The following is a 57671-nucleotide window of genomic DNA, read 5'->3' as shown; positions in this document are numbered from 1 at the left end:
ACTCGGCAAGCGCTGGGTCTAAATCTCGCGGAACAGCGATATCGACCATAAATAGCGGGCGTCCTTTCCTCATTTTTTCTACATGAACCATCATTTCTTTCGTGATGATATAATCTTTTGCTCCAGTAGAGCTAATAACAATGTCCGCCTCCAGAAGCGCACAGGATAGCTCACAAAGCGATTTTGCCGTACCTGAAAACTTTTTCGCCAGCTGCTCTGCTTTTTCGAGCGTTCGGTTGACAACGGTTACTTTTCCTACGCCACTTCCATATAAATTTTGCGCCGCCAATTCTCCCATTTTGCCAGCGCCGATAATTAAAACATGTTTCGAAGATAAATCCCCGAAAATCTTTTTCGCTAATTCTACTGCCGCGTAACTTACAGAAACGGCGTTTGCGCCGATTTCTGTTTCGGAATGGGCGCGCTTTGCAAATGTGACCGCCTGCTTGAATAACTGATTAAATATTGTACCAATCGTTCCATGTTCTTGAGCAAGAAGATAACTTGATTTTACTTGACCTAAAATTTGTGTTTCTCCTAAAATCATCGAATCTAAACCAGAAGCAACACGGAATAAATGTTCGACCGCTGCCTCATTTTCCATAATGTTTAAATAAGGTGTAAGCGCATCGATTTCCATATGAAACCAATTGGCCAAAAATGATTTTATATAATAACGACCGGTATGCAGCTGATCAACAACTGCATAAACTTCGGTACGATTGCATGTAGAAACAATCACATTTTCTAAAATGCTTTTTTGCTGCTGCAATTGCTTCATTGCATCGACCAATTCCGACTCACTAAACGTGAGTTTTTCACGGATTTCAACAGGGGCCGTTTTATAGTTTACGCCAACAACAACAATATGCACTTCCTTTATACCCCCTTAATCAAGTACATAAATATCTTTTTTTATTATAGCACATATGTCTTTCTACTTTATGAAAAAAGTGTGAACATGCTAGAAAGCATATGATAAACTTTATACAGTATAAGTGTATCATAAAAAAGTTTGTCGAAAAACTGGGAGGAACCGATGAAAAAACAAGCTGCGTTCTCTGGCATTATTCTTGTTGGACTGGGCGTTTACTTTTTTGCCAATCAGCTTCACTCCTCATTTGCCCATCTTTTTCAAGACTGGCCAGCACTGTTAATGATTCTCGGGGCGGCGCTGATCGGCCAGGCGTATTCCGCCCGTGAATACCAACACCTATTTCCAGGCATCATTTTGTTTGGATTCGGACTTCACATTTTACTTGTCCATTGGTTCAAACAATGGCCAAATCATATCGGCGTCTTTTTCTTTATCATTGCGATAGCGTTTTTCATTAGCTCCCGAAAAGTAAAAAGCGGCCTTGGCCAAAGCATCTTTTTTTTAGCATTAGCCTTTATTATGCTGTTTTCCGAACATTTTCAGCCGCTGTTTTATATTGTCGAAACAGGCATTGCATCGATTTGGAAGTTTTGGCCGCTTGGGCTAATCCTTGCGGGTATATACATATTATTGGTAAAGAGGAAATAACCCATACAAAAAACACCAGCTTCATTTCATGCTGGTGTTTTTCGATTATAGGAATCGTTCTAAAGCTGCCCATGCTTCTTCTTTTCCTTGGCCTGTTTCTGCCGAAAAAAGAATAAGTTTATCATCCTCCATGATGTTCAACGTTTCACGGACAACTTTTAAATGCTTTTGCCATTTTCCCTTCGGAACTTTATCTGCTTTCGTCGCAATGATAATCGTCGGGATTTGATAATGTTTTAAAAACTCATACATCATGACATCATCTTTCGTCGGCGGATGCCGCAAGTCGACGATCAAAACAACTGCGCGCAGCTGTTCTCTTGTCGTAAAATACGTTTCCATCATTTTTCCCCATGCTTCCCGCTCTTTCTTTGAGACCCTCGCAAATCCATATCCCGGCACATCAACAAAATAAAGCGATTCATTAATAAGGTAAAAATTTAATGTTTGCGTTTTTCCTGGTTTCGATGAAGTGCGCGCTAAATTTTTTCGATTAATCATTTTATTAATAAAGGAAGATTTGCCAACATTGGAACGACCGGCGAGTGCAAATTCCGGCAGCGCACCATCTGGATATTGTTCCGGTTTCACCGCACTGACGGCGATTTCTGCTTTTGTCACGTTCATTGTTGATCCCCTGCCAATGCATGTTGTAGTACTTCATCTAAATGGGAAACGAGCACAAATTGTAAATCATTTTTTACCACATCTGGAATATCTTCTAAATCTTTTTCATTGTCCTTTGGTAAAATTACTTTTTTCAAACCGGCGCGATGGGCGCTTAACGTTTTTTCTTTTAATCCGCCAATTGGAAGCACGCGGCCGCGCAATGTAATTTCTCCCGTCATGCCAACAAATCGGTTTACCGGCCGGCCTGTTAGCGCGGAAATGAGCGCAGTCGCAATCGTGATCCCAGCAGATGGTCCGTCTTTTGGCACGGCGCCTTCTGGTACGTGAATATGAATATCGTATTTTTCATGAAATTCAGAGTCAATCCCAAGCTGTTCAGCTCGAGAACGCACGTAACTAAATGCTGCTTGTGCGGATTCTTTCATGACATCGCCTAATTTTCCTGTTAACACAAGCTTCCCTTTTCCCGGTGCAAGCGATACTTCAATGGATAGCGTATCACCGCCAAACGCTGTGTAGGCAAGGCCTGTCGCCACGCCGACTTGATCTTCCAATTCCGCTTGGCCGTAACGGTATTTTCTTTTTCCTAAAAATTCTTCTATATTTTTCTCTGTAATGATGACGCGTTTTTTCTCCTCAGAAACGATGAGACGTGCTGCTTTTCGGCAAATCGCAGCGATCTGCCGCTCCAATTCGCGCACACCTGCTTCTCGTGTATAATAGCGAATAATACTCATCATCGCGTCATCACGTACTTGCAACGATGATTTTTTTAATCCATGCTCTTTTAATTGTTTTGGAAGCAAATGACGTTTAGCGATTTGCAATTTTTCTACTTCCGTATAGCCTGGGATTGTAATAATTTCCATACGATCCAAAAGCGGCTGTGGAATCGTTGCTAAGTTATTTGCTGTCGCAATAAACATCACTTTCGATAAATCATACGGTTCTTCAATATAATGGTCGCTGAACGTATGGTTTTGTTCCGGATCCAACACTTCAAGAAGCGCCGCAGACGGATCGCCGCGAAAATCACTCGACATTTTATCAATTTCATCTAATAAAAATACCGGATTAATCGTTCCCGCTTTTTTCATCCCTTGGATAATTCGTCCAGGCATTGCGCCGACGTATGTGCGACGGTGGCCACGAATTTCTGATTCATCGCGAACACCACCTAACGAAATGCGAACAAATCGGCGGTTTAGCGACTTGGCAATCGAACGAGCAAGCGACGTCTTCCCAACTCCTGGCGGCCCTGCTAAACAAAGAATCGGACCTTTTAATGATTTCGTTAATTGTTGCACAGATAGAAATTCGAGCACTCGTTCTTTTACTTTTTCTAGACCGTAATGATCTTCGTTTAATATCGCTTCCGCCCGTTTGATATCATGAATATCTTCTGTTTGAGTTGACCACGGAAGCGCAATAAGCCAGTCTAAATAGTTGCGTATCACCGCGCTTTCCGCTGAGGTCGCTGGTATTTTTTCATAGCGGTCGAGTTCTTTAAGCGCCGTTTCTTTCACATGACTTGGCATGCCGGCTGCTTCGATTTTTTCTTTTAATGCTTCGACTTCTCCTGCTTTTCCTTCTTTTTCACCAAGCTCTTTTTGAATTGCCTTCATTTGTTCACGCAAGTAATATTCTTTTTGTGTACGTTCCATCGATTGCTTGACGCGCATGCTAATCTTTTTCTCAAGCTGCAGCACTTCTTTTTCATTATGCAGGATTTGAATAATTTTATGAATGCGTTCTTTCACATCGATCGTTTCAAGGATGCGTTGTTTTTCCTCTAGTTTAAGCGGCAAATGGGAAGCGATAATATCCGCCATTCGTCCCGGCTCATCGATATCTGCAATGGAAGCATAAATATCGGCTGACAATCTTTTTGATAAATTTATGTATTGTTCAAAGTATTCGAGCATCGTCCGTTTCAACGCTTCGTCCTCTAAATCTTTCGTTGTGCGATCTACAAACTTTTCTACTTTTACCATAAAATACGGTTCTTCACTTACTGTCTCGGTAATGATTGCACGCGCGATTCCTTCCACCAGCACGCGAAACGTTCCGTTCGGAAGTTTAAGCAACTGTTTTACGCGCGCAAGTGTCCCCATTTGATATAAATCATCCATATCAGGTTCATCAACGGAAACATCTTTTTGCGATGTCAACAAAATGATGTGATCTTCCACCATTGCTGTTTCAAGCGCTTTTACCGATTTCTCCCGCCCCACATCTAAATGTAAGACCATCGTTGGAAACACAAGCAGCCCCCTTAGTGGCAAAAGAGGAACGACAAGCTCTTTTTTCTTCACCACGAACACCTCCATATCTCACTTCTATTCGTCTATTGTATAGCACCGTAGCACAATTTGTAAAATGACATGATACAGACAAAGGGAAACGTTTTTTATATCTTGCTTATGAATTATAATATAAAGAAAAACCGACTTCGACATCCTTTTTTCGTCGAAGTCGTATCGCTTGCTACTACACTGATTTTTTTTCGGAGCGATCGGCAGCGGCTGGAATAGCGCTATCGTGTTGCGCAAAATCTTTTCCAAATACAACTGGAAACACTTCCTCTAAACGTTGGACAGGAATAATCTCGATCCCATCGATCTCTCGTAAAAGGGATTGCATGTTTTCCAACGGAACGATCACTTTTTTCGCCCCAGCCTGTTTCGCCGCTTTTACTTTTGGAAAAATTCCACCCACTGGTTTGACATAACCGTGAATACTAATTTCTCCTGTCATCGCTACCGTACAATCAACCGGTATTTGATAAATCGCTGAATAAATTCCGGTTGCTATCGCAATTCCTGCAGACGGACCATCAATTGGAATGCCTCCTGGGAAATTAATATGAATATCATAACGATCAGCGGGAACTCCCATTGCACGCAATACAGTAATGACATTTTCAATGGAACCTCTTGCCATACTTTTGCGGCGAATAGATTTTTCCCGGCTTCCAATACTTTCTTCTTCAACGATGCCAGTAATATTAATGGTTCCTTTTTCTTTTGTTGGCAAAGCAGTTACTTCAATTTCCAAAAGCGCTCCGGTGTTCGGACCGTATACAGCTAATCCATTCACAAGACCAACCATCGATGCATGAGAGATTTTCTTTTCATATCGCGGCGACAATTGACTTGAGTGGATGACCCATTCAATGTCTTTATCTAAAATCGTTTCACGTTTTTCAGAAATAGCAATTCCCGCAGCAATTTGCATGATATTTACTGCTTCCCGCCCGTTTCTCGCATAAGACGCAAGAATACGAATTCCGTTTTCCGATACTTTTAAACGTATTTTTTCCGCTGCTTTTTTTGCGATGAGCGCAATTTCATCCTGATCGAGTTCACGAAAAAACACTTCTAAACAACGCGAGCGAATAGCCGGAGGAATTTCGTTTGGCGTTCTCGTTGTCGCTCCAACAAGGCGAAAATCTGCAGGAAGCCCATTTTGGAAAATGTCATGGATATGACTCGGAATTTGCGGGTTTTCCTTGCTATAATAAGCACTTTCAAAAAACACTTTACGGTCTTCGAGCACTTTCAGTAATTTATTCATTTGAATCGGATGAAGCTCTCCAATTTCATCAATAAATAAAACTCCACCATGTGCATTCGTTACCGCACCTTGCTTTGGCTGCGGAATGCCTGCTTGTCCCATCGCTCCAGCCCCTTGATAAATTGGATCGTGCACAGACCCAATTAACGGATCGGCGATTCCACGTTCATCAAACCGTGCTGTCGTTGCGTCTAATTCAACAAATACCGCATTCTTTTTAAAAGGAGAAAGCGGATTTTTTTTCGCCTCTTCTAAAACTAGACGAGCCGCCGCTGTTTTCCCAACGCCTGGTGGTCCGTAAATAATGACATGCTGAGGGTTCGGACCGCATAACGCCGCTTTTAACGCTTTAATTCCGTCTTCTTGACCGACAATATCTTCAAAACTTTTCGGTCTTACTTTTTCCGCAAGTGGTTCGGTTAACGAAATGGATCGCAATTTCTGAAGCTGTTCCATTTCTTTTCGGGATTCCTTATCGATCGAAACTTTTGGATCCGTTGGTTTTTAAGCAAATTCCAAAAATAAAGACCAATAATAATCCCGAAAAATAGTTGTATCAATAGTACTGCATTTGCCCAATTCATTCTCTGAAATCCTCCTGCCTTCAAATAGTATGTAGTATGATAGTATCTCCGTGAAAAGGCAGGAATAAACAAAAAAGAAACCGCCTTATGACTAAGGCAGTTTTACAAACATTACGCTGATGTTTTTCTCTCTTGTTCTATCACTGTTCCGTCGTGGCGAATCAGTTTTGGCGGTTTATTGCCACGAACCGTCTCTACGGTAATAATACATTTTTGCACATCTTCACGAGATGGCAGCTCGAACATGACATCGAGCATAATTCCTTCAATAATCGAGCGAAGACCGCGCGCTCCGGTTTTTCGTTCAATTGCTTTTTTCGCAATTTCCCGCAGCGCTTCTTCTTCAAATTCAAGCTCCACCCCATCAAGTTCAAGCATTTTTTGATATTGTTTTACAATCGCATTTTTCGGCTTTGTTAATATATCGACAAGTGCTTGCTCATCAAGTGGCTCCAAAGTCGTAATGACCGGAAGACGACCGACAAACTCTGGGATAAGTCCAAACTTTAATAAATCTTCCGGAAGCACTTTTGACAATAAATTCTTTTCATCTACATCCGACTGCTGAATATCGGCGCCGAACCCGATTACTTTTTTTCCTAAGCGGCGCTTAATAATCGGTTCGAGCCCATCAAACGCACCGCCACAAATAAATAAAATGTTCGTTGTGTCAATTTGGATAAATTCTTGATGTGGATGCTTGCGGCCACCTTGAGGCGGAACGCTGGCAATCGTTCCTTCTAAAATTTTTAATAATGCCTGCTGCACTCCTTCACCAGATACATCGCGCGTAATGGATGGGTTTTCCGATTTGCGGGCGATTTTATCGATTTCATCGATATAAATAATTCCTTTTTCAGCCCGTTCCACATCATAGTCGGCTGCCTGAATAAGCTTGAGCAAAATGTTTTCTACATCTTCACCGACGTATCCAGCTTCCGTAAGCGATGTTGCATCCGCAATCGCAAACGGCACGTTTAAAATGCGGGCTAATGTTTGCGCCAGCAGCGTTTTTCCGCTTCCCGTCGGTCCAATCATTAAAATATTGCTTTTCGATAATTCTACATCATCGATTTTACTGCCAGAATTAATCCGCTTATAATGATTATAAACCGCAACCGCTAACGATTTTTTCGCTTCATCTTGGCCGATGACATATTCATCTAAAATTTCCCGAATTTCTTTTGGTTTTGGAATATCTTTAAATTCAAATTCCTCTTCGTTTCCTAACTCTTCTTCCACGATCTCCGTGCATAGCTCGATGCATTCATCACATATGTATACACCGGGACCAGCAACAAGCTTGCGGACTTGGTCTTGCGTTTTTCCGCAAAACGAACACTTTAACTGTCCTTTTTCATCATTAAATTTAAACATCAACTTCACCCCTTGCCACGAAATCGCACAACTTCATATGTATTTTATTTTCCTCGCAAAACTTCGACGACAAAACGTATGTATTGGTCATTTTATCATAAATGATCTCCAAAAAGCTAATAAAAAAATTGTAATGTGTTAGAAAAATTAGAAAATTTTTTATCACGCTTCATTTTTTGTATGAAAGAACAAGGCACGAACATTCGCGCCTTGCTCTTTATATATTATGCCGCAACTTTGCTATTTTCTACAAGGAAATCGATCGTTTTCCGCCATTTCAAATCTTCTTTTACACCATCAAGATTTCCTAATAGCTCTTTTAGTTTTTCCACTTCTAAATTATATGCTTTCGCCATTTTTTCTAGTTCTTCATTTATTTCTTCTTCTGTTACTTCAATATTTTCTGCCTTTGCAATCGCTTCTATTGTTAAGGCAACACGAACGCGTTTTTCCGCATCTTCTTTCATTTGTTCACGCAATGCTGCTTCATCTTGGCCCGAGAATTGATAATAAAGCTCAAGATTAAGTCCCTGCATTTGCAAACGTTGATCAAATTCACGCAACATGCGGTCTGTTTCGTTTTTCACCATTACTTCTGGAATATCAATTTCCGCGTTTTCTGCCGCTTTTTCAACAACCGCGTCACGAAGTGCTGCTTCCGCTTCATTCTTTTTCATTTCTTCAAGTCTTTTGCGGATTTTGTCTTTTAATTGTTCTAATGTTTCCACTTCATCGTCTACATCTTTTGCGAATTCATCGTCTAATGCTGGAAGGCGTTTTTCTTTTATTTCATGTACTTTTACTTTGAATGTCGCAGGTTTGCCCGCTAATTCTTTTGCGTGGTATTCTTCAGGGAATGTCACTTCAATTTCTTTTTCTTCTCCTGCTTGCATGCCGATCAATTGATCTTCAAATCCTGGAATGAATGTGCCTGAACCGATTTCAAGCGAGTAATTTTCCGCTTTTCCGCCTTCAAATGGCTCGCCGTCAACAAAACCTTCGAAATCGATCACTGCTGTATCGCCGTTTTCAACTTTGCCGTCTTCTTTTACAACAAGCTCCGCGTAGTTTTCTTGAAGACGTTTTAATTCGTTTTCCACATCTTCATCTGTGACAGTATCATCCATTTTTTCCACTTCTAATCCTTTATATTGCCCAAGTTTTACTTCTGGTTTTACGGTAACTTTTGCTGTAAAAATAAGGCTTTTTCCTTTTTCCATTTGTTCAATATCGATTTTTGGAACATCTACTGGTTCGATTCCTGCTTCTTCTACTGCTTTTGCATAAGCTTCTGGCAATAAAATATCAAGTGCATCTTGATATAACGCTTCTACTCCAAAGCGTTTTTCAAAAATGACGCGCGGTACTTTTCCTTTGCGGAATCCTGGAATAGCAATGTTTTTCACTACCTTTTTAAACGCCGCATCCAATCCTTCATTTACTTTTTCCGCGTCCACTTCAACAGTAAGAACGCCTTCATTACCTTCAAGCTTTTCCCATTTTACTGACATAATATTCCCTCCACTTAAAAATCATTCATTATAATTTAAGGATGAAGATAATGAAACGATTCCATTTTTCATTATCTTTTTATTATTCTCATATATGTAATAAAAAGTATAAAACATATACGCAATACAACCATTATATTATAACATACAACAATGATGTTTCAATACGAATAAGATGATTAAAAATAGGAAAATTTCTCTACTTCATAAAGCTTTTTGCAAAGAAAATCCATGTTTTCGGCATGAACATGATACATGCGGGCAATTTTCTCTAAAGCCGCTGGTATTCCTTGAAATTGACAGGCAATGAAATGAAGCGCTGCAATCCAATCTTCACATGTAGCCGGTTTTGGAGAAAACGGGTAAAGAATGTACGTATAACGAAGCCAAATATCTACAGCTACTTCATATAAGCTTGGATTTTCGCTTGCTAACGTATTCTCTAACTGCCGTAACACGTGTGATGCAAACGCCGTTTGTGCCTGTTCGTTTAGATTTGCCGGTATTACTTCCATTCTTTCTCCAAACTTTTCGATTGTGACAACATCGGTTACATTTTTTAATGTAAGCAAACGTAAAATCATTGTTTTGGTTATTGGGTTTTTTGATTCGTTCATTAAATATTGTTTTAAAATGGAAAGAACAGGAGCAATATCTTCATTTTCTAACTGCTTGATCACTTTCATATGCTCGGTAATATCGTCCGACTCAAACAGCTGCTGAATGCTATCTTGTTCAGCAAGCGGCAAAGCAGTTTTGCTCATTTTTTGATTGAAATGAAGCAGATGCAACAGGTGCTCCCGCATCGAAGGAGAAAGATGGCGGCGGTGCAACGCATCACGTATCACCATTTCTGCTTGCTCATATCGTTGCATTTGCATCAAAATAGATACATACATTTGCAAAAGTTCGATATCGTCTCTATGTTCTTGAAGCAACATGCGTAAACGGCGTTCAGCCTCAAGAAAATCACCTAATTCGCAGTGACAAACGGCAATGCTAAGTGCTACATGGAAACTATTCTCACCAAGCTGTTCTGCTTCATGGAAAAAATGAAGCGCTTCATCGTACCGCTTTGCCTGCAGTGCTTCCATTCCCTCTTCAACAAGGCGTTCCTTGACACGAGGAAACAAAATAATATTTTTATTTTTTCGCTCCATGTTCGCCCGCCCCAATAAAATTTTTACACAAGTGTAACAATTTTTCCTCCAAAATACAAGCAAAATAAGCAGAAAAAAGAAAAAGCCGTTCCAGCATTTTGAGGCGGAAACGGCTTTTTTTCCACTTACGACATTGGGCAATGTTTTTTTTCATACTCTGCAATATACGGTTCATAAACGAACGTTAAATCGATTTCATCCCAACCTTTTAAAAGCAGTTGTTTTCGGTATGGATCAATGTCGAACGTCCGCTCAAATCCGCTATCATCATACACCCGTTGATCTTCTAGAGAAATTGTTAATTCATAATCTGCTTTCGTGCTTTCTCTCAATAAATATTCGACATCTTGCTTAGCTAAACGAATTGGCAATAATCCATTTTTTAGGCAGTTGTTATAAAAAATATCTGCAAATGATGGGGCAATAATCGCTTGAAATCCGTAATCTTGCAGGGCCCATGGGGCATGTTCGCGCGATGATCCACAGCCAAAATTTTCGTTAGCGACAAGAATGGTTGCCCCTTCATTTTCAGGTCGATTTAATTCAAAATCCGGATTTGGTTTTTCTCCATCGATATAGCGCCAGTCGTAAAACAGAAACTTCCCAAACCCCGTACGCTCGATTCTCTTTAAAAACTGTTTTGGAATAATTTGGTCTGTATCGATGTTGGCGCGGTCGATGCCCGCTACTTTCCCTTTATGAACAGTAAATGGCTTCATTCGTTTCCCCCCTTAATGGACCGGTTCTTTCTGCAATTGTCGAACATCAACAAAATGCCCATAAATTGCAGCAGCGGCAGCCATCGCCGGGCTAACTAAGTGCGTTCTTGCCCCTTTTCCTTGTCGTCCCTCAAAATTTCGATTCGATGTGGAAGCGCAATGTTCTCCTTCCGGTATAATGTCTGGATTCATTCCTAAACATGCGCTGCAGCCGGAATCACGCCATTCGAATCCCGCATCGATAAAAATTTGTGCTAATCCTTCTTCTTCCGCTTGTTTTTTCACTTGTTGCGATCCAGGGACAACAAGCGCACGCACGCCTTTTGCCACTTTCTTTCCTTTGACAATTTTCGCGGCTTCACGCAAGTCGCTAATACGAGAGTTCGTACAGGAACCGATGAAAACGTGCTGCACTGGAATTTCTGTAATCGGAGTGCCAGGTTCTAATCCCATATATTCCAAAGCGCGTCGTACTGCCTTTTGTTCCGTTTCGCTTGAAAAATCCTCTGGATACGGCACTGTTCCTTCGATCGATGTGCTCATCGATGGGTTCGTCCCCCATGTCACCATTGGGGCAATGGTCGACGCATCTATTTCAATCGTTTTGTCGTATTCCGCGCCTTCATCTGTCGCAAGAGCCCGCCAGCGTTCTACCGCTTTTTCAAACTCTTCTCCCTTCGGCGCATATTTGCGACCTCGCAAATAAGCAAACGTCGTTTCATCTGGACTTACTAAACCAGCACGTGCGCCTGCTTCAATCGACATGTTGCAAATCGTCATTCTCTCTTCCATCGACATGTTACGAATGACTTCTCCAGTAAATTCGATAATATATCCTGTTCCAACATCAACCCCGTAGCGGCCGATAATGGCCAAAATGACGTCTTTGGCGGTAACTCCTTCCCCTAATTTTCCGTTAATGCGAATTTGCAGCGTTTTTGGTTTATGCTGCCATAACGTTTGTGTCGCAAGCACATGTTCCACTTCGCTCGTTCCGATTCCAAACGCAAGCGCTCCAAATGCTCCATGTGTCGACGTATGGCTGTCCCCGCAAACAATCGTTTTTCCAGGTTGTGTTAAACCAAGCTCTGGGCCAATCACATGAACAATTCCTTGTTCTTCACTACGCAAATCAGCTAGCGGAATCGAAAATTCCCGACAGTTTCGTTCCAACGCGGCAATTTGATTTCTTGCCACTTCGTCCTCAATCACAAAACGGTTTACTGTTGGAACATTATGATCCATCGTCGCAAATGTTAAATCTGGGCGGCGCACTTTCCGCCCCTTTTGCCGCAATCCTTCAAACGCTTGCGGAGAGGTGACTTCGTGCACTAAATGTAAGTCGATATAGAGCAAATCTGGTTTTCCATCTTCGCGATATACGACATGATTTTCCCAAATCTTTTCAATAATCGTTTTCGGTTTCACTGCTTTCACCTCTCATTTTTCATGAGTAAACAGTCATAATATGGAAAATTGCTTCATTATCTAAAATCGTCGCTTTAATTTCGCTTACCATTTCATCAGTGGAAACGACTTGTTGTCCTTTTTGTGCAATATCTGCTGTTCGCAATCCAGCTGCCAATACTTGCTGAACCGCTTTTTCAATTGCATCTGCCTCTTCCGAAAGCCCAAAGGATAATCGAAGCATCATTGCCGCTGATAAAATCGTTGCAATCGGATTTGCTTTATTTTGACCCGCAATATCAGGCGCAGAACCGTGAATTGGCTCATACAAACCAGGCCCTGATGTCGATAAACTTGCGGATGGCAACATCCCGAGCGAACCGGTCAACATCGAAGCTTCATCACTTAAAATGTCGCCAAACATGTTTTCCGTAACAATGACATCAAATTGTTGCGGAGAGCGAATTAGCTGCATTGCCGCATTATCGACAAGCATATGCTCAAGCGTTACATCAGGAAACTCTTGCGCCACTTCTTCAGCAATTTCCCGCCACATTCTGCTTGATTCGAGCACATTCGCCTTATCAACAGATGTCACTTTTTTCTTCCGTTTACGCGCAAGTTCAAACGCTGCTTTCACAATCCGCTTAATTTCTTCTTTTTTATATAGAAGCGTATCTACTGCTTTTTCTTCTCCGTTTTCTACCATCCGTCCGCTCGGTTTCCCAAAATATAGTCCTCCTGTTAATTCACGAACGATTAACAAATCGACACCTTGAATCACTTCCTTCTTCAGCGGTGACGAATCCATTAAACTGTCGTAAAACTTTACTGGCCGTAAATTGGCAAACAAATTCATCTCTTTACGAATTTGCAATAACCCTTTTTCCGGACGCAAATGTGCAGGGTTTCGATCCCATTTCGGACCACCGACTGCCCCAAGCAATATCGCATCACTTTCATGACAGATGGCAAGCGTTTCATCTGGGAGCGGCGTACCTTTTTGGTCAATCGCCGCTCCACCAATAAGCCCGAATTCGAACTCAAACTGATGTCCAAAACGGGTTTCGATTGTTTTTAGAATTTCAACAGCTCCCCTCGTCACTTCTTTTCCGATTCCATCACCCGGCAATACGGCAATCCGATAACTTCCCATGCTGTTTCCCTCCATTGATTTTATTGCATCGCTACTTTTTGATTCTCAGCACGCATCGTTTCAATCATAAACACGCGGTTGACTGCATTAATATACGCTTTTGCGGATGCTTCCAGCACGTCCTGCGCCGTACCGCGACCGCTAGTTTCTATATCATTGACACGCACTTTCACGAAAACTTGCGCAAGCGCGTCACGACCACCGCTCACGGATTCAATACGGTAATCAAGAAGAGTAACAGATGTCTTAAAGCAACGCTCTAACGTGTTATACAATGCTTCGACGCTTCCTGCTCCCGTTGCCGCTTCTTGAATCTCATTTCCTTGTCCGTCTTTTAAGACGACAACAGCGGTCGGAATTTGGTTTGTGCCATACTGAACTTGAAGCGAGCATAACTGATAAAAATCTTTAAAGTGATCAAATTTTTCTTCAAAAATAAGCGCGACTAAATCATCATCGGTAATGTCTTTTTTCTTATCTGCCAACTCTTTAAATCGAACAAATAATTTATTAACTTCTTCATCTGATAATGTGTATCCAAGCTCTTCAACACGATTGCGCAGCGCATGCCGTCCCGAATGTTTTCCAAGCACCATGGAGTTTGATTGAACACCAACAAGTTCTGGTGAAATAATTTCATACGTTGTTTTTTCTTTTAATACACCATCTTGATGGATTCCTGACTCATGAGCGAAGGCATTTTTGCCAATGACCGCTTTGTTTGGCGGAATAACCACACCTGTCAATTTGCTTACTAAATTGCTCGTTCGCTTAATTTCTTGAAGGTTAAGGCGTGTTTCTGCCTGATAATAATCTTTGCGAATGTAAAGCGCGACAGCAATTTCTTCCAATGCCGCATTTCCCGCGCGTTCGCCGATTCCGTTAATCGTCCCTTCGATTTGTGTTGCGCCATGCTCAATTGCTGCCAGTGAATTTGCAACCGCCATTCCTAAATCGTCATGGCAATGGGCAGAAAGAGAAACTTTTTCAATATTCGGAACATTGTTGCTTAAAAATGTGAAAATATTCCCGTACTCTTTCGGGGTAATATACCCTACTGTATCTGGGATATTAATGACCGTCGCCCCGCTTTAATCACTTCTGTAATAATCTTGGCCAAAAATGGAAGCTCGCTGCGGCAGGCGTCTTCCGCTGACCATTGGACAATTGGAAAATAGCGTTTTGCATATTTGACCGACTCTACCGCTGTTTCAATGACTTGTTCCGGCGTCATTTGCAATTTATACTTCATATGGATCGGAGATGTGGCGATGAATAAATGGAGACGAGGCTCTGCTCCTCCTTTTAACGCCTCCCATGCGGCGTCAATATCGCTCTGTACCGAGCGAGCAAGCCCGGTAACAGAGCATGTTTTGATCGTTTCGGCAATTTGTTTTACCGCTTGGAAATCTCCTTTCGATGAGGCAGGAAAGCCTGCTTCAATAATATCTACACCGAGCCGTTCAAGCTGGCGGGCAATTTCAAGTTTTTCTTGTAAATTCAAATTGATTCCAGCAGACTGTTCACCGTCGCGCAACGTTGTATCAAAAATATTAATTTTTCGCACTGGAGACCACCACTTCTTTCTGTTTTTCTTTCACAAATGGCATCATGCTGCGCAATTCGCGGCCGACAATCTCAATAAGGTGTTCATTTTCACGGCGGTTGATCGCATTAAACTCCGGACGGTTTGCTTGGTTTTCCAAAATCCAGCCTTTTGCAAATTTTCCTGTTTGAATATCATGAAGAACCTTTTTCATCTCTGCTTTCACCGCGTCATTGATAATGCGCGGTCCAGAAATGAAATCTCCCCATTGCGCCGTATCGGAAATCGAATGACGCATCCAAGAAAGACCGCCTTCATACAGAAGATCAACGATCAGCTTCATTTCATGCAAACATTCGAAATAGGCTACTTCCGGCTGATACCCTGCTTCGACAAGCGTTTCAAATCCTGCTTTAATAAGCGATGTTAATCCTCCGCATAATACAGCTTGTTCGCCGAATAAGTCTGTTTCTGTTTCTTCTTTAAATGTCGTTTCCAGCACTCCCGCTCTTGTCGCACCGATCGCTTTTGCATACGCGAGCGCTGTTTGTTTTGCTTCCCCTGTTACATCTTGATACACTGCAATTAATGCAGGAACGCCAGCTCCTTCTGTATACGTGCGGCGCACTAAATGACCCGGACCTTTCGGTGCAACTAAAAATACATCGACATGTTCAGGAGGAACAATCTGATTAAAGTGGATATTAAACCCATGGGCAAATACTAATGCGTTTCCTGGCTGAAGCTCTGGTTCGATTTCTTCTTTATATACATTTGGTTGTTTTTCATCTGGAAGAAGAACCATGACGATATCCGCTTGTTTGGTTGCTTCGCGAACACTATATACGGCAAAACCGTCTTTTTCTGCTTGTTCCCATGATTTTCCTTTACGAAGCCCAACAATAACGTTCACGCCGCTGTCGCGAAGGTTTTGTGCATGTGCATGGCCTTGTGAACCGTAACCGATAATTGCCACCGTTTTTGATTGTAAGTATTTTTCATTTGCATCTCCGTTATAGTAAACTTTTGCCATTGTCCATCTCTCCTTTTCTCATAGTCTTTTAGATAATGAAAGCAGTTTTATGTGTAGCGGCTGTTTTTTGCGAGCCGCGTGTAAACGCTGTTGTGCCTGTTCTCGCCACTTCTTTAATTCCGTAAGGCCGCAATAACTCAATGAGCGCTTCTACTTTTTCGGATTCGCCTGTTACTTGAATAACAAGACTATCTTTGCTTACATCGACAATCGAAGCGCGGAATGGCTCAATAAGCGTATAGATCTCTTGGCGGAGCGCCGGTGTCACGGATACTTTCACCAGCGCCAGTTCCCGCGCAACAATCGCTTGGTCGGTAATATCATTTACTTTCAGCACATCAATCTGCTTGTTTAACTGTTTAATAATTTGCTCGGCCGTCCGCTCATCTTCAACATTGACGACAAATGTCATTCGGGAAACTCCTTCTACTTCTGTATGTCCTACCGTGATGCTTTCAATGTTATAATGCCGTTTCGTAAATAACCCGGTAATTCGGTTGAGAACGCCTGGACGGTTATTGACTGTCATTGTGATAATTCGCCGCACGGTTTCACCCCCACCATTTCATGTAATCCTTTTCCAGGTGCAACCATTGGATAGACGTTTTCATCCGCTTTTACATGGAAATCAAGTAAAACCGGACCGTCGATCGCAAATGCTTTCTTTAGTACCTCCATCGCTTCCGCCTCCGTTTTTGCCTGGAAGCCCGGAATATTGTATGCTTCTGCTAGTTTTACAAAATCCGGCTGATTTGGAATGAGAGAATGGGAATATCGTTTTTCGTAGAAAAGTTCCTGCCATTGACGAACCATACCAAGCGCTTGGTTATTCACAATAACCACTTTAATCGGCAATTGAAGCTCTTGGATGACAGACAACTCTTGGAATGTCATTTGGAAGCCACCATCACCAACAATGGAAACGACCGCAGCATTTCTATCCGCAAGCTGCGCTCCGATCGCCGCCGGGAGGCCGAATCCCATCGTTCCAAGCCCGCCGGAAGTAACCCATCGATGCGGTCTATTAAACTTGTAATATTGCGCCGCCCACATTTGATGCTGGCCAACGTCGGTAGTAATAATGGCTTCTCCGTTCGTTAATTCATAAATCATTTCCACCAGCTTTTGCGGCTTAATCGTTTGTTCATCGTCTTCGTAATAAAGAGGAAATTGCCGTTTCCATTCGTTTAACTGGGCAAGCCATGCGCTTGTGTCCGCTGGCTTTCCTTGCTGATGAATTAATTCTTGCAAGGCCGCTTTCGCATCGCTGACAATCGGAATTTTCGTAGGCACATTTTTGCCGATTTCCGCCGGATCAATATCAATGTGTGCCACCGTCGCCTTTGGTGCAAAGTATTTTAAATTTCCCGTAACACGATCATCGAATCTTGCCCCAATATTAATGAGTAAATCACATTCATATAGCGCCATGTTTGCTGTATACGTACCGTGCATGCCAGCCATTCCTAAAAATAATGGGTGATCGGCTGGAAATCCGCCTAAGCCTAATAACGTATGAACAACTGGAATATTTTGTTGTTCAGCATATTGCCGTAGTTCATTTGAAGCGTTCGCATGTAATACGCCTGCTCCCGCTAAAATGACAGGTCTTTTCGATTGGCTAACCGCTTCTACAAGGCGGCGAATTTGCAAATGGTTTGGGTGAGTGGTCGGTTGATACCCTGGCAAATGAACCTCTTGTTCGTAATCAAATTCTCCTTCCGCTATGGTAATGTCTTTTGGGATATCGATTAATACAGGACCAGGTCTTCCTGTTGTGGCAATATGAAACGCTTCTTTAATAATTTTCGGAAGCTCGCTTATATCACGAACTTGATAATTATGTTTCGTAATTGGCATCGTAATTCCGAGAACATCCGCTTCTTGAAACGCATCTGAACCGATGACGCTCGTTGCAACTTGACCTGTAAATACGACGATCGGCAGCGAATCCATCATTGCATCTGTTAAACCTGTCACAATGTTTGTCGCTCCAGGCCCTGATGTTGCGATCACAACGCCCGGCTTTCCAGAAATACGCGCATATCCTTCTGCGGCATGAATGGCCCCTTGCTCATGCCGCGTTAATACGTGAAACACTCCTGATTGATATAACTTGTCGTAAAGCGGCAACACCGCTCCACCCGGATATCCAAAAATAACTTCTACCTTTTCCGCCTTTAACGCCTCAATTAACATTAGCGCTCCGCTCATTTTCGTTTTTTCGGACGTTTTTTCCTCTACTTTCATCCTTGCCATCATCCATCCTCCCTCGCATTTTTCATCGCTATGAAAAAAACCTTTTCACCCACAATGACCTACTTTGGTTCGGTCAAAGGGGCGAAAAGGTTCACTTTTCGCGGTACCACCCTTCTTCGTGGCCATTACGACCACCTCATGAGCGATTGGCAAATCAGCCAACCGCTCTTTTTAGTAACGAGTGAAGCAATTGTTCTCCACCCGTCCAACCCTACTAGCCATATGACGTTCAGGCTGGCGCTCAGAGGTGAGTTCGTCAAGCGGCAGCATCACCGGTTCCCAGCTCCCCCGGCTCTCTGTGGATGCTGTCCCCGCTGACTACTTATCCTCGTCAACGCTTTCACATATATAAAACTTTCATTGTGCATTATCTAACACTTGCGTTGGTTTGATATACTTTTACTCCTTCAGAAACAACACGGCGTCTAAACTCTTCAAGCAGCCGTTTTGTATGCTTTCCTGGCACGCCTTCACCGATCACGCGTCCATCCACCTTCACCACTGCAATCACTTCAGCAGCTGTTCCAGTTAAAAAAACTTCATCGGCAACATAAACATCGTGGCGCGTAAACGGCTCTTCTTTTACGACATACCCAAGTTCTTGAGCAATTTCGATAATAGCTTGACGCGTAATTCCTTCCAGCGCTCCTACATATCCAGGCGGTGTATATATTACCTCGTCTTTAATAATAAAGACGTTATCTCCCGATCCTTCGGCTACATATCCTTGATCATTTAAAATCAACGCCTCGCTTACGTTAGCGAGATGTGCCTCAATTTTGACAAGAACGTTATTTAAATAGTTGAGTGACTTTACTTTTGGGCTAAGGACATCAGAACGATTTCTTCGAGTGGCAACCGTTACCACTTCAATTCCAGTTTCATATAAATGTTTTGGAAAAAGCGCTAACGGCTCAACAATAATAACGACTTGCGGCTTTTTGCACTTATACGGATCAAGCCCTAAATCGCCGACTCCGCGTGAAACAACAAGACGAATATATGCATCTTGATATTGATTTTTTCGTATCGTTTCAATAACATAATTTGTCATCTCTTCTTTTGTATAAGGAATCGTTAATAAAATCGATTTTGCTGAATTGTAGAGACGATCTATATGCTCTTTTAATCGAAACACGTTGCCGCTATAGACACGAATCCCTTCAAATACGCCATCGCCGTATAAAAAACCATGATCGTATACCGAGATTTTCGCATTTTCTTTTGTCACAAATTCACCGTTTAAAAAAATCCATTGTTCACTCAATTTTGTTCCCCTCTTCCCTGGTAAGTACAGTCTCTCGTTTGTATTGATCATTGCTGTTATTGTTCATGCGTTTGATTTATTTGAAAATTATAATAATCCTAAAACAAAAGAGAGTCAATACTATTTTTTGAATATTTAGATTGATTAAACTATTTGTATACGCTTACATATTGATAGAATCAATGAATTTTCATGTTAAAAAAATTTTTTCGTTGCCCAATAAAAAAAACTCCTTTTCCGTTGTGGAAAAGGAGGTTTTAGCGTCCCAGGAGAGATTCGAACTCCCGACCGACGGCTTAGAAGGCCGCTGCTCTATCCAGCTGAGCTACTGGGACATGTATTTCACACTATTCAATTTCACATTTTCATCCTTGATATCCTGTCTCTTCCTCTACCAGCTGATTCAAGGAAGCTTAGTGCATCGAGACAACTCGCAGTCGATTCATGGAAGTGTTGCTCGTTTTCCAAAGACAGTCTATATTATAGAAAAGCTTTTCGATAAAGTCAAGATAAAAAAGAGCGAGAAAAATCTCGCTCATAGGGTAAATGTTTTCGTAAGTGATGCCACTTCTTTTCCATCGAGTTCGTAAAATTGAACCGTTGCTTTTCTGTCTTCTATTTGCAATAATGCGTATGTTTTTTCTTTCCGCGCTCTCGGCAACAAAATGCTTCCCGGATTAATAAATAAAATACCGTCGATCATCTCAGCACCAGCGATATGAGAATGACCAAAACATACCACTTTTGCCTCTACTTCTTTCGCACGATAGTAAAGATTCATTAGCGACGTTTTCACATTATAGAGGTGACCGTGAGTAATGAAAAAGCGAACCCCTTCAATTTCTTCGGTTCGTTCATTAGGAAATTGCGTGGTGAAATCACAATTTCCGCGCACTACCAAAAAACGGGCAATTTCTTTTTGATCAAAAGGCAATTCAGAATCTCCGCAATGAATCAGCGCATTTGCTTCATGATGATGACGCGCCACGATTTCTTCTAGTTCATTCGTTAATCCATGGCTATCACTAACAATTAACACTTTCATGTTTCTTTACTCCTTATCGTTAATGATTTCATCCCACTGCTTTTCTAATTTCGCTAACGCTTTTGCTCGATGGCTGATTTGATTTTTCTCTTCTTTGGATAATTCCGCCATCGTTTTTCCTTTTTGCGGAACGTAAAAAATTGGATCATACCCAAATCCGTTTTCACCCTTTGGCACTTCTGTAATGTATCCTTCACACGTTCCCTCAACGACGGTTGTGCGGCGCCCTGGAGCCGCGACAGCAAGCGCGCAATGGAAACGCGCCGTTCGCTTTTCAAAAGGAACTCCTTTCAACTCTTCCAATACTTTGGCAATGTTTTTTTGATCGTTCTTTTCTTCTCCAGCGTATCGGGCGGAATATACACCTGGTCTTCCATCTAAAGCGTCAATCGATAGGCCGGAGTCGTCGGCGATCACGATCGCATGAAAATAATGGGCCATCGCTTCCGCTTTTAATACCGCGTTTTCAGCAAACGTGCTTCCCGTTTCCTCAACATCTGGGCAATTCGGAAAATCTAGAAGCGATTTTACTTCTATTCCTTTTTTTTCAAGGAGTTCTTGAAACTCTCGCGCCTTTCCGACGTTTTTCGTCGCGATAATGACTTGTTTCATCATGTATCCCCACTTTCCTCGCTTCTCTTTATATCAATTTGCATTGCAAGTTCTCCTAACGTTTTCCGTTGAATGTCGATAAGCTGTCGAATCCCTACTTCTGCTGTATCTAGCAATTCATTTAATTGTTCTCGCGAAAATGTCGCTTCTTCTCCTGTTCCTTGAATTTCCACAAAGCGGCCAGCTCCTGTCATCACAATGTTCATATCGACTTCTGCCCGCGCGTCTTCCGCATAGTTTAAATCAAGAATAATTCCGTGCTCTGGATCGATCCCAACAGATGTAGCAGCTAGAAAATCATTCACAGGAAGTTCATCGAGTTTCTTTTCTTCCATCAATTTCGCGAATGCTAACACCATCGCTACATACGCTCCTGTAATCGACGCTGTCCGCGTTCCTCCGTCCGCTTGAATCACATCACAATCAATCCATACCGTCTTCTCGCCTAACTTGTCCAAATTAACGACAGAACGAAGCGCTCTTCCGATAAGACGTTGGATTTCCATTGTTCGCCCTGATAATTTTCCTTTGCTAGATTCCCTCACATTTCGCTGTTCTGTCGCTCTCGGCAGCATCGCATATTCCGCAGTAATCCATCCTTTTCCGCCGCCACGCATAAACGGCGGCACTTTGTCATCGATGCTTGCTGTGCAAATCACTTTCGTATCACCAACTGTAATGAATACCGACCCTTCTGCATGTTTAATAAAATGTTTCTCCATATGTACAGGACGCAGCTGTTTGTTTTCTCTGCCATCTATCCTCATAATAAAAATCCTCCTTTACATAAACAGAAAGAGGTAGCACACCGTCTACCTCTTTTTTATATCATAATATCGCATCAAACTGCTAGCTACTCTGTTGTTGCATTGTCATTTTTGAAAATAATCGCTTAAAAGCTTTCTGTATTCACTTTTTCTGGTCTTGCCACTGGTTCGGATAACGGTTTTCCATCTTCTCTAACAAGATTTGCTTTTCCATTTACCATAATAGAGACACTCTCGATTCCCTTTTGCTCCGTTAGTGAGAGAACAAGCGAATTTAATACATGATCCGAAATGACATTTTTCTTATTGCTGCCGTAAATGGCTTCGTTAAAGTTTAATGTCACTTTTCCATCTTCATATTTTGGTTTTCCAACTAACTGAGTATCTGGCTGAAACTCACTTACAAGACCGCTGCCATAGCTTGGTCCTTTAATTAATTCGTTAACCGCAGCGACAATATCATCTTTTTCTTTATTAGACACGCGGCGCGTTACTGGAACGTAGTACGTATCGTTTCCTTGTTGCGCGACAAAATAAACGGTAACTGGGTGAGTATTTGTAATATCCGCAACACCTTTGGCATCAATATTAATTCCATCAGCGCGGCTGACACCGTCTTGAATAGGTGTTTTATTGACTGGCATGACATCTTGATCATAACCGTTAATGCGAATTTTTACTCTTTTCACATTATCAAACTGTGTCAGCGTCCATGTAATGGCTTGCAAAATTCTCTTTTCATCTTCTGGTTTATAATTTGCAAATTCTGGTGAGAAATCAGCAATAATGGTGCCATCTTTCTCCAGCTTCACTCCTAATACCCTTGTATCTGCTGGCAATACAGCGCGAAACCCGTTTGGCAACAATTCCGAAACAGGGCCATCTTCCACCAAATATTCGAGCACTTGCTTTGCCACAGCATCTGTCTTCGGCAGTTCTACGGTCTGCGGCACGACAAATCCATTTTTATCAATTAAGTAAAGCTCGCGTTTTACTGTTTCGGTTGCTTTTTTCTCGTCTTTTTCTCCCCCTTGTTTTCCAGTTGTTTCTTGTAATGATTGCCCATCTTTTAAATAGCTCACATCCTGTGGCGGGTCAATTTCTTTAACAGCTTCATCCTTTCCAAATAACCCACAACCACTAAGTAATAACAGCGATGTAACAACGGATGCAGCTAGTTTCCACGTTCCTCGATGAAACATGAATTTTCCCTCCTACTCATAGTTTGTACTACTATCTATGTATACGAGCCTTTTTTGAAAATAGAATAAAAAATCCTTTAGCTTTTACGCTAAAGGATTTTTTTATAATTCAATCGTTTGAACATTTTCAATTGGCTTTCCAAACCATTTGGAAGCAATTTTTTGGAATAGCTCCTTTGATCCTGTCGTAAAGAATAAATGTTCAGCCTCTCGTTGCCCTGTATAAAGAAGATGGCTATGATGCAAAATCGCACTAACTTCACGTGCGGTTTCATCACCGGAACAAATTAGTTTTACGCGTTTTCCCATATATTCTTTAATAAGAGGACTTAACAAAGGATAGTGAGTGCATCCTAAAATAAGGACATCCATATTGCTCGATTTAAACGGTTCAAGCGATTCAGCGACTATCTTTCTCGCTTCCTCTCCTTCGAAGTTTCCGCTCTCTACAAGCGGGACAAACTTTGGACATGCTAAACTTTCTACACGAACTCGATGGTTAATGGATTTTAGCGCCTTTTCATACGCACCGCTTTTTACTGTACCAATTGTACCAATCACACCGATATGCCCGTTTTTCGTCGCTTTTAACGCCGCGCGAGCTCCAGGATGTATCACTCCTAATACCGGAATATCGAGCTGTTCCCGAATTTCGTCTAATACGACAGCTGTTGCCGTATTACAAGCAATAACAAGCATTTTAATATTATACCGCAATAAATAATTCGTCATTTCCCATGTAAATTGACGAATTTCCTCTTTAGGGCGTGGCCCATATGGGCAACGAGCTGTATCCCCAAGATAAACAATCCGTTCTTTTGGTAACTGTCGCATAATTTCTTTTGCAACAGTTAATCCACCAACTCCTGAGTCAATAACACCAATTGCTCTTTCCAATTGATCCGCCTCATTCTTTTTTTCATTTCTTGATGTAGTTTTCGTAAGTATTTTCTAAAAAGACAATTTCTTGATTAGAAAAATTTTGCAACACTTGTACCAAATCATGTTGACGCTTTTTATCACTTCTTCGACCATTCGTTTCCCTTTTTCGAGAAGACGAATGCGTACAACTCGTCAGTCGTGCCGATCTTTTACTCTAGCAACGAGCCCGTATTTTTCCATTCTGTCTACTAAATATGTTGTGCTACATGCCAGATACATTTTGTTCAATAATTCGCCGATCGTCAAGTCCTCTTCTTCCAATAGCTATTTTAGTGTGGCGAATTGCGGCGGTGTGATTGGATACTACGCTAAAATTTCACGGTCTCGTTGTTTTAAATTTGCGGCAATATATCGATCTAGCTCTGCAACAGTCTTTTCATCAAAAGACATACAATCTCCTCTACAACGGTGCATTTATTATTTTTAATGTTTTTCTACAAAAATGCAACAAAAAAATACAACTTTTTATTTTATTCGACAATGTTTGATATATTCCATTTTACTCCACTTTGCCACATAATCAATGAGTAAATCGTTTTTATTTTTAAAACTAAATTTCATCTTTAAAATATAACAAACCGGCTACCTTAAAATAAGGTGAGCCGGCATTTCTTATAGTTCAAGTTCTCCCATTCGAAGCAATTCAATAACTGCTTGGGATCGCCCCTTTACCCCAAGTTTTTGCATTGCGTTCGAAATGTGGTTGCGAACCGTTTTTTCACTAATAAACAGTTCTCTGGCAATTTCTTTCGTCGTCTTATCTTGAACTAATAATTCAAATACCTCTCTCTCTCTTTTCGTTAGCAACGGCTTTGGTTGAAATGATTTATCCTTCAAGTATTGTAACCCTCCTTGCTTTCACTAGACCTGAACTACCGGATGGGTATTATTCACCATATAGTATGTGAAAGAAGGGTTACGGTGACGGAATTTCGCTTATCTAATAGAAAAATAGGTATTTTTTCTAAACAATTGCCGTTGCTTGGGACTGTTGGAGCATTTGTCTCATCTCATCGCTCCAAGGAACGCTTTTTGAAAGAAGGTAAACGACTTTTCCCATTGTTCCCATTGATCAATGTAATCAATCTGCTTCATTACATATCCCCCTAATAAAAATCCTCTTCATGAAAGCCATGAAGAGGATTTTCATCATTATACTTCGTCACTTCCGAAGAAGTTGCGGAACATTTGAATCGTCGCTTCACGGTTTAGCGCAGCGATCGAAGTGGTTAACGGAATTCCTTTTGGACAAGATTGCACACAGTTTTGCGAGTTACCACAGTTCGCTAAACCGCCATCACCCATAATCGCTTTCATCCGCTCCGCTTTATGCATCGCGCCTGTTGGATGGGCATTAAATAGACGTACTTGGGAAAGCGGTGCTGGACCGATGAAATTCGATTTGCTGTTGACGTTTGGACATGCTTCTAAACATACACCGCATGTCATACATTTTGAAAGCTCGTATGCCCATTGGCGTTTTCGTTCTGGCATACGCGGACCAGGACCTAAGTCATACGTTCCGTCGATTGGGATCCATGCTTTTACTTTTTTCAACGAGTCAAACATACGGCTGCGGTCTACTTGCAAGTCGCGAACTACCGGGAACGTACGCATTGGTTCCAAACGAATTGGCTGTTCTAATTTATCAATTAATGCTGTGCATGCTTGACGCGGTTTGCCGTTAATAACCATCGAGCAAGCGCCGCATACTTCTTCCAAACAGTTCATTTCCCATACAACTGGGGTTGTTTTTTGCCCTTTCGCGTTAACCGGATTACGGCGAATTTCCATCAGCGCAGAAATGACGTTCATATTCGGACGATATGGAATTTCAAATTCTTCTTCGTATGGCGCAGAATCAGGACGATCTTGACGTGTTATAATGAATCGAACCGTTTTTTTCTCGCTCATCGTTTATTTCACTTCCTCTTTCTTTTTCGTGTAGTCGCGTTTGCGTGGCTTAATCAACGATACATCGACATCTTCGTAGTGGAATGCCGGTCCATCTGGGGTATAGCGTGCCATCGTTGTTTTGAGCCACTCTTCGTCATTGCGCTCTGGAAACTCCGGTTTATAGTGTGCACCACGGCTTTCGTTGCGGTTGTAAGCGCCTAGCGTAATTACCCGCGCTAGTTGAAGCATATTATATAACTGACGAATAAATGTTGCGCCTTGGTTGCTCCATTTCGACGTGTCTGTAACACTGATGTTTTTATAGCGTTCCAACAATTCCTGGATTTTCTCGTCTGTTTTCAACAACTTATCGTTGTAACGAACGATTGTAACGTTCGCTGTCATCCATTCGCCCAACTCTTTATGAAGCACATACGCGTTTTCTGTTCCATCCATGGACAAGATGTTGTTCCAACGCTCTTCTTCTTGTTTCACATAGCGGTCGTACAACGATGATGGCATTGCGTCTGCCGATTTTTCCAAACCGCGAATGTATCTAACCGCATTTGGTCCAGCAACCATGCCGCCGTAAATCGCTGATAATAAGGAGTTAGCTCCTAGACGGTTTGCGCCATGGATCGAGTAATCACATTCGCCAGCGGCAAACAATCCTTTAATGTTTGTCATTTGATCATAATCAACCCATAAGCCGCCCATCGAATAGTGAACAGCTGGGAATACTTTCATCGGCACTTTGCGAGGGTCTTCACCCATAAATTTCTCGTAAATTTCAATAATACCGCCAAGTTTGATATCTAGTTCTTTCGGATCTTTATGAGAAAGATCAAGGTATACCATGTTTTCGCCGTTGATGCCGAGCTTCAAATCAACGCAAACGTGGAAAATTTCACGAGCCGCGATATCACGAGGAACAAGGTTTCCGTAAGCCGGATATTTTTCTTCAAGGAAATACCAAGGTTTTCCGTCTTTATATGTCCAGACTCTTCCGCCTTCCCCGCGGGCTGACTCACTCATGAGACGCAGTTTATCGTCTCCCGGAATCGCCGTCGGGTGAATTTGGATAAATTCCCCGTTTGCATAGTACGCGCCTTGTTGATAGACGATAGACGCTGCTGAACCTGTGTTGATGATCGAGTTCGTCGATTTTCCAAAAATGACTCCTGGTCCGCCTGTCGCCATAATGACCGCGTCCGCAGGAAACGCTTTAATTTCCATTGTTTTTAAATCTTGCGCAACGATTCCTCGGCAAATTTGTTCATCATCTAAAACAACGCCTAAAAACTCCCATCCTTCATATTTTGTGACAAGTCCAGCCACTTCATGGCGGCGCACTTGTTCATCAAGCGCATATAATATCTGCTGGCCTGTCGTTGCCCCTGCGTATGCAGTACGGTGATGCTGCGTTCCACCGAAGCGGCGGAAATCAAGCAACCCTTCAGGAGTACGGTTGAACATGACTCCCATGCGGTCAAGCATATAAATGATGCTTGGCGCTGCCTCACACATCGCTTTTACCGGAGGCTGGTTCGCTAAAAAGTCACCGCCATATACGGTATCGTCGAAATGTTCCCAAGGAGAATCGCCTTCCCCTTTCGTATTTACCGCACCGTTAATCCCACCTTGTGCACAGACAGAGTGAGACCGCTTAACAGGTACGAGCGAGAACAATTCTACAGGTACGCCTGCTTCCGCGATTTTAATCGTTGCCATTAGACCAGCTAGACCGCCACCAACTACTATGATTTTTCCTTTTTTCATTGCTACTCACTCCCTAAAAGATTGCTAGTTGTAGATTAAGCGAATGCCAAAATGGCACGAATGCCGACGATGGAAAGCGCGACAAAAATAAGCATTGTCACATAGGTGAAAACTTGTTGTGAACGAGGAGATACCGTTATACCCCAACTTACACAGAATGACCATAAACCATTCGCAAAATGGAATACTGTTGATAAAATTCCGACAATATAAAATGCAAGCATAGCCGGATTATCGACGATATTCGCCATCATTTCATAGTTTACTTCCGCACCAAGAGCGGCTTGAACACGTGTTTCCCACACATGCCATGTCACAAAAATTAACGTAAAAATTCCCGTTAATCGCTGCAGCATAAACATCCAATTGCGGAAATATCCGTAACGGACGACATTATTTTTCGCCGTAAAAGCAATATAAAGTCCATAAATGGCATGGAACAACAGTGGAAGGAAAATGACGAATATTTCTAAAAAATAACGAAATGGTAAATTCTCCATAAAGGAAGCAGCACGGTTAAACGCTTCCGGTCCTTTTGTCGCAAAATGGTTTACGACTAAATGTTGTACTAAAAAGATCCCTACTGGAATGACTCCTAACAGCGAATGGAGCCGACGGTAATAAAATTCGCGATTTCCTGCCATATGTAAACCCCCTTTGAATAATAACGATGAAAAATTAATGCGCTCCCCATCCACAAAAATGAAAAGGTAATGATTCATAGAATGTAATTGCTTCCATTACCATAATCATTTTGTCACATTCATTGTACTCTCACATTGTACAAGCGTCAAGAAAACAAAGTCATAAAATGTTCAAACATTTGAATATTTAAACAACATCCAATCATAAGAAAGATAATGCATGCTCCCCTCCATTTCGCTATAATGTTAGAGTAGATAGAAAGAGGGGAAGCATGTGAAACTACCATCGCTAGAAGAACAATATAAAGCATTAGAAGACATTCATATTTCCGCATTTGGCTCTGAACTGATTCGGCAAATTCTTCTTCCTGAATTGCTCGGAAAAGAAACAGCAAGCATTTTATACTGGGCTGGTAAAAGCTTGGCGCGCCATTATCCGCTAGAAACGATATCCGATATCATCACGTTTTTTGAAAAAGCTGGATGGGGAATCCTTTCCGTTTTGGAAGAAGGAAAGGACGAGCTTCACGTTGAGTTGACAGGTCCGATCATCGCCGCGCGATTTGCTCTTCACGAAAATTGTACATTTCAGTTGGAAGCAGGATTTCTAGCCCAACAAATTGAGCATCAAAAACGCCGCGTTGCCGAAGCGTTCGAACAACAAAAGAAACGTGCTAATAAAGTGTTAATCACCATTAAATGGGATCGCAAAGATGAAATAAATAGCTAAGAGCCTGCGAATGCAGGCTTTTGCCATTTTTATGAGCGCAGCGCTACGGTTTCTTCGGCAAGCCCGAATGCTTCGTGAAGCGCCTCGACGGCCGAAACCATATATTTTTCGTCAATGACCGTGGAAATTTTAATTTCTGACGTGCTGACCATTTTTATTTCAATGCCTTGATTCGCTAGCGCTTCAAACATTTGCGCAGCTACTCCCGGATTAGAAATCATACCGGAGCCGACAATCGATACTTTTGCTAAACCAGTTTCATATTGCACATTTGCTCCTTTTAACGATTGTAATACTTGGAGCGTTTCTTGCAGATCTTCCGTGCGAATCGAAAAAGAAACAGACGTTGTTTCGGAATTTGCCGCGCTTTGAATAATAATATCTACATTGATGCCACGGTTCGCAAGAGCCGTAAAAATGGTCGGCAATGTATATAAACTATTTTCGATTCCATCCACCGTTACTCTCGTTACTTGATCTTCAAACGCGATTCCTCGTACGATTAAATGCTGCTCCATCGAAACTTCCTCCTTTACCATCGTTCCTCTTTCGTTTTCCATGCTCGAACGCACTTCCAGCGGCACTTCGTAGTTTTTCGCAAATTCCACGGCACGCGGATGCAATACCCCTGCCCCTAAATTGGCCAACTCAAGCATTTCATCATAGGAGATCTCTTTTATTTTTCTTGCTGTTTTCACATAACGCGGGTCTGTTGTAAACACGCCGGTTACGTCTGTATAAATATCGCATTTATCCGCTTTTAATGCTGCCGCTAGCGCCACCGCTGTTGTATCGGAACCTCCGCGGCCGAGCGTGGTGATTTCCCCTGTTTCCGTTACTCCTTGAAACCCCGCAACGATCACAATTGCCCCTTCATCAAGGTGGCGGTGGATTCTCGTCGTATCCATGTTCATAATTCGGGCATTGCCGTGCATTTCTTCCGTCATAATTCCCGCTTGCCATCCTGTCAATGAAACAGCTTTATATCCTTTTTCGTGAAGCGCCATTGCCAAAAGCGCAATGCTCACTTGTTCCCCTGTCGAAAGAAGCATATCCATTTCCCGTTTGCTAGGATGATTGGAAATTTGATTTGCTAAGTTGACAAGCTCATCAGTCGTTTTTCCCATTGCCGAAACAACAACGACAACTTCATTTCCTTTTTGGGCTTCCTCAATGACCCGATTCGCCACATGTTGAATTCTTTCGATGGAACCAACAGACGTTCCGCCAAACTTTTGTACAATGATTCCCAATTCGTCTCACCCTTTACCATGAATATCGTTTATTTGTTTGCAAATAAAAACAGCAATGAGAGAAATCTCATTGCTGTGCATCACGAAAGCGAAAAAAGCGAATTCGCCCCGCACAGTGAGATAGCTCTCCAAGATGAATCACATCTTGACAGTCCTACATTTCTTAAACGCAGGACCAGCGGAAAAAGCAATGAGACTTTTTCCACTTCGGCGACGCTCCCCTTTCCACACTCATCATCGGAACTCATTTTCCTCCGAATGTGTACTCTTGAAGTTCGCACCTCTATCTTCACTTCGGCGTTTGGAAGTGTATAAATATGAAATTTATTGCAATCATATCAAACTTTCGTATTGTTGACAATATTATTCTCGCAATTTCTTATAAATTTTTTCAGCAACAGAGCGCGGAATGTTTGCTTTTTGCAATTCTTCTACCGTTGCTTCTTTCATGTTTTTAATGGATCCGAAATGCTTTAATAACGCTTTTTTTCGCTTTTCCCCAACGCCGGGGATGTCATCTAACACAGAATGAAACATCGTTTTTCCACGCGTTTGCCGGTGAAAGGCAACCGCAAACCGATGCACTTCGTCTTGGATGCGCTGCAATAAATAAAACTCTTGGCTGTTTCTTTCTAATGGAACAACTTGCGGCGGATCCCCCATGATTAACTCGGATGTGCGATGCTTGTCGTCTTTGGCAAGCCCAGCGAGCGGAATATCAAGTCCTAATTCGTTTTCAAGCACATCCCTTACCGCAGCTAAATGCCCTTTTCCTCCGTCAATAATAATCAAATCGGGAAGTGGGAGGCCTTCTTTGAGCACGCGAGTATAACGTCTTCTTACCACCTCGCGCATCGATTCATAGTCATCCGGTCCCTCTACGGTTTTGACTTTATATTTGCGGTACTCTTTTTTCTCCGGTTTTCCATCGATAAAAACTACCATGGCTGAAACAGGATCCGCGCCATGAATATTGGAATTGTCAAACGCCTCAATGCGATGCGGGGTCGGAATTCCTAATATTTTTCCTAAGTTTTCCACAGCTTTGATCGTTCGTTCTTCATCCCGCTCAATTAAGTAAAATTTTTCTTTCAAAGCAATTGCCGCATTTTTGCTTGCTAAATCAACCAGTTCTTTTTTCTTTCCTTTTTTCGGCTGAACAATCTTTACTTCCAGCAGCTGCTCGGCAAGTTCGCCGTCAATGTCAGCAGGCAAAATGACCTCTTTCGGCTTAAAGTGGTTCGCTTTGGTATAAAACTGTCCTAAAAACGTCAGCAATTCCTCATCTGGGTCTTGATACATCGGAAACATCGATACATCGCGCTCGATCAACTTCCCTTGACGAATGAAAAATACTTGTACGCACATCCATCCTTTGTCATAGGCATAACCGAACACATCGCGATCAACGAAATCGTTCATGGTCATCTTCTGCTTTTCCATCGTTGCTTCAATATGGGCAATTTGATCACGGTATTCTTTTGCCCGTTCGAATTCGAGCGCTTCGGCTGCTTTCATCATCTTTTCTGCAAGCTCTTCTTTTACTTCTTTATACCCGCCGTTTAAAAAGCGGACGATTTGTTCAACGATTTCTTTATTTTGTTGTTCGGACACCGGATGCACGCACGGTGCAAGACATTGTCCCATATGATAATATAAACAAACACGGTTCGGCATGGTCGAGCATTTGCGCAACGGATAAATGCGGTCTAACAGTTTCTTCGTTTCGTTTGCCGCCTGTACATGCGGATACGGCCCGAAATATTTTCCACCGTCTTTTTTCACTTTTCGCGTAATGATTAGGCGAGGATGCTTCTCCGCGGTAATTTTTATAAACGGATAGCTTTTGTCATCCTTAAGCATCACGTTATATTTTGGATCGTACTTTTTAATTAAGTTCATTTCCAAAATGAGCGCTTCGATGTTCGAAGAAGTGACAATATATTCGAAATCGGCAATTTCGTTGACAAGCCGCAGCGTTTTTCCGTCATGCGTGCCGGTGAAATACGAACGCACGCGGTTTTTCAGCACTTTTGCTTTGCCGACGTATATGACCGTACCGTTTTTATCTTTCATCAAATAACATCCCGGCTGCTCCGGGAGCACAGCTAATTTTTCTTTTAAGTGATCATGCATCATAATCACTCCATCAAATTAATTCATCCATTCATACAGCGTAATGTTTCCGTACACTGGATCTGCGAGTGTGCTGGAACGATATGTTTTCACTTTCCGCACATGGCGGGAAAGGGAAATCCCTTGCGCTTGAAAGCCTTTGACCACATGATCTGTCATATAAATTTTAACATGTCGATAGTTCTTCTTGTCTTGTAAAAAAAATGAAAAATGCAGCACGTCTTTATGCGGAAAGTCCACATCGAGGTATTGCAGCACGCGTGTTTCTTCCCATGTATACAGAACAAATTTCTCTTTACTATTTTGTAAATCATACGCTAATTGATAGGTTGCTGGCAACTGTAATGCTTGTTCGCGCATATGCCACGCTCCCGTTACGAATTGCACGGCTAACACAACCATTGCTATGATCCATCGATACATTGACATATGATTGCGGACATAACGGATCCATCCGTACAGCAAAACAAGATGAACAAGCGGGAGAATGTGACGAGGTTTCTCAACGTTTTGCGCAAATAGCGCCCAAAGAAAATAAACAAACCCAGAAACAAGAAGCCAGTGCGGAAACAGGGATTTCTTTGACCGCCATATCGCTGCTGTCCATGCCATCATATACAAAAAAAGCAGGATAACGGTGTGAGTAAAATGTTTGTGGGAGAAATTCTTAGAAGTTCCCCGATGAGGGGGTTGGGAACGTAGGTTCGCAATCCCCCCTCATCGGGGCCACCAAGCGAAGCGCGGTAGGATCCCAAGCAGGAAACATGAAAAAGGACTCTCTCCCTGGTAAGATGATCATTGTCCACACCATCAAACAGGAGGAGAGAGTCCTATGAATATTCAACAACATCTTACCACAAATTCGTTGACATGGAAAGAGATCGAACTTGATTTGTTTCGAGCCTTGCAAAACACCTTCGCTGAGCTGTTTACGGCTCTGTTGGAGGACATCGACCGACAATTGGCGGAAACTCGGGACAAGCGCCGGTACCACTTGAAAGACAAACGATGCACCACGATTCAAACCCTGTTTGGCGAAGTCACCTTTGAGCGAAACTACTATTTAGACCGAGAACAAAACCGTTACACGTTTTTGCTTGACTCCTTTTTAGCGTTTGATGGATCACAGTCAATCAGCCCTTGTCTAGAAGAAACAGCGGTGGGATTGGCTATGGAGTGCTCTTCCTATCGCAAAGCGGCTCATACGCTTGCCCAGATGGTCGGGTATCCGGTGATGAGCCATGAGGCGATCCGCCAGTTGGTGCTCGAGGCTGAAGTTCCGCTGCACTGCCCGGTGGACCAGCGATATGGACGGGTGCTGTTTGTGGAGGCCGATGGACTGTTTGTCTCTCGCCAAGGGAAGGGAAAACGGGCCAAGGAAGACAAAATCCTGACCGTTCACGAAGGGTGGAAGCGCAACGGCTCACGGATCGAATTCGTGAATCAGCGCCATTACGTCCATGAGGGCAAGAGGGAGGTGTGGGAAGGCTTCGAGGAATTTTTGATGAACGAATATGCCTATGATCCGTGTCGGGATCTTCTTGTCATCAACGGGGACGGCGCTCCATGGATTACCGCATGCCGGGAGTATTTCAAAGGACGGGTCTGCTTCCAATTGGATCGATTCCACGTGGCGCGTGAGTTGCGCCAATGCCTCTCGGGCCATCCACGGTGGCAGGCGATTCGGCAAAAGCTGGCGAAGCAGGATGAAGAGGGGTTGCTTGTGGAACTGAACAGCGCCCTCGGCACGCTGGGGACGAAGCGAAAGAACAACAGCTGGCTGCCTTGATCCACCGGATTGAATCGATGCCGGGATGCATCCGTGATTACCGGGAATGGCTGAAGGAGCAAGGAGTGGACACAACGGGCATGTATCCGATGGGGAGGGCTGAAAGCGTGATGAGCCAGCTGGCGTATCGGGTGAAATACCGCCGCAGTTGGACAGACAAGGGACTCAGGGCGTTTTTCAAGGCAATGATGCCCGGATGGATGGGATTCGTCTTTTCGGACGTTGTTTAGGAGAAGAATCGTCGCATCCGGCGGAGGAAACGGCATCTACCAAACAGACGATCGTGAACAAGGCGAAACAACGCGTCCGCAGTCTTTGGCCGGAGATCACGCGGAATAACGTGCCATATTTACAGCAATCGTCCGGGACACCGATCTATCATGCCCTGTCTGAACTCAAGGGATGGTAAAAAAAGTATACATATCGATCTGGCATGGCAAGGGATGAGAGTTCGAAAGCGCTTACGGATGAAATTCAAAAAAATGGTTCGCTAACCTATGACTTACATCTGTTTTCAGGAATCAAAAAAGTTCCCACAAAGTCTTGACTGACTCAAAGCGGTCCAAGGCTTTGCTGAATGCCGATGCGAATCGTTATGTTTTTTTCTTTTCCTTTCGCTGTTGTACTTGTCGTTGCTTCCTGTCCGCAGCCAGACATCAATGCGATAAACAAGCTTATAAGCAAAAACAATATATGTTTCCTCATAAGAGGATCCTCCTCCCTTAAATTCCTAGTCCCTCCAGCAAAGGAGAGTCTTCCGCTGTTTCAAATTCACGTAATATACGTTGCCTCATTTCTTGAAAAGATGGATGGGCGCGCTGCCGTGGAAATGGCAACGGAACGGGAATGAGTTTACGGATTCGTCCTGGTTTTGCTTTCATCACCACTACTTTCGTTCCTAAATAAACCGCTTCATCTAAGTCATGAGTGACAAGAATCATCGTAATTTGTTTATTTTGCCATATTTCCAGTAAAACATCTTGCAAATGCTTTCTTGTAAAGGCATCAAGTGCACTAAACGGTTCATCGAGCAATAATATTTTTGGCTCCCGCAGCAATGCTCTCGCAATTGCCACGCGTTGTGACATTCCTCCTGATAATTCTTTCGGGTAAGCTTTTTCGAAGCCTTTTAACCGGACAAGCTCTATTAGCTCATCCACTTTTTTCCGGACATTTACGTTTTTCAATGATTGATTTGCTGCGATATTTTCTTCCACGGTTAACCATGGGAATAAACGATGTTCTTGAAAAATAAAGCCTTGTTCGAGTCCTGGACCTTGAATTGGGATTCCATCTATTTCTACCGTACCGTTATAATCGGTATCCAACCCTGCTACAGTTTTTAGCAATGTACTTTTTCCACATCCACTTGGACCAATGACCGTAGTAAATTCTCCATTTTCTATTTCTAGTTGAACATCTTGGAGTACATAAATTTCCTGTTTTCCTTGGAAAAAACTTTTATTCTTAATATCAATTCGTATGCTCACTTCGTTGTCTTCCCCCTTTCTGCAAATGTTTGAAGAAAATACTGTAAATGACTATGCCCTATAGAACCGCCTCCTCTTTCGTTCGATTGGAATGAAGAAGAATTATCGTAGTTGCTCTCTATAAATTTAACTATTCCTATAGGTTAACTATGATTAAGTCAAAAAAACAAAACGTCGTGAAAGCGGTTTTTAATTCATAGTTTACCTATAGGATTTATTGATTATAAATATAAACAATTTTATAAATTCAGTCAATTATTTTTTATATTTTTAGTTACCGTAAATAAATAAAAAGAGATTCAGACAATATATTGCCTGAATCTTTTTGAAGAAAAATGAATTATACGTGTTTTTCCAATAGTTGAACAAGCGCTTCTTTCGGCTGATAGCCGATCGTTTTGTCGACAAGCTCGCCATTTTTGAAAACAAGCAATGTTGGAATGCTCATCACGCCGAACTTAGACGCTGTTTCTGGGTTTTCGTCGACGTTTACTTTTACGATTTTTACTTTGTCGCCCATTACTTGATCTACTTCTTCAAGAACCGGCGCAACCATGCGGCAAGGTCCACACCATGGCGCCCAGAAATCGACTAATGTTAGGCCTTCTTTCGTTTCTGCCGCAAATGTTTGATCTGTCGCATTTACAATCGCCATTTTAAATTCCTCCTATTCGCTATGATACTGTAAGCAAAGTATATCACGTAATGGAGTTTAGTGCGAATATTTTGCTTCGTTTCTAATATTCGCTTTCTGGCAGGAATTATGCCTTCGAGCAGACAGCAGAAAACGAGCAAAGCAATTCGCTTTGCCCGTTTCGTAAAAAATTTACGAATGCACTTTTAATTTTTTAAATTCTTCTGTTAACAACGGAACAACTTCGAACAAATCTCCGACAATACCGTAATCAGCGACTTTGAAAATGTTTGCCTCTGGGTCTTTGTTAATCGCTACGATGACTTTCGAGTTCGACATACCAGCTAAATGTTGAATCGCTCCGGAAATCCCGCAGGCGATATAAAGGTCTGGCGTAACGACTTTCCCAGTTTGGCCGATTTGAAGCGAATAATCGCAATATCCCGCATCGCACGCACCGCGTGATGCACCGACCGCACCGCCTAATACTTCGGCAAGCTCTTGCAGCGGCTTAAAGCCTTCCGCGCTTTTCACACCGCGTCCGCCGGCAACAATGACTTTCGCCTCAGATAGGTCGACTCCTTCCGCTGTTTTACGAACGACTTCTTTTACAATTGTACGCAAATCTTTAATGTCGACAGAAACGTTCGATACTTCTCCGGAACGCGATTCATCACGTTCTAACGGTTGAATGTTGTTCGGACGAACAGTGACAAAAATGATGCCGTCTGTAACGATTTTCTTTTCAAACGCTTTTCCAGAGTAAATCGGACGTGTAAAGATAAGGTTGCCCCCAGCTTCTTCCACAGACACCACGTCGGAAACAAGGCCAGAGTTTAATTTGACCGCTAATTTCGGCGATAAGTCTTTTCCTAATGAGGTATGGCCCAATACGATCCCTTCTGGGTTTTCCGCGTCAATCACTGCTTTCAGCGCTTGAGAATAGCCGTCAGATGTATAATTTTTTAAATTTGGATGCTCTACCACAACGACGCGGTCGGCGCCGTGGAAAAATAACTCATTGGCATACGATTGGACGCTTTCGCCGACAAGGACGGATACGACTTCCCCGCCTTGGGCAATCGTTTTTGCCGCTGCGATCGCCTCAAACGAAACGTTTCTTAATGATCCATCACGAACTTCTGCTAACGTCAGTACTTTGCGTGCCATCTTTCAGTCCCCCTATTATGAAAAATTACACCACTTTTGCTTCTGAACGTAAAAGTTGAACAAGCTCTTTTACTTGATCAGCGATTTCACCTTGAAGAATTTTTCCCGCTTCTCTTTTTGGCGGCAAGAATATTTCGATCGTTTTCGTTTTCGCCGCAACATCGTCTTCATCCAAATCCAAGTCATCTAATTCCAATTCATCTAGCGGTTTCTTTTTCGCCTTCATAATGCCTGGAAGCGAAGGATAGCGCGGCTCGTTAAGTCCTTGTTGCGCTGTCACAAGCAGTGGAAGCGACGTTTCGATCACTTCTTCGTCTCCTTCCACATCGCGGACGATCGTTACTTTATCGCCGTCAATATCTAGTTTCGTAATTGTCGTCACATACGGGATTCCCAGCAATTCCGCTACGCGCGGACCAACTTGTCCCGAACCGCCGTCAATGGCGACATTTCCTGCCAAAATCAAATCAGGGTTTTTGTCTTTTAAATATTCGGCAAGAACTTTCGCCGTTGTGTATTGATCTTGTTCTTCAACATCTTCTTCAATATTAATGAGCACCGCCTTATCGCATCCCATCGCTAGCGCCGTACGCAATTCTTTTTCCGCATCCTCATTGCCCACCGTCACAACTGTTACTTCACCGCCATGTTTGTCGCGTACTTGAATCGCTTCCTCAATTGCGTATTCATCGTACGGGTTGATAATAAATTCTGCTCCTTCTTCGTTTACTCTGCCATCTGCAATCGTAATTTTTTCTTCTGTATCGAATGTGCGCTTCATTAAGACGAAAATGTTCATGTGAGTCCCTCCTTGTTTTGATTAAACATTACTTCAGTTTTAAAGATTCCGTCAATTAAAAACATTATTTACCATGAAAGACCGGCGGACGCTTTTCAATGAACGCTTGCACTCCTTCTTTCGCGTCTTCTGTTGTGAACATGCTTCCAAACAGCTCCGCTTCCTCACGCATTGCTTCTTGGAATGGTTTTTCTTTAAAAGAATTTAAAAGCTGCAATGTAGCGCGAACCGAAATCGGGCCTTTTTGCGCGATTTTTTTCGCCAGTTTTTTTGCTTCCTCGAGCAATTGTTCTTCTGGCACCGCTTTGTTTGCTAATCCCCACTGCACCGCTTCTGCTCCGGTAATCGGCTCGCTCGTCAACATCATCTCAGCCGCTTTGCCGAAGCCGACGTAGCGAGGAAGCCGCTGCGTGCCGGCAAAGCCAGGTATGATGCCAAGCTGCAGCTCTGGCAGGCCGAGTTTGGCGTTTTCGGAAACAATGCGGATATGGCAGCTCATCGCCAGCTCCAGTCCACCGCCTAGCGCTGCGCCATGGATGGCCGCAATCACTGGTTTTGGAAAGCGCTCGATTCGTTCCAACACTTGCTGTCCATTTTGCGACAGCGCTGTCGCTTCATCGCTGGACGCTATAGAAGTAAACTCTTTAATATCCGCTCCTGCGGAGAAAAATCTTCCTTCGCCGTGAAGAAGCACAACACGGACGTTATCATCCGCCTCCAGCTCATCGAGCAAGGCTGAAAGCTCTTTCAATAAAGCGGATGAAAGAGCGTTTGCCGGCGGACGAGAAAACGTTACGTCCGCGACAAACTCTTCTTTATGGATACGAAAAAATTCCATCTCCTCTTCTCCCCCTTTAAACAAATATGCTGTCTTACGAAGATGCACAACCCTTTGTTAACAATTCATACACTGGATTTGCTAATGCGACTAGATCATACTTTTGCTCGTTCATTACCCATGTCGTCACCGTTTCGTCAATCGCTCCAAAAATCATTTGCCTTGCAAGCCGAATATCTAAATCACGGCGAAACTCGCCTTTTTCGATTCCTTCTTTTACAATTTCGTCAATAATGCGCAAATATCTTTTTAACACATCGTTAATGCGATGTCGCAATTCTTTGTTCGATTGACGCAATTCCAGTTGAGTAACGACGGCTAAATGATGATCTGCGGCCAGTGATTCAAAATGTTTCTTTACTAATACGTACAATTTCTCTAAAGGACTCGAAATTCCTGCTATCTCTTGTTCAATTTTCTCAATAAAGGAGCCCATTTTTTCCTCAAACACCGATATAAGAATGTCTTCTTTATTTTTAAAATAAAGATAAATCGTGCCGTCTGCGACCCCGGCTCGTTTCGCGATTTTTGATACTTGCGCCTGGTGGTATCCATTTTCAGCAATCACTACCACCGCTGCATCGATAATTTGTTTAAATTTTGGCTTATCTCTCCTCAACATTCATTCTCCTTTACAAAAAACATGAATGATCGTTCATTCATGTTTTCATTTTAAGGACTCCTTATTTATTTTGTCAAGATGATCTTTTGCAAAAGCTTCAACAATCTTCATCCTTTCTTCATTTCTTCCTCCAGCAATGCTCTTCGCAAAATTTTCCCAACCGCTGTTTTTGGAAGTTCTTTGCGAAATTCGTACATTCGCGGCACTTTATATGCCGCCAATCGGCTTCGCATAAATTGGTCCAATTCCTCTTGTGTGCATTGTTCTCCTTGTTTAAGAACGACAAACGCCTTTACCGTTTCTCCACGATATTCATCTGGAACGCCAATAACTACTGCTTCCTGCACTTTTGGATGTTCATATAATACTTCTTCCACTTCACGTGGATAAATGTTGTAGCCGCTTGCAATAATCATATCTTTTTTCCGGTCGACGATATAGAAATAACCGCGCTCATCCATATAACCAACATCTCCCGTATATAACCATCCGTCACGTAAAACATTCTCTGTTTCATGCGGCTGATTCCAGTATCCTTTCATCACTTGCGGTCCGCGAATAATAAGTTCACCAATTTCATTGGCTTTTGCTTCTTCCCCTGTTTCCAATGATATAATTTTCGCTTCCGTATCTGGCCATGGCACTCCGATGCTTCCTTTTACCCGTTCCCCGTCCCATACAAAATTGCTGTGAGTAACAGGCGATGCTTCCGTCAACCCATATCCTTCAATCAGTTTTCCGCCAGTCAATTTTTCAAATTTTTCCTGAACTTCCACTGGCAATGGTGCTGATCCGCTAATGCATACTTTGATCGATGACAAATCATAGCGCGATAAATTCGGGTGATTTAAAAGCGCAATATACATCGTTGGCGCTCCAGGAAACAACGTTGGTCTTAGTTTTTCAATCGTTTTTAATGTTGTTTCCGCATCAAATTTCGGCAAAAGAATCATTTTATACGCTTGCATAATCGCTAAATTCATGATCGTTGTCATGCCATATACATGGAAAAACGGCAAAACTCCCAAAATCGACTCCGTTCCTTTTCCGCATCGATACATCCAATGAGCGCACATCAACGTATTGGCGATTAAATTTCGGTGCGTAAGCATGGCCGCTTTTGGAACGCCGGTTGTTCCTCCGGTATACTGCAATAACGCGACATCTTCAACAGGGTCGATCTCCACATTTGGCTCCATTGCGTTCGGACGGGCTATTATTTTGGAAAATAGATGCTGGTCGCTCCGTTCTTCCACTTTGACAATCACTGGCTGCTGCTTCCGCTGCATGAATGGATATAGCCATTTTTTTATCGTTGGCAAATAGTCTTTAATGCTCGTAATAATAAGATGTTTCACTTTTGTATTTACTTTTACTTTCGCTGCTTTTGGATAAAGCATATCTAATGTGATGAGCACCGTTGCTCCGCTGTCGTTTAGCTGATATTCCAATTCGTGCTCTGTATAAAGCGGATTGGTCTGCACGACAATGCCGCCCGCGAACAGCACACCATAATAGCTGATAACCGCTTGTGGACAGTTTGGCAGCATAATCGACACACGATCCCCTTTTTGCAGTCCGATTTGTTTCAAATAATTTGCCAATGTGAGCGCCTGTTCATAAACTTCACGAAATGTAAGCGTTTTCCCGAAGAAATAAATCGCATCATGCTCGCCAAATTCCGCCGCCGTTTCCCGCAAGTAATCAGGCAATGTTTTATTAGGATAGTCAAGGTGATGCGGAATTTCTGGCGGATAATGAGTAAGCCATGGTTTTTCCATCGTACTCCCCCATATCAAAAAATTTCAGATGGTTTATTTTTATTTTATTACACTTTTTCGAATTTTACATCAAAAAAAACGCCCTATCTCATAGGGCGTTAAAAAAACAAATAGATGACGCCGATAAGAACAAAAAACACACATAGTATAAACAATAATTTTGCCAATGTTTCCATCGTTTTGTTTTTCCACGCTAAATAGACGATGCCAATGATCAAAAAAATTCCACATAAAACAAGCAACATTCTTACTAATGTCTCCATCTTTTAACTCCCTTTACCGAATTCCTTCTCCAATAACAAACGATAAGCCGATGGAAATAACCATGGAAATCAGCCCAACCGCCCGATTGTCTTTCGCAATCTCTTCGTCGATATTAAACTTTGGAGTAAGAAACTCATAAATAAAATACGCAACGAGTAGCAAAATAAAGCCATACACTCCCCAGCCGATCATCGCCAGCAGTGATTCATGATGGCGAAGAGCATAGCGAAAAATATTGGCAATACCAAAAATTTTCCCACCTGTTGCCATCGCCACCGCGACATTTCCTTTTTGAATCTCTTCCCAATTTTTATATTTTGTCACTAGCTCAAATATAGTTAAAAACACGACCATGCATAAAACAGCCACGCTAAAATTGGCGGCAATCTTTACGATTTCGTTTTCCCAAAACGAACTCATCACGTTCTCTCCTCGTCATTTCAATTCGACAATCGTTACCCCTGTTCCTCCTTCATTTGCTTCACCAAAATGGAAGTTTTTCACAGAGCGGTGCTTTTTCAAAAATTCTTGCACCCCTTTGCGAAGCGCTCCTGTCCCTTTTCCGTGAATGATCGAAACGCGAGGATATCCCGCTAAAAGCGCATCATCAATATATTTTTCTAAACGGACTATCGCATCTTCGTACCGTTCCCCGCGCAAGTCAAGCTCCAATCCGACATGATAGTCTTTTCCTTTTACGGTAGCGAGCGGTTTTGTCTCCGTTTTCGGCGCACTGCCGATATATTCTAAATCCCGTTCGTTGATTTTCATCTTTAAAATGCCGAGCTGTACTTGCCACTCATCATCAGAAACCTTTTCCACAAGATATCCTTTTTGATTTAAACTTGTCACTTTTACTTCATCGCCAGGCTGAAAGGCGTGCTGCGTCTGTTTTTTTCTTTCTTTTTTCTTCTTCTCTAATGTTGGAATCGCTTCTTCTAGGCGTTTTTTCGCCTCAATCAGTTCATGCTCTTTAATTTCCGCTTGTTTTTCTTTTTGCATTCGGCGAAGTTCGCGAATAATTCGCTCGGCCTCTTGCTGGGAAGCGCGGACGATGTCGGCTGCTTTCCGTTTCGCTTCTTCTATTATTTCATCGCGTTTTTCATGAAGTTCTTCCCATTTTTGCTCCCAATCGCTGCGGAGTTTTTCCGCTTCCATGCGCGCTTCTTTTGCTTTTTTCTCTTCCTCTTCCGCCCGCTTCTTGCTTTGTTCTAGCGAAGCGATCATATTTTCCACTTTGTTGCTTTCTGCGCTAATATGCGATTTTGCCCGTTCGATAATGCGCTCATCGAGTCCAAGCCGCTTCGATATTTCAAAGGCATTGCTTCGCCCTGGGATGCCAATCAATAACTTATACGTCGGACGAAGCGTTTCGGTGTCAAATTCGACACTTGCATTGATCACGCCGTCACGATTGTATCCGTATGCTTTTAACTCCGGATAATGGGTGGTCGCCACCGTACGTGCTCCGCCCCGTGCACTTCATCTAAAATGGCGATCGCCAACGCCGCGCCTTCTTGCGGATCGGTTCCCGCACCTAATTCATCGAATAAAACGAGACTTTCATGATCAACGTTGCGTAAAATATCAACGATATTGACCATATGAGAAGAAAATGTGCTTAAACTTTGTTCAATCGATTGCTCATCCCCGATATCCGCATAGACGGAACGGAATACTGCTAATTCAGAACCATCGAGCGCAGGAATAAATAAGCCTGCTTGCGCCATCAATGTCAATAATCCGATCGTTTTTAATGTGACTGTTTTCCCGCCGGTGTTTGGACCGGTAATAACGATCGTTGTATAGTCTTTGCCAAGCTCAATGTCATTCGGAACAACAACGTCTTGGTCAATGAGCGGATGGCGCGCCTGTAATAACCGGATATAGCCGCGATCATTCATCACAGGCTTTGTCGCTTTCAATTTATTGGCATATTTTGCTTTGGCGAAAATAAAATCGAGCTGTGCCAATATGTCGACATTTTCGAGCAATGCTTCCGCGTGTTCGGCTACAATGCTTGTCAACTCCGTTAAAATCCGCTCAATTTCTCGTTTCTCTTTGACACGCGCTTCTTGGAGCTGGTTATTTAATTCTACCACTGCTTGCGGTTCAATAAACAATGTTGCTCCCGAAGCCGATTGATCATGGACGATGCCGCCGTAAACACCGCGATACTCCTGTTTTACTGGAATGACGTAGCGGTCGTTGCGAATCGTAATAATCGCATCAGATAACATTTTTTGCGCCGACTGCGAACGAATGATATTCTCCAATTTTTCGCGCACCCGCGCCTCAGTTGTTCGAAGCTGCTGGCGGATAGAACGCAACCGTTCGCTCGCATGATCCATCACTTCACCATGATCATCAATACAGCGTTCAATGGCCTGTTGCACTTCCGGAAGCGCAGCAAGTTTTTCCGCATAGCCTGCCAAATGAGGAAACTCTTCTTTCTCTTCATGCAGCGATTCAATAAACTGCTTCAATTGCCGGCTTGCAGAAATGGTGCTCGCAATATCTAAAAGCTCATGCGGACTAAGCGTTCCGCCGATTTTCGCACGCTTGAGGCTTGCGCGGATGTCAAAAATGCCGCCGAGCGGAACGTGCCCGCGCAGACGAAGCGCGGCTACCGCCTCGTCTGTTTCTTCTTGCCAGTTTGTGACCTCGGCAAAATGCGAAGAAGGAAATAGTTTTTCTACCTTTTCTTTTCCTAATGACGAAGATACATGTTCTAATAACTGCTCTTTTACTTTATCAAATTCTAATACGTGAAGCACTCTTGTATGCACGGATGAAAAACCTCCATCTGAAAATTGTCAACCAATTCGATTCCGAATACGTTTACCGATTGCGCTGCAAAAAGCTGCGCAACTCTTCAAGAGACCATGTATTGATCACCGTTTCCTTGCGAATCCATCCTTTTCGTGCGGTTATGACCCCTATTTCCATATGGTCAAGCATGTCCAAATGGTGGGCATCTGTATTAATCGCGATTTTTACTCCAGCATCTTGCGCTTTTTTCAAATAGGAATATGATAAATCGAGACGGTTCGGATTCGCATTTAACTCAAGCGCCGTATTCGTTTCCCGCGCCAATTCGATAAGCATGTCTATATCTACGTCATATCCGTCTCGCTTTCCGATTAACCGCCCTGTCGGATGAGCGATCAAATCAACATGACGATTGCGAAGCGCAGCAGCAAGACGCTTCATAATCACGTCACGCGGCTGGGAAAAACTTGAATGAATCGCGGCGATGACAAAGTCAAGTTCTTCGAGAACGTCATCATCGTAATCAAGCGTCCCATCTGGCAAAATATCCATTTCTATGCCAGCCAAAATTGTAAAATCATCATATTTCGCGTTTAACCGTTCAATTTCTTCCCGCTGTCTGCGAAGCCGCTCCACTGTTAAACCGTTTGCGACTTTCAAATACTGTGAATGATCGGTAATCGCCATATAACGGTAGCCTTTTTTCCGGCATGCTTCCGCCATTTCCTCGATCGAGCACGCTCCGTCGCTCCAAGTAGAGTGCATATGCAAATCTCCTTGAATGTGGGAAAGGCAAAGAAGCGAATAGTCGTCGCGATAGCGGTCGACTTCGGTTCCATCTTCCCTTAGTTCCGGCGGAATAAACGGCAACTGGAAATGGGCAAAAAACGCTTGTTCATTAGAAAATGTTTTCACTTCTCCCGTTTTCACATTTTCTACTCCATACTCACTAATTTTTTCACCACGCTCTTTTGCCAGCTGCCGCATGCGGACATTATGTTCTTTCGATCCCGTAAAATGATGGAGCGTCGTGGCGAACTGCTCCGGTGTCACTAAACGAAAATCAACAGCAATTTCATACTCATAGCGAAGCTCTAGGGACACTTTCGTATCACCGTTTGCAATCACATCTGAGACATTCGCTAGCTTCAATAACTGTTCCCGCACAAGCTGCGGATCGTTCGTTGCGATAATGAAATCTAAATCTTTCACTGTTTCCTTCATTCGCCGCAAACTGCCGGCACGAGAAAAACGAACGATTCCTTCCATATTTTTAAGCTGATTTTCTATTTCCTCGGCAATCGGCAGCACAAAGGCTAACGGAAGCCGTTCCGGGCGAGAGCCGATTTCTTCAATGGCGGCTAAAAGCTTTTCTTCCGTTTTCTTTCCGAAGCCTGGAAGCTGCTGTACTTTCTGCTCGAGGCAAGCTTCTTTCAATGAAGCAATATCCACAATGCCCAGTTCTTGATATAGCTTTGCGATTTTCTTGCCGCCAAGTCCGGGAAGCCGAAGCAGGGTAAGCAAGCTCTCTGGAATTTCCTGTTTCAATTGTTCGAGAACGCTGGACGTTCCTGTTTCCAAAAATTCATGAATGACGCTTGCCGTCCCCTTTCCGATGCCGGGAATCGCGGTGAAATCGTCTATTTCCGCAATGCTTCGTTCATCAGTTTCCAATGCGCTTGCCGCTTTGCGAAACGCCGCAATTTTAAACGGATTTTCTCCTTTGATTTCCATATATAACGCAATCGTCTCCAGCAGACGAATGACATCTTTTTTATTTCCTTTCATTTTATCCCCACCTATCCGTACAACCCACTACGAAACATAATACAAGTTTTTTATGAAAAAGTACAAAAAAACTTCCCTATGAATATAGAGAAGTTACTATGCCATATAATGAATCCACATTTGCTTCAACATATCAGACAAAAACGGAGTGTGCTTCACAATCACCATTGCCATAAAAGAATGTTGAAGCTTCGTTTGTATGCTTTCAATTGGGATAAGCGCACCAACGTATAAAAGTAAAAATACGATTAAGTACACTTCGATAAATCCCAACGCTCCGCCAGCCCAGCGGTTAATGCTGCGAAGAATCGGCAATTGCGCCACAAAATCAAGCATCGAACCGATGATTTGCAGCACAATTTTCGTTGCGAAGAATAAAATCGCAAATGCGATCGCTCGATAGTATGCTTCATCCAAATGCGTGCTTTCAAACAGCAGTTTGGCCGTCTCCGGATCGCCGAACGTCGGATACGGAATCCACAGACGCAGCGGAGGCACTAATTTTTCATAATAAAGATAAGCGACGACAAAAGCGATGATAAAGCCGGCCATATGAATAAATTGCAAAATAAATCCCCGTTTTAGACCAATCATAAACCCCATTAAAAGGATAAAGAGCAAAAGAAGATCGACCATTCCGTTACTCATCCTTTTCTTTATGTAGTTTTTGTAAAAGCCGATCATATTCTTCTTTTAATTTTATATAATCATGAACGATGTTAATGGCTGTCAGTACCGCTAGTTTACTAATATCCAATGTCGGATTTTTCTCGCTAATCTCCCGCATTTTATCGTCGACAATGGATGCCACTAAACGAATATGGCTTGAGCTTTCTGTGCCAACGATCGTATATTGCTGTCCGTATATATCGACTGTCACCCGCGTTTTTTGTTGCTCCGCCAAATGATTTCCCCCATTCCTCAAAATCCTATTGTTTATCATAACATGAATGCTGATATAATGAAAAGATACGACTACTATGATATGCAAAAGAAAAAACGATAGTGATTAGGAGTGAATGGCCATGGCAAATCACGTCATCACAGCAACAGCGACGATGCTTGAAGAAATGCGGAATCATTACGCTTCCGATATAACCGGACACCTTCCTGCAGGTGCTTTGTTCGTTGCCAAACGGTCCGGCTGCACGATTACCGCTTACCGCACGGGAAAAGTGCTGTTTCAAGGAAAAGAGGCAGAACAAGAAGCGGCAAAATGGATGAAAGAATCGGATCAAAAGGAAGCGCCAGTCTCCCAGCCCCCCTTGGCTGCCGCATCGGCAATCGGCTCCGATGAAGTCGGAACCGGAGATTATTTCGGACCAGTTGTCGTTGCCGCCGCATATGTTGCCAAAGACCAAATGGATGCGATCACAGCAATGGGAATAAAAGATTCGAAACTATTAACGGATGAAGCCATCCGACGGCTCGCCCCGTCGCTTATGAACATGATCCCGAACCAAACGGTTATACTGTCCAATCCAATGTATAATGATTGGCAACGAAGCGGAATGCCGCAAACGAAAATAAAAGCGTTGCTGCATAATGAAGCGATTGGAAAGCTTGTCAAACAGCTTTCCCCTATAGAACCGGAAGCGATTATTATTGACCAATTTATTGAACGGGACTTATATTTTCGCTACCTCGAAAACGAAACAAATGTCGTCCGCGATCATGTGTATTGCTACCCGAAGGCAGAAACGGTTCATGTTGCAGTGGCCGCTGCTTCGATAATCGCCCGCTACGTATTTTTGCAGGAAATGGAGCGATTAAGCAAAGAAGTGGGCATGACATTGCCAAAAGGAGCGGGAGCGCAAGTCGATCAGGCCGCCGCCAATCTTATCCAAACGCATGGGCCTGCCATTCTCGAAATGTGCGCGAAGCTTCATTTTGCTAATACCGAAAAAGCAGCGCGGATTGCTAAAAAATAAACATAAAAAGAGGATGGCTCGAAAAGATCGTTATTAACGACCTTTTGAGTCAGCCTCTCTTTGTTCATACATAGACGAGTAAGTTTAGCTCCCGCTGCCGGTTAGCTTCTCTCCTCCAGCGCCTCAACAACCTTTTCCGCCGTGCTTCTGCTTGATTGCGGGTTTTGCCCTGTAATTAAATTGCCATCACGTACGGAGAAGTCCGTCCATTTTTCACCGTGGACAAAATTGGCGCCTCTTAAGCGCAACGTTGATTCAAGCAAAAACGGCATATATTGGTCTAATTGCACTTCTCTTTCTTCTTCATCTGTAAATGCGGTTACCGTTTTTCCTTTGACAAGCGGTGTTCCGTCTTTATATGTTACATTGACAAGCCCGGACGGACCGTGACACACAGCGCCAATGATTCTTCCATCTTCGGCAAATTGCTGCAGGACGTATTGCAATGTTTCATTATCTGGAAAATCGAACATCGTCCCATGACCGCCAGGAAGGAAAATCGCATCAAATCCAGTTGCATCGTCTTCGCTTAAGCGGGCCGTATTTTTCAACTCTTTTTCAGCTTCTGCCCAAGCTGGATCTTTTTCTTCAATGCTGCGCGGATCAAGCGGCACTTCCCCGCCTTGGATGCTTGCCACTTTCACGTCATATCCTTTTTCTTTAAAGACAAGATATGGAACGGCGAACTCCTCAAGCCAAAGCCCCGTTTTATGATCGTCGGTTATCGTTGTATGGTTGGTAACCACCATCAGCACACGCTTGCTCATTGGTTATTCCTCCTTGTATCGAATTCGTAATTTTATCATAGATTACCTTTCACAAAAGCACCAATAAATATGCTCAAAAAAAAGCGGGCTCCTTGCCAGAGCCCCTCCTTTACTTCATAAACGGCCACCAGTTTGCCTTGCCGAATGTTTTGACCATCACCGGCACGAACAGCGGCAGTACAACAAGCGCGTATAAAATTAATCCAGTCAGCACAATCGTCGCGATTTGCAAGAGCGACAAGACGCCGGACGGATACATTGCCGCAAACGTCCCGCCTAAAATAACAGCGGCCGAAATAATAACCGTTCCCATATTGCGCATCGCCAACAGCATCGCTTCCTGCACCGGTTTGTCACGATATTCGTTGAAGCGGTCCATCAAGAAAATGCTGTAGTCGATGCCAAGCGCGATTAAGATGACAAACGCGAAAAACGATACCGCCCAGTTCAAACCGGCGTAGCCAAGTCCATTGACAAAAATAAGCTCGGTTACTGCCATCGATGTGTAGTACGTCAAAATAAGCGATAAAATTAAATACATCGGCATAATCAACGAACGAAGCAAAACGATTAAAATAAGCGCAATGCCGGCAAGCATCAACACAACGGTGCGGGAGTAGTCATTCGACGAAATCGTGTGCAAATCGGAATAAATGCTCGTCACTCCGCCAACGGCAACTTTTGCATTTTCGAGTTTCGTATCTTTCACCGCACGCTCAACTGCTTGTTTAATATCATCGATTTTGTTCAACGCCGATGTGGAATACGGGTTTTCATCGAAAATCACATCAAACGTCACGACTTTTTTGTCTTTGGACATATACGCATCTTGCGCTTTGGCAAATTCTTTGCTTTCAAGCACTTGTTTCGGCAAATACCAGCCTGTCATTTCTTTGTTTGGCGAAGACGCAAGCTCGGATAAATAGCTTTCTGCGGAACCTAGGCCTTTCGATACTTTCCGAAGACCGTCGGCACTTTGATCAAGCCCTGTAATTAATTGACTCATTTGCCCGTCTAATTGGGAAAATCCTCGCAGCAGCTGTTCTTGCCCAGCGTTCACTTCGCTTAATCCATTCGACAGCTGCGGAAGACGCCCGATTACTTGACGCTGTCCATTTGCTGCTTTATCCATCCCTTTTTGCAGTTCGTCAAGCCCGGCGATCAGTTTGGTCATCCCATCAACCAACGCTTTTTGGCCGCTGATAAGCTGCGCAAACGAGCCGTTCGCTTGACGGACTCCAGCGCTTGCCTGTTTGAGTGCGGTATTTAATTGCGTAAAACCTGCAGTCATTTGATGGGATCGTTGTGCTAATCCCGCCGCAATCATTTTTGTTCGCTGATATTCCGGATCCTGCTGCAGCTCTGGATGTGTTTGCTCTATATGATTCAACGATACGCTCACCGAGGATAATTGCTCCGATAAGGTGTTCATGCCGTCTTGCAGTTGTTCATACTGGCTGATAAGCGAAGAGAGCCCGGCACCCGCCTTTTCATATCCTTGCAGCAACTGCTCAGCGCCTCGCTTTAACTTTTTCGCATTATCCTTGATTGTTGCCAATCCTTTTTTGATTTCGCCAGCTCCCATCGAACCGCTGCGAATGCCTTGTTCAATTTGCGCAAGTCCTTTTTGAAGGTCGCTAACGCCCATTTTGAGCCGCTCTGTTCCTGATGCAAGCTCTTCCATACCGTTTGTCGCTTGTTTTAATTTTGGCGCGGATGCGGAAAGCTGTTTGCTCGCTTGACTTAGTCCAGAGCTGATTTTCTCAATCCCTTCTTTTCCTTGTCCAAGACCATCTTTTAAGCTTTTCGCTTGCTCGGTGACAAACAATTGTTCAATTGGCTCCCCAGTCGGGCGTGTAACAGAACGCACTTTGTCGATACCATCGATTTTTTCGACTTCACGGCTGATTTTTTCAATAAGGGCAAAATATTCTTGCGAGTTCATCGCTTCATCGTTTTTCATGACGATTTGTGTTGGCATCGCTTCGCCAGGATTAAAATTTTTAGCGATAATGTTGAACGCTTTGACGGACGCATAGTCATCACCAATTTCCTCAAGGGAATCAAATGACAAATCCCCATCATACGTCGCCAACACCGGAACGGTAATGACCGCAACGATGCCTAACGCAATGAGCGGTCTAGCAAACGCAAACCGTCCCGCGGCATCCCATAAGCGGCTTTGTTTATGCTCTAAATTTCCTTTCGCCGGCCAAAACAAATTTGGACCAAGCACCGCCATAAAAAACGGCACCAACGTCATCAGCGCAACGAGGAGCACCGCTACCCCAACCGCCACCGCGGCAGCCGATTGATATAACTTAAACGTTGATAATCCAATTGCGGCAAACCCGATCATCACCGCAATTCCGCTGAACAATACCGTTTTTCCAGCTGTGCGGTACGTGGCGACAATCGCATCCGTGCGGTTTTCGTGCTGCGAAAGTTCTTCCTTAAACCGGCTTAACAGCAAAATACAATAGTCCGTTCCGATTCCAAACAGCACGGCAACTAAAAAGATTTGCGTAAACGTAGAGAGCGGAAAATTCACTTGATCCACGAGAAAAGCGACAATCGACTGTGACACTAAATACGTCATCCCAACGGTGATAAGCGGAATGAGTGGCGCGACAAACGAACGGAACACGACAAGCAACACCACTAAAATAAACACAACCGTAATGCCTTCCGTCTTTTTCAACCCTTTCTGCGAGCTGACGACAACGTCTTCGTCAATCATCCAGCCACCCGTGTAATAATGTTCGACAGAAATGTCATCAATCGCTTTGTAAAGCGCCTTGCTTATTTCTTTCGCGCTTCTTCCGTTCCGCTCCAGCTTCACGGACGTTAAAATCGTCGTGCCATCTTTAGAAACAAGTTGATCTTTCAATTCCTTTTCTTTAAACGGGGAGATAATCTCGGTAATTCCGAGTTTCTCTTTTTGCGCTTCCAACTGTTTAACGGCGTGCTCCGCTTCCTTCCAATCGCTGGCCGTCAGCCCTCCTTTGCGGTAAAACACAAGTGCTGTTGACAGTTCGCTTCCTTTGTTCTCCTTCTTTTGCACTTCGTTTAAAATATCGATCGCAAGCGAAGACGAGTAGCCTTTTGGCACGTTAAGCTGCCCTTTCTCGCGGACAAGATCGGCCATGTTCGGCGCCGTCGCCATCAGCACGACAAGAGCGGCAATCCACGCCAACAGCACGAACCACTTTCCTTTGACGATTCCTCTCACGATGTCCCTCCATCTCTTGCAAAATACGGGCAAGTTTTTCATACGTTTGAATAAACGATTCAATTTCTCTCTCCGAAAATTTGGTTATGAACGATTCGACTAATTTATGAATTTTTTCTTCCGCATTCGCAATCCACTCATCTCCTTTTTTAGTCAACGTTAAATAGATAACCCGCCGATCATTTTTATCGCGCGCGCGCTGAAGCAAGCCTTTTTCGGCAAGACGGTTTGTCATCGCCGTAATCGCGCTTTTGTTTACGCCAAACATGGACGCAAGTTCTGTCGATGTGCATTTCGCTTTCTTTTTTATGTAGCGAAGCAGGTAATATTGGTCGTTTGTCATATCCTCATCGAGCTCGCATTTCACAAGCGCCGCCGCTTTTCTCATCACGATAAAGGAAACGGACAAATATCGTTCTACTAAATCGTGAATGTTTCCGCACCGCAAGCTATCACTCCTCTTTGTAAAAAATAGTTCAATTATTTAACTATTTAACAATGTAACAATCTCCTAGAAAAAAAGTCAACGGAGAAGATTTTCTTTTTTCCAATGAACAATGATATAATGAAGGAAAGTACGGGAGGAATCGAAAATGAAAAGAGAACCGTCCGAACCGTATTCGTATCAAGATTACCTTCAGTGGGAAGGGCGTTGGGAACTCATTGACGGCGTAGCGTATAATATGAGCCCATCTCCGACGTGGGAGCATCAATTCGCCATAGTAGAGCTGTCATTTATATTGCGTTCGTATTTTCAAAATAAAAATTGCTATGTAGCGATTGCTCCGTTTGATGTTCGATTTTCAAACGATGACGATTACGAGCGGGCACCCCATGTCGTTCAGCCCGACATCTCTGTTATTTGCCATAAACATCAATTAACGAACAATGGCTGTTTAGGCGCCCCAACGCTAGTTATCGAAGTGCTTTCCCCATCAACGGCATTAAAAGACAGAAACGAAAAATTCAAGCTATATGAAAAATTTGGCGTCCAAGAATACTGGATTGTTGATCCGGTTTACCAAACGATCGAAGTATTTGGGTTCGAAGACGGTTTTTTCAAAAAAAGAGAGGTATTTGGCAAAGAGCAACAGTTAACGTCATTCGTTTTTCCTGACTTGACAGTTGAAGTTAGTTCTATATTTTTCCCAACGGAATAAGTGACATCCTTTTTCGTTTCGTAATCCACGATAAGAAGCATTACGCCGCAATATCCCGTTTTCGAAAAATAAACCATGTAAGTGCGTTAAATATAACAAAATAAACAAGCAGCATCATCATGGAAAATGTCATCGTCATTCCTTCGACAAGCGGCGTTCCATCAATATATTGCGCTAAGTTTGTATTGGCAAATAATAAATATTTTGCCCAGTCAAATTTCATGGCAAGAAGCGCCGTAATCTGCGGCCCTACAAAGAGTGCAAAAGTCGCCAGTCCAATCGCAAGCGAGTGATTGCGAAACACCGCGGATATCATAAACGCAAAGGTCGTCATCATAACAAGATCAACGCAATTGAGTGCGTATACTTGCATCACATAAAGAAGCATGTTTTTCTCCACAACCGTTCCATTTTGGTACGCTAAATATGGTTCGCGGATGTTATCGATTCCAAAAACAATCGCGGCGATGACCGCTGAGAAAACAAATAATAATAGCAGCATACAGAGCGCAAACAACAAGGCGGCAATGTATTTCGAAAGCAAAATTTTCGTGCGGCTGGCAGGACGAATGAGAAGCAGCTTGATTGTTCCCCACGAAAATTCACTGGCTACGCTTCCTGCCGCCACAATAATCGTAAACAGTGTGATCAGCGCAATAATGTCTGCAGAATTCACCAAATATCCCCAGAACGTATTGGACGCCACAGGTTTTATATTATGCACTAGACGATACTCATTGATTTTCAACTGCTGTTCGAGATGATTTTTATACATTTTTGGCACCTTTTCTTCAGAAAGCTGGGCTTCAATTCCCTTTATCTCCGAAACAACTTCTGCCTTCCAGTTTGCCGGTTCTTTATATGTTGCTTTTGTAATCAGCGCTCCCGCTAATGCCGACAAGGCAAGAAGCCCGATCATGAACCATGTGCCAATACGGCGGTAAATTTTCATATTTTCGTTTTGAATTAATGAAAGAATGCTAGACAATTTCATTCCCTCCCGTCATTTCTAAAAATCTTTCTTCCAACGATTTCGTAAGAACTTGAATGCCATATACTTTGATATTTTCTGACACTAAGGCGGCATTCAAGCTTGGTATTTCCTTATAATCGATGGAAACTTCAATTCCTTGCTTTGCCGGTGTGATGTTCATATGAGGATAGATGTTTTTGATCACAGTTAGTGCCTGTTCCACCGGCTCTACTGTTAGCAGCACTTTTTGAGCTTGTTTGGACAGTTCTTGAACCGATTCAATTCCTACTAATCTTCCATGTTGAATAATCGCAAAGCGGTCGCACATCATTTCCATTTCCGACAGAAGATGGCTTGAAACGATGATCCCCAGCCCTTCTTCTTTCGCCAGCTTGCGCAAGTAGTCGCGGATTTCGCGGATGCCGGCGGGATCGAGCCCGTTTGTCGGTTCATCCAAAATAAGCAAAGATGGCCGGTGAAGCAATGCCTGCGCCAGTCCTAGTCGCTGCCTCATGCCGAGCGAATATGTTTTCACTTTGTCATGAATTCGTTTTTCCAAGCCGACTAGCTTGACAACTTCATTGATGCGCTCTTTGGTGACCCCTTTTGTCATGCGCGCATAATGTAGCAGATTTTGGTATCCGGTTAAAAATTTATACATCTCCGGATTTTCGACAATAGCGCCGACATGCTGAATCGCTTTTTCAAAGTCTTTTTGAATACTGATTCCATTAATCAGCACTTCGCCGCTGGTAATTCCCATCAGTCCTACGATCATGCGAATCGTTGTTGTTTTTCCGGCGCCGTTCGGTCCAAGAAACCCAAACACTTCCCCTGGAAATACCTCAAGCGACAAATCATGGATAATCGTTTTCTTGCCAATATCTTTCCTGGCATTTTTCAACTGTAAAAGCGGATTCATGGTCGTTCCTCTCCTTTATAAATTTTTTTCAGCCGGTTTACTACACTGTCACGGCTTGTTTCTCTTAATTCATCAACGCGGGCGCGCTCCGCCACTTTTCCATTGCGGAGGAAAATCGCCTCATCTAGCAATGGTTCGACTTCATCGATTTCATGAGTCGTCATCACAATTGTCTGCCATTCTAGATCGACAAATGAAATAAGTCCTTTGACAATGGATTCGCGCACCATCGGATCAAGGCCGGACAGCGGTTCATCCATCAGTAAAATCGGCGCTTCCCTCGCTAACGTAAAAGCGATTTTCGCGCGGCTGCGTCCACCTTTCGATAATTGTCTTAGCTTTTTATCAGGCTGGATTTCCATGAACTCTAAAATGTCATACGCTTTTTCTGTACGGAAATCGTTAAATTGCGAAGAGTAAAACTCCAGCATATTCTGAACCGTAAAGCTGTCATAATAGACGTCCAATTCTGATAAATACGCGACTTTGCCGCTGATTTTTCTCGTTACTTCCATCCCATCCACTAGCACTTTTCCTTTCGTAGGAAAAACGAGCCCGGCAATCAATTTCAAAAAAGTCGATTTACCGCTGCCGTTTGCGCCAAGGACGCCGATGATTTTTCCTTTTTCCAGGCTTAGAAAAACATCCTCCAGCGCTGTCACGCTGCCAAACTTCTTTGTCACGCGCTCAAACTGAATCATTGCTCTCCCCCCTGTAGTTTTTCAATGAGGTAATCATATCGTCCAGCGTAAATCCAAGCTCTGTCATGTTTCGGATAAAGTCAGTCACAACATCTCGCTTCATCTGTTCACGCAACCGTTCGATGACTTCCACATTTTCCGTCACAAATGTTCCTTGACCGCGCCGTGTTTCCACAATCCCCATCCTCTCCAGTTCACTATATGTGCGCTGTATCGTATTCGGATTCACTCCTGTTTCCACTGCCATCTCGCGGACAGACGGCAACTTATCTCCCGCTTTCCATTCGTTTCGTACAATTTTTTTATTTATTTTTTCCATTATTTGTATATAAATAGGTTTCGTTGTATCAAACTCTTCTACCACGATGCTTACACCTCAACTTTTCTGTCAATTAACCAAATAGAAGAGCAAAATACGAGAATAGCCATAATACCGTAAAAAACGCCTGCTCCTATTGATATAGTTTCAATCTTTTGGATCATTATCCAGCCCTCAGTCGTATTGTACTTGAACGTAATCCCCGGCACTGCTATTTTTCCCCATCCCGTTAACCATTCGAATATGTTTGTTTTCATAAACTGCGAAAATAGCCAGCCTAACAGAAAATAAATAAGCGCAACGATCAGCCCCGAGAGTTTTGGAATCATTTGTTTACAGATGCGGTAAATCACCCAATAAAACAAACACAAGACCGCCATATGGACAGATAGCAGCACAATAGACAGAACCGCCAGCACACCGCTTTGGATAAAAAGCTCATGATTCCACATTTCCTCATGGAAATACCTCTCTTTTATTCCAAGCGATGCAATGTAGGTAAATAGCACTGAAACAAACAGGGAAACAAGCAGGCTGCCAAACGCGATCAGCAGTTTGGCGCTTACCAATCGAAATACCGGCTGCGGGGTGTGAAGCCATAAATGAAGCCGCTTCGTTTCTGTTTGCAAGCTGAGAGCCATAAATATCAACATATAAAAAGCATGCAAGCATGTGACAATCAATGATGGAACGAACATCGCTATCGGCTCATCGTATTTTAGAGCGAATAAATATGCCACTATATTAACGGCGATCACGATTCCAACCGTAGTCCATATCCACAGTTTCGAGATGCGCCATTCTTTTTTTAATAAGCCAATCCACGGATTCATTCTTATCCCTCCAATAACAGTGAATTAGTGCTCTAGTTAAATAGTACACTAATTCAAAATAAAACGTCAACCAATTTTTTACGGCAACAAGACACATTTTCTCCTCTTCCAGCGAGTTCGTAATACCATA

The 57671-nt window shown here is 43.0% G+C and carries 48 protein-coding genes, 1 tRNA gene, 7 pseudogenes, 1 riboswitch and 1 other annotated feature (1 of these 58 only partly in view); of the genes and pseudogenes, 5 read left to right on the top strand and 51 right to left on the bottom strand.

The window, feature by feature from the left end; genetic code table 11:
- Positions 1-874: the 5' portion of a glutamyl-tRNA reductase gene (gene hemA / locus NXM86_RS03845; protein ID WP_097354822.1), read on the bottom strand. It extends 458 nt beyond the left edge of the window; only the first 874 of its 1332 coding nucleotides appear in the window; its start codon is at positions 872-874; its stop codon lies beyond the left edge, outside the window.
- Positions 875-1039: 165 nt separating this feature from the next.
- On the opposite strand from hemA, the gene NXM86_RS03840 reads away from it, so the two are divergent.
- Complete coding sequence (locus NXM86_RS03840) at positions 1040-1525, top strand: LiaI-LiaF-like domain-containing protein (RefSeq protein ID WP_015864689.1); 486 nt, start codon at positions 1040-1042, stop codon at positions 1523-1525.
- 45 nt (positions 1526-1570) lie between these two features.
- Here NXM86_RS03840 and yihA read toward each other — a convergent pair whose 3' ends face one another.
- From yihA to NXM86_RS03715, 25 genes and pseudogenes are all read right to left on the bottom strand, one after another.
- Positions 1571-2152 (bottom strand): ribosome biogenesis GTP-binding protein YihA/YsxC, encoded by a 582-nt coding sequence (gene yihA, locus NXM86_RS03835; RefSeq protein ID WP_062753098.1) that lies wholly within the window; start codon positions 2150-2152, stop codon positions 1571-1573.
- Positions 2149-4485, bottom strand: coding sequence for an endopeptidase La (gene lon, locus NXM86_RS03830; protein ID WP_430034363.1), 2337 nt, complete (start codon positions 4483-4485; stop codon positions 2149-2151). The genes yihA and lon overlap by 4 nt, the downstream gene beginning before the upstream one ends.
- A gap of 160 nt (positions 4486-4645) precedes the next feature.
- A pseudogene (gene lonB, locus NXM86_RS03825) lies at positions 4646-6315 on the bottom strand (ATP-dependent protease LonB).
- Positions 6316-6426: 111 nt separating this feature from the next.
- Positions 6427-7692 (bottom strand): ATP-dependent protease ATP-binding subunit ClpX, encoded by a 1266-nt coding sequence (gene clpX / locus NXM86_RS03820; protein WP_015864693.1) that lies wholly within the window; start codon positions 7690-7692, stop codon positions 6427-6429.
- A 224-nt stretch (positions 7693-7916) separates the two neighbouring features.
- Positions 7917-9203 carry a trigger factor gene (gene tig, locus NXM86_RS03815; RefSeq protein WP_015864694.1) on the bottom strand — a complete coding sequence of 429 codons (1287 nt, stop codon included), beginning with the start codon at positions 9201-9203 and terminating at the stop codon, positions 7917-7919.
- 179 nt (positions 9204-9382) lie between these two features.
- Positions 9383-10363, bottom strand: coding sequence for a tetratricopeptide repeat protein (locus tag NXM86_RS03810; protein ID WP_190305552.1), 981 nt, complete (start codon positions 10361-10363; stop codon positions 9383-9385).
- A gap of 125 nt (positions 10364-10488) precedes the next feature.
- Positions 10489-11082, bottom strand: a complete 594-nt coding sequence (leuD, locus tag NXM86_RS03805) for a 3-isopropylmalate dehydratase small subunit (protein WP_015864696.1) — start codon at positions 11080-11082, stop codon at positions 10489-10491.
- Between the two features lie 12 nt (positions 11083-11094).
- Positions 11095-12510 carry a 3-isopropylmalate dehydratase large subunit gene (leuC, locus tag NXM86_RS03800; protein ID WP_081188809.1) on the bottom strand — a complete coding sequence of 472 codons (1416 nt, stop codon included), beginning with the start codon at positions 12508-12510 and terminating at the stop codon, positions 11095-11097.
- Positions 12511-12529: 19 nt separating this feature from the next.
- Positions 12530-13645 carry a 3-isopropylmalate dehydrogenase gene (leuB, locus tag NXM86_RS03795; RefSeq protein ID WP_081188810.1) on the bottom strand — a complete coding sequence of 372 codons (1116 nt, stop codon included), beginning with the start codon at positions 13643-13645 and terminating at the stop codon, positions 12530-12532.
- A 20-nt stretch (positions 13646-13665) separates the two neighbouring features.
- Positions 13666-15212: pseudogene (locus tag NXM86_RS03790) on the bottom strand (2-isopropylmalate synthase).
- Positions 15199-16224, bottom strand: a complete 1026-nt coding sequence (gene ilvC, locus NXM86_RS03785; protein WP_015864700.1) for a ketol-acid reductoisomerase — start codon at positions 16222-16224, stop codon at positions 15199-15201. The pseudogene NXM86_RS03790 and the gene ilvC overlap by 14 nt, the downstream one beginning before the upstream one ends.
- Positions 16225-16252: 28 nt before the next feature.
- Complete coding sequence (gene ilvN, locus NXM86_RS03780) at positions 16253-16771, bottom strand: acetolactate synthase small subunit (RefSeq protein WP_041269720.1); 519 nt, start codon at positions 16769-16771, stop codon at positions 16253-16255.
- Complete coding sequence (gene ilvB, locus NXM86_RS03775) at positions 16750-18483, bottom strand: acetolactate synthase large subunit (RefSeq protein WP_062753107.1); 1734 nt, start codon at positions 18481-18483, stop codon at positions 16750-16752. The genes ilvN and ilvB overlap by 22 nt, the downstream gene beginning before the upstream one ends.
- Before the next feature lie 74 nt (positions 18484-18557).
- Positions 18558-18827: a binding site (T-box leader), on the bottom strand.
- 23 nt (positions 18828-18850) lie between these two features.
- Positions 18851-19750 carry a branched-chain-amino-acid transaminase gene (ilvE, locus tag NXM86_RS03770; protein WP_015864703.1) on the bottom strand — a complete coding sequence of 300 codons (900 nt, stop codon included), beginning with the start codon at positions 19748-19750 and terminating at the stop codon, positions 18851-18853.
- Between the two features lie 261 nt (positions 19751-20011).
- Positions 20012-20085, bottom strand: a tRNA-Arg gene (locus NXM86_RS03765).
- Positions 20086-20285: 200 nt separating this feature from the next.
- Positions 20286-20795, bottom strand: a complete 510-nt coding sequence (locus NXM86_RS03760) for a metallophosphoesterase family protein (protein WP_498958637.1) — start codon at positions 20793-20795, stop codon at positions 20286-20288.
- Positions 20796-20801: 6 nt separating this feature from the next.
- Positions 20802-21407 (bottom strand): XTP/dITP diphosphatase, encoded by a 606-nt coding sequence (locus tag NXM86_RS03755; protein ID WP_062677865.1) that lies wholly within the window; start codon positions 21405-21407, stop codon positions 20802-20804.
- Positions 21407-22174, bottom strand: coding sequence for a ribonuclease PH (rph, locus tag NXM86_RS03750; RefSeq protein ID WP_015864706.1), 768 nt, complete (start codon positions 22172-22174; stop codon positions 21407-21409). Before rph ends, NXM86_RS03755 begins: the two co-directional genes overlap by 1 nt.
- Positions 22175-22299: 125 nt before the next feature.
- A complete protein-coding gene (locus NXM86_RS03745; RefSeq protein ID WP_015864707.1) occupies positions 22300-23376 on the bottom strand; it encodes a GerMN domain-containing protein in 1077 nt (358 codons plus the stop codon).
- Between the two features lie 102 nt (positions 23377-23478).
- Positions 23479-24273, bottom strand: a complete 795-nt coding sequence (gene racE / locus NXM86_RS03740) for a glutamate racemase (RefSeq protein ID WP_062677864.1) — start codon at positions 24271-24273, stop codon at positions 23479-23481.
- Positions 24228-24708: pseudogene (locus tag NXM86_RS03735) on the bottom strand (MarR family winged helix-turn-helix transcriptional regulator). The gene racE and the pseudogene NXM86_RS03735 overlap by 46 nt, the downstream one beginning before the upstream one ends.
- Positions 24709-24930: 222 nt before the next feature.
- Positions 24931-25155, bottom strand: coding sequence for a helix-turn-helix domain-containing protein (locus NXM86_RS03730; protein ID WP_003248783.1), 225 nt, complete (start codon positions 25153-25155; stop codon positions 24931-24933).
- A 315-nt stretch (positions 25156-25470) separates the two neighbouring features.
- Positions 25471-26232: a succinate dehydrogenase iron-sulfur subunit gene (gene sdhB / locus NXM86_RS03725; RefSeq protein WP_015864710.1), complete on the bottom strand. Its 762-nt coding sequence runs from the start codon at positions 26230-26232 to the stop codon at positions 25471-25473.
- A 3-nt stretch (positions 26233-26235) separates the two neighbouring features.
- Entirely contained in the window at positions 26236-27993 is a 1758-nt protein-coding gene (gene sdhA / locus NXM86_RS03720; protein ID WP_015864711.1) for a succinate dehydrogenase flavoprotein subunit, read from the bottom strand.
- Positions 27994-28028: 35 nt separating this feature from the next.
- Positions 28029-28637 (bottom strand): succinate dehydrogenase cytochrome b558 subunit, encoded by a 609-nt coding sequence (locus NXM86_RS03715; protein WP_498958636.1) that lies wholly within the window; start codon positions 28635-28637, stop codon positions 28029-28031.
- Positions 28638-28911: 274 nt separating this feature from the next.
- On the opposite strand from NXM86_RS03715, the gene NXM86_RS03710 reads away from it, so the two are divergent.
- The gene (locus NXM86_RS03710; RefSeq protein WP_498958635.1) at positions 28912-29367 is read left to right on the top strand and encodes a YslB family protein; all 456 of its coding nucleotides are present in this window, start codon (positions 28912-28914) and stop codon (positions 29365-29367) included.
- A 29-nt stretch (positions 29368-29396) separates the two neighbouring features.
- Here the strand turns inward: NXM86_RS03710 and NXM86_RS03705 are convergent, their stop codons facing one another.
- The 3 genes and pseudogenes from NXM86_RS03705 to NXM86_RS03695 form a co-directional block, all read right to left on the bottom strand.
- Positions 29397-30620: an aspartate kinase gene (locus NXM86_RS03705; protein ID WP_081188812.1), complete on the bottom strand. Its 1224-nt coding sequence runs from the start codon at positions 30618-30620 to the stop codon at positions 29397-29399.
- Between the two features lie 113 nt (positions 30621-30733).
- Positions 30734-30914, bottom strand: a riboswitch (Lysine riboswitch).
- A gap of 69 nt (positions 30915-30983) precedes the next feature.
- Positions 30984-32756 carry an excinuclease ABC subunit UvrC gene (gene uvrC / locus NXM86_RS03700; protein WP_081188813.1) on the bottom strand — a complete coding sequence of 591 codons (1773 nt, stop codon included), beginning with the start codon at positions 32754-32756 and terminating at the stop codon, positions 30984-30986.
- An 18-nt stretch (positions 32757-32774) separates the two neighbouring features.
- Positions 32775-33401: pseudogene (locus NXM86_RS03695) on the bottom strand (nucleoporin-interacting protein); the annotation flags it as partial.
- Positions 33402-33588: 187 nt separating this feature from the next.
- On the opposite strand from NXM86_RS03695, the pseudogene NXM86_RS03690 reads away from it, so the two are divergent.
- Positions 33589-34954, top strand: a pseudogene (locus NXM86_RS03690) (ISLre2 family transposase).
- Between the two features lie 143 nt (positions 34955-35097).
- On the opposite strand, the gene NXM86_RS03685 reads toward NXM86_RS03690, so the two are convergent.
- From NXM86_RS03685 to zapA, 14 genes and pseudogenes are all read right to left on the bottom strand, one after another.
- Positions 35098-35250 carry a hypothetical protein gene (locus NXM86_RS03685; protein ID WP_498958634.1) on the bottom strand — a complete coding sequence of 51 codons (153 nt, stop codon included), beginning with the start codon at positions 35248-35250 and terminating at the stop codon, positions 35098-35100.
- A 17-nt stretch (positions 35251-35267) separates the two neighbouring features.
- Positions 35268-36035: an ABC transporter ATP-binding protein gene (locus NXM86_RS03680; protein ID WP_015864728.1), complete on the bottom strand. Its 768-nt coding sequence runs from the start codon at positions 36033-36035 to the stop codon at positions 35268-35270.
- Between the two features lie 340 nt (positions 36036-36375).
- Positions 36376-36690 (bottom strand): thioredoxin, encoded by a 315-nt coding sequence (gene trxA, locus NXM86_RS03675; RefSeq protein WP_015864729.1) that lies wholly within the window; start codon positions 36688-36690, stop codon positions 36376-36378.
- A gap of 171 nt (positions 36691-36861) precedes the next feature.
- Positions 36862-37839 carry an electron transfer flavoprotein subunit alpha/FixB family protein gene (locus NXM86_RS03670; protein ID WP_015864730.1) on the bottom strand — a complete coding sequence of 326 codons (978 nt, stop codon included), beginning with the start codon at positions 37837-37839 and terminating at the stop codon, positions 36862-36864.
- 25 nt (positions 37840-37864) lie between these two features.
- Complete coding sequence (locus tag NXM86_RS03665; protein WP_015864731.1) at positions 37865-38638, bottom strand: electron transfer flavoprotein subunit beta/FixA family protein; 774 nt, start codon at positions 38636-38638, stop codon at positions 37865-37867.
- 64 nt (positions 38639-38702) lie between these two features.
- Positions 38703-39476 (bottom strand): enoyl-CoA hydratase, encoded by a 774-nt coding sequence (locus NXM86_RS03660; RefSeq protein WP_498958632.1) that lies wholly within the window; start codon positions 39474-39476, stop codon positions 38703-38705.
- A gap of 34 nt (positions 39477-39510) precedes the next feature.
- The gene (fadR, locus tag NXM86_RS03655; RefSeq protein WP_062753238.1) at positions 39511-40095 is read right to left on the bottom strand and encodes a fatty acid metabolism transcriptional regulator FadR; all 585 of its coding nucleotides are present in this window, start codon (positions 40093-40095) and stop codon (positions 39511-39513) included.
- Between the two features lie 110 nt (positions 40096-40205).
- Entirely contained in the window at positions 40206-41879 is a 1674-nt protein-coding gene (locus NXM86_RS03650; protein WP_081188822.1) for a long-chain-fatty-acid--CoA ligase, read from the bottom strand.
- 98 nt (positions 41880-41977) lie between these two features.
- Complete coding sequence (locus NXM86_RS03645) at positions 41978-42142, bottom strand: hypothetical protein (protein WP_167317814.1); 165 nt, start codon at positions 42140-42142, stop codon at positions 41978-41980.
- Positions 42143-42155: 13 nt separating this feature from the next.
- Complete coding sequence (locus NXM86_RS03640) at positions 42156-42563, bottom strand: DUF350 domain-containing protein (protein ID WP_015864736.1); 408 nt, start codon at positions 42561-42563, stop codon at positions 42156-42158.
- Positions 42564-42578: 15 nt separating this feature from the next.
- A pseudogene (locus tag NXM86_RS03635) lies at positions 42579-44932 on the bottom strand (endonuclease MutS2).
- 52 nt (positions 44933-44984) lie between these two features.
- Positions 44985-46703, bottom strand: coding sequence for a DNA polymerase/3'-5' exonuclease PolX (gene polX, locus NXM86_RS03630; protein ID WP_498958630.1), 1719 nt, complete (start codon positions 46701-46703; stop codon positions 44985-44987).
- A gap of 96 nt (positions 46704-46799) precedes the next feature.
- Positions 46800-47339 carry a CvpA family protein gene (locus NXM86_RS03625; protein WP_498958629.1) on the bottom strand — a complete coding sequence of 180 codons (540 nt, stop codon included), beginning with the start codon at positions 47337-47339 and terminating at the stop codon, positions 46800-46802.
- A 4-nt stretch (positions 47340-47343) separates the two neighbouring features.
- Positions 47344-47607 carry a cell division protein ZapA gene (gene zapA, locus NXM86_RS03620; RefSeq protein WP_015864740.1) on the bottom strand — a complete coding sequence of 88 codons (264 nt, stop codon included), beginning with the start codon at positions 47605-47607 and terminating at the stop codon, positions 47344-47346.
- 121 nt (positions 47608-47728) lie between these two features.
- Here zapA and rnhC point away from each other — a divergent pair, with 121 nt between their 5' ends.
- Entirely contained in the window at positions 47729-48634 is a 906-nt protein-coding gene (gene rnhC, locus NXM86_RS03615; protein WP_498958628.1) for a ribonuclease HIII, read from the top strand.
- A gap of 101 nt (positions 48635-48735) precedes the next feature.
- Here rnhC and NXM86_RS03610 read toward each other — a convergent pair whose 3' ends face one another.
- The 3 genes and pseudogenes from NXM86_RS03610 to NXM86_RS03600 all read right to left on the bottom strand — a co-directional run.
- Entirely contained in the window at positions 48736-49401 is a 666-nt protein-coding gene (locus NXM86_RS03610) for a type 1 glutamine amidotransferase domain-containing protein (protein WP_015864742.1), read from the bottom strand.
- Positions 49402-49510: 109 nt separating this feature from the next.
- Positions 49511-52633 (bottom strand): MMPL family transporter, encoded by a 3123-nt coding sequence (locus NXM86_RS03605; RefSeq protein ID WP_328268460.1) that lies wholly within the window; start codon positions 52631-52633, stop codon positions 49511-49513.
- 7 nt (positions 52634-52640) lie between these two features.
- Positions 52641-53021 (bottom strand): annotated as a pseudogene (locus NXM86_RS03600) (MarR family winged helix-turn-helix transcriptional regulator); the annotation flags it as partial.
- A gap of 205 nt (positions 53022-53226) precedes the next feature.
- Here NXM86_RS03600 and NXM86_RS03595 point away from each other — a divergent pair.
- Positions 53227-53793 carry a Uma2 family endonuclease gene (locus NXM86_RS03595; protein ID WP_062753140.1) on the top strand — a complete coding sequence of 189 codons (567 nt, stop codon included), beginning with the start codon at positions 53227-53229 and terminating at the stop codon, positions 53791-53793.
- Positions 53794-53833: 40 nt separating this feature from the next.
- Here the strand turns inward: NXM86_RS03595 and NXM86_RS03590 are convergent, their stop codons facing one another.
- The 5 genes from NXM86_RS03590 to NXM86_RS03570 are packed head-to-tail and all read right to left on the bottom strand — an operon-like array spanning position 53834 to position 57541.
- Positions 53834-54781 carry an ABC transporter permease gene (locus NXM86_RS03590; protein WP_498958627.1) on the bottom strand — a complete coding sequence of 316 codons (948 nt, stop codon included), beginning with the start codon at positions 54779-54781 and terminating at the stop codon, positions 53834-53836.
- Complete coding sequence (locus NXM86_RS03585; RefSeq protein ID WP_062753144.1) at positions 54774-55688, bottom strand: ABC transporter ATP-binding protein; 915 nt, start codon at positions 55686-55688, stop codon at positions 54774-54776. Before NXM86_RS03585 ends, NXM86_RS03590 begins: the two co-directional genes overlap by 8 nt.
- A complete protein-coding gene (locus NXM86_RS03580) occupies positions 55685-56389 on the bottom strand; it encodes an ABC transporter ATP-binding protein (RefSeq protein ID WP_498958626.1) in 705 nt (234 codons plus the stop codon). The genes NXM86_RS03585 and NXM86_RS03580 overlap by 4 nt, the downstream gene beginning before the upstream one ends.
- Positions 56376-56753, bottom strand: coding sequence for a GntR family transcriptional regulator (locus NXM86_RS03575; protein ID WP_062753148.1), 378 nt, complete (start codon positions 56751-56753; stop codon positions 56376-56378). The genes NXM86_RS03580 and NXM86_RS03575 overlap by 14 nt, the downstream gene beginning before the upstream one ends.
- Before the next feature lie 5 nt (positions 56754-56758).
- The gene (locus NXM86_RS03570; protein ID WP_498958625.1) at positions 56759-57541 is read right to left on the bottom strand and encodes a hypothetical protein; all 783 of its coding nucleotides are present in this window, start codon (positions 57539-57541) and stop codon (positions 56759-56761) included.
- Positions 57542-57671 lie beyond the last annotated feature (130 nt).

This window comes from Geobacillus sp. CX412, from assembly GCF_027942335.1.
Taxonomy (GTDB): Bacteria; Bacillota; Bacilli; order Bacillales; family Anoxybacillaceae; genus Parageobacillus_B; species Parageobacillus_B toebii.
Note: the sequence above shows the minus strand (reverse complement) of the source record. Positions and strands in the feature narration are given on the sequence as shown.

Excerpts from the sequence above, each read along its gene's own strand:
- NXM86_RS03840 (WP_015864689.1), top strand. The coding sequence starts at position 1,040 with ATGAAAAAACAAGCTGCGTTCTCTGGCATTATTCTTGTTGGACTGGGC.
- yihA (WP_062753098.1), bottom strand. The coding sequence starts at position 2,152 with ATGAACGTGACAAAAGCAGAAATCGCCGTCAGTGCGGTGAAACCGGAA.
- lon (WP_430034363.1), bottom strand. The coding sequence starts at position 4,485 with ATGGAGGTGTTCGTGGTGAAGAAAAAAGAGCTTGTCGTTCCTCTTTTG.
- clpX (WP_015864693.1), bottom strand. The coding sequence starts at position 7,692 with ATGTTTAAATTTAATGATGAAAAAGGACAGTTAAAGTGTTCGTTTTGC.
- tig (WP_015864694.1), bottom strand. The coding sequence starts at position 9,203 with ATGTCAGTAAAATGGGAAAAGCTTGAAGGTAATGAAGGCGTTCTTACT.
- NXM86_RS03810 (WP_190305552.1), bottom strand. The coding sequence starts at position 10,363 with ATGGAGCGAAAAAATAAAAATATTATTTTGTTTCCTCGTGTCAAGGAA.
- leuD (WP_015864696.1), bottom strand. The coding sequence starts at position 11,082 with ATGAAGCCATTTACTGTTCATAAAGGGAAAGTAGCGGGCATCGACCGC.
- leuB (WP_081188810.1), bottom strand. The coding sequence starts at position 13,645 with ATGGGAAGTTATCGGATTGCCGTATTGCCGGGTGATGGAATCGGAAAA.
- ilvC (WP_015864700.1), bottom strand. The coding sequence starts at position 16,224 with ATGGCAAAAGTTTACTATAACGGAGATGCAAATGAAAAATACTTACAA.
- ilvB (WP_062753107.1), bottom strand. The coding sequence starts at position 18,483 with ATGGCAAGGATGAAAGTAGAGGAAAAAACGTCCGAAAAAACGAAAATG.
- NXM86_RS03760 (WP_498958637.1), bottom strand. The coding sequence starts at position 20,795 with ATGAAAGTGTTAATTGTTAGTGATAGCCATGGATTAACGAATGAACTA.
- NXM86_RS03755 (WP_062677865.1), bottom strand. The coding sequence starts at position 21,407 with ATGAAACAAGTCATTATCGCGACGAAAAACGTCGGAAAGGCGCGAGAG.
- rph (WP_015864706.1), bottom strand. The coding sequence starts at position 22,174 with ATGAGGATAGATGGCAGAGAAAACAAACAGCTGCGTCCTGTACATATG.
- NXM86_RS03745 (WP_015864707.1), bottom strand. The coding sequence starts at position 23,376 with ATGTTTCATCGAGGAACGTGGAAACTAGCTGCATCCGTTGTTACATCG.
- sdhB (WP_015864710.1), bottom strand. The coding sequence starts at position 26,232 with ATGAGCGAGAAAAAAACGGTTCGATTCATTATAACACGTCAAGATCGT.
- sdhA (WP_015864711.1), bottom strand. The coding sequence starts at position 27,993 with ATGAAAAAAGGAAAAATCATAGTAGTTGGTGGCGGTCTAGCTGGTCTA.
- NXM86_RS03715 (WP_498958636.1), bottom strand. The coding sequence starts at position 28,637 with ATGGCAGGAAATCGCGAATTTTATTACCGTCGGCTCCATTCGCTGTTA.
- uvrC (WP_081188813.1), bottom strand. The coding sequence starts at position 32,756 with ATGCATGATCACTTAAAAGAAAAATTAGCTGTGCTCCCGGAGCAGCCG.
- NXM86_RS03685 (WP_498958634.1), bottom strand. The coding sequence starts at position 35,250 with ATGAGGAAACATATATTGTTTTTGCTTATAAGCTTGTTTATCGCATTG.
- trxA (WP_015864729.1), bottom strand. The coding sequence starts at position 36,690 with ATGGCGATTGTAAATGCGACAGATCAAACATTTGCGGCAGAAACGAAA.
- NXM86_RS03670 (WP_015864730.1), bottom strand. The coding sequence starts at position 37,839 with ATGGCACGCAAAGTACTGACGTTAGCAGAAGTTCGTGATGGATCATTA.
- NXM86_RS03665 (WP_015864731.1), bottom strand. The coding sequence starts at position 38,638 with ATGAACATTTTCGTCTTAATGAAGCGCACATTCGATACAGAAGAAAAA.
- NXM86_RS03660 (WP_498958632.1), bottom strand. The coding sequence starts at position 39,476 with ATGGAATTTTTTCGTATCCATAAAGAAGAGTTTGTCGCGGACGTAACG.
- NXM86_RS03650 (WP_081188822.1), bottom strand. The coding sequence starts at position 41,879 with ATGGAAAAACCATGGCTTACTCATTATCCGCCAGAAATTCCGCATCAC.
- NXM86_RS03645 (WP_167317814.1), bottom strand. The coding sequence starts at position 42,142 with ATGGAGACATTAGTAAGAATGTTGCTTGTTTTATGTGGAATTTTTTTG.
- NXM86_RS03640 (WP_015864736.1), bottom strand. The coding sequence starts at position 42,563 with ATGAGTTCGTTTTGGGAAAACGAAATCGTAAAGATTGCCGCCAATTTT.
- polX (WP_498958630.1), bottom strand. The coding sequence starts at position 46,703 with ATGAAAGGAAATAAAAAAGATGTCATTCGTCTGCTGGAGACGATTGCG.
- NXM86_RS03625 (WP_498958629.1), bottom strand. The coding sequence starts at position 47,339 with ATGGTCGATCTTCTTTTGCTCTTTATCCTTTTAATGGGGTTTATGATT.
- rnhC (WP_498958628.1), top strand. The coding sequence starts at position 47,729 with ATGGCAAATCACGTCATCACAGCAACAGCGACGATGCTTGAAGAAATG.
- NXM86_RS03610 (WP_015864742.1), bottom strand. The coding sequence starts at position 49,401 with ATGAGCAAGCGTGTGCTGATGGTGGTTACCAACCATACAACGATAACC.
- NXM86_RS03595 (WP_062753140.1), top strand. The coding sequence starts at position 53,227 with ATGAAAAGAGAACCGTCCGAACCGTATTCGTATCAAGATTACCTTCAG.
- NXM86_RS03585 (WP_062753144.1), bottom strand. The coding sequence starts at position 55,688 with ATGAATCCGCTTTTACAGTTGAAAAATGCCAGGAAAGATATTGGCAAG.
- NXM86_RS03580 (WP_498958626.1), bottom strand. The coding sequence starts at position 56,389 with ATGATTCAGTTTGAGCGCGTGACAAAGAAGTTTGGCAGCGTGACAGCG.
- NXM86_RS03570 (WP_498958625.1), bottom strand. The coding sequence starts at position 57,541 with ATGAATCCGTGGATTGGCTTATTAAAAAAAGAATGGCGCATCTCGAAA.